Raw genomic sequence first — 42,263 nt, forward strand, 5'->3', positions numbered from 1 at the left:
TTCTAATCTCTTGTCACCATAGAGACTAGTAGAAGATGTAGTTTTCATTATTTATACTTTTTAGTCCTCACTAAATATATAAAAAATTTATAATATATAAAAAGATGTGTCCTAATGACAGAGCAAACCTTTCGGATGGGAGGCCGACTGATCCACTAGCTAGCTAGTGGAATTTTAACGGAGTTAAAATAAGGATTGAACCCGCAGCAAACCTGCGGGATGGGATGGCTTGTGTTGAATTAGATAAGGAACCTTCGGCATACCCGAAGGCTGCGGCTGCCGATGCTACGAATGAGCAATTTTCACGGAGTAAAAATAGTGAGAGAAGCAGCAGCAAACTTTTCGGGTAGAGAGAAAGAGTTACGCTGTGAGGAAATTGTAAAGCATTACATTAAGAGATCGAAGGCAATAACTGCTGGCTGGGCAACCATGTAATATAGCATCAGAATCTTCTATTAAGTCTGAAATTGTCTTAAATCTTTATAACGATGTAGATGGAATTATCAAAATCAATTAATGGTAAACATATTGACGGAATACGACAACGACTGGATTATAGGTGAAATGCCTATACAAATGACATGATAACAAGAAAAACGAGGAATTATTAATCAACATAATTTAGAGAATCCTTATGTTAGCGCATTCCGCGATGACATCTATTTTGTGGTAAAGATCTTTCATCTGGAAAAGAACTGTCAGATCGAAACTAACACCATCAGAACGAAATGCACTTGAAAGCAATGCATGTAACTGACTTTTGATGCGATGACATCACGTCTATTGCTTAGTGAAAGTTGTATTATTTTAGTATATTTCGAATCGTAATAAACGTGCTTGGGGTGTAACTTAAATTATATAAATGTGAAAAAATTTACAATTCTACACTTTATACTTCTATCCATAGGAAGTTTTAATATTCTAAAAGCTCAGTCTTGTTCCCCTGGCATATTTACTACTCAAGCTCAAATAAATGATTTTCACGCTACTTGCACTTCTATAAACGGTGATTTAATAGTCGAAGGAAGTGGTATTACAGAACTAAATAAGTTATATAAAGTGGTATCTGTATCTGGGGATGTCATCGTTCGAAATTGTCCAAACATAAAGACCTTAAATGGGTTAGATTTAATAACTTCCATAGGGGGGGATTTTAAAATTATTAACACTGGGATTTCAGCGATTTCAGAGGCAAAAATCCCTTTTGCATTATTTAGCATCGGTGGTGATTTATACATAGAGAACAATTCCAATTTACTTGAAATTAATTACATGTATGATTTATCAAGTATAGGTGGCAAATGGGATGTAAGAAATAATGCAAACTTAAAGGGAGTCTATAATTTCTTCGGCTTAAAAACCATAAGTAAAGATTTCGTAATGTTTTCTAATGGCAATCTTCAAGATTTAGAATTAGCAGAATTACATACGATCTCTAAAGGAATGACCATTTCAAACAATTCTGGTGATTTTACATTAAATGGATTCCCTAAACTACATACCATTACCAATGGAATTCAATTAGCTCAAAATGATGGATTAAAAGAATTTAACGGATTTAATGCCTTAGTGAATACTGCTTCAATTTCCATTACTCATCATAATAACCTTTCACAAATAAGTGGTTTTCCCAATTTGATTAATGCTACAAATGTCACCATTGCTAATAATATAGGACTGACAAATATTTCAGGTTTTGCTGCTTTTACAACCTTAGCTAATGAAATGGAAATTAGTGAAAATTCAAGTTTAACTACATTAATTGGATTCCAATCCCTAAAAACAGTTAATAATCATGTGAAAATTCTTGATAATCTCTCTCTGACAACGATTGGAAGTTTTAACGCAGTTGAGATAGGTGATTTCACTTTTAGGAATAATGATGAATTAACTATGATTACTGGATTTACAAATCATATTCAGGGAGCTGTTGGAATTATTGATCATGCTAAGCTTACCACCATAAATGCATGGGATAACTTATCATCTGGACTTGGTATTGACATCTCTAATAATGCACAACTTTCAACTGTAAATGGGTTTGAAAATTATTCAAATGATGCATCAGTTATTAACATAAATAATAATCCATCGTTGTCTGTATGCTGCTGGGCACTTCCAGCAATATCAGAAGTACAAACGAATGAAGGGATTATAAGTATATCAGGAAATGCTACTGGATGTGCAAGTCTTTCCCAGATTAACCAAGTGCCTGTTTTTAGCAACTGTCCAGCAGATCAGACTGTGAATACTGGAAGTGATAATTGTTATGGTACCATAAATTTAACAGAGCCTTCGATAACAGATAATTGTGGTTATGTAACCTACACTTATGAAATAAATGATCCTTTAGGTGATTATGGTAGTGGTGAAGGAAGTGAAAACGCATCTCTTGATTATCCTTTAGGTGTGGGCATATCTACATTCACTTGGGAAGTCATAGATGAAAGTGGTAATAATGATGTTTGCGTTACAACGATTACTGTGTTAGATAAAGAATTTCCACAAATTATTACAGAATTACCAGAATCAGCTTCAATTTCCACCCTTCCCACTGTATGTGAAGCAGTGTATTCAGTGACTTTTCCAGAGGCAACCGATAATTGTAGTATAACCAATAGAGAAATAATCGTATATAACCAAGAAGGTGGCTCTCCAATTTACTCGAACTACAATGCTGTAGAAGGTCAGACCTATGATATTCTGCTAAAGCCTGGTATTTATGAATTAGAAGCTAGTGTTAGAGATGTTGGAAATAATGCTTATATATCATCAACACTTATACTTGTTGAGAGCAATGATTCTACAGCTCTAGAAGCAATGGCAACTGGAGGGACTCTAAGTTGTTCTACTAATTTTACAACACTAATGGGTACTTCCAGTATTAATAATGTAGCATATGCTTGGACAGGTCCAGATAATTTCGCCTCTTTATTACAGAATCCGGAGGTTAGTCAAGCAGGGACCTACACATTAATAATAACTAGCGAAAATGGATGTACATCTGAAGCTACCGCAGAAGTTACAGCCGAAGAAGATCTTCCAAATGTAAGTGCATTAGGGGGTATTATTGATTGCAACAATTCTATGGTTACTTTGATGGGAGAAACAACAACCGAAGGAACCACCGTCTCTTGGACAGGTCCAGATGGATTCACAAGCGATGAAAACAATCCTACAGTTGATATTCCAGGTCAATATACATTTACTGTGGAATCAAGTTCAGGTTGCTCAGCATTTAAAAAAGTGAACGTAAATCATAATAATGAGTCTCCAGAGGTTCAATTGTCTTTAGGTGATGTTCAATGTAGCGAGTCAAGTATTACTATTAATTTATCGGTGACAGAAGGTTTTACTTATGTATGGTCGGGTCCAGATGAATTTACATCTGCAGATTCAGAACCAAGTATTTCTATTGCCGGAACATATTCTGTAACGGTCACTGGATCTAATGGTTGTTTTATAACCGATTCAATAGAATTAGCACAGCCAATTCCGTTCGAAACTTCAGTAACTGTCGATGGAAGTACTGCTACCATGAACATCTCTGGAGGTAATGGTCCATTTGATATTTTATGGGATGACGGAAATCAATCAACAACTGTATCTAATTTAGATGACGGAGATCACATTGTAACAGTCACAGATGTATTTGGATGTTCTCAAGAAATAACATTTACGATTATGTCTTCAGGGACAGAAGAATTTCTTAAAACCATGAGCATAAATATCTTTCCTAATCCAGCCTTCAAATTTTTAAATTGCAATTGGGAAAATGAAAACGTTGAAATACTTAATATTTATATTTTAGATCAAAGTGGAAAAATAATTTTCTCTAAAGGATTTAACAATGGAAAGCAATCTGTTCAATTGGAAATTAATATTGCCAACTGGTCTTCAGGAATCTATTTTGCTAGATTCTCTACCAAAGAGAAAACAGGAGTATTAAAATTTGCAAAAATTTAAAAAATACTATTTAGGATAAGCTAAATGATAGCACTGTTATTTAGTTTTAGCAGTGCCTTATTTTCATAAAATAGGATATTGCAAATTGCGATTAAAATCTGAGTTAGAAGTATAATTGAGAAGAAAGGTATATACCCTTTTGCATTCCAAATAATAATTTAACGCACTGCTTATTATAATTTTGAAGATGGAATCCCTTTTAGTGATAATACAGGCCGCAGCTAAGTTGCTGATGGGAGTTTGAATGGGCATGAGGCCATCTTATATGGATTTGCTAAAACAGGCGTTACTTCCAATTGGGTGGATGGACCTAACAACAACAGCCTACCAATAAATGTAGCAATGGATTTTGATATGATAGATGATTACATCTCTGTTGCTAATGCTCCAGTCTGATTATACAAGACCAAATCCTTAGCGAAAACACATTTGTCACAAAAATCTGGAAGGCCATCATCATCTAAATCGCCAAAATTAAATGGACTGGTGATCCCGTTGGATAGGCCTCCAATTCTGAATCGAAAGTATACCTTTCGGATGGGTAAGTCAGCGTTAAAATAGGAAATAAACCAGCAGAATACCACCTGCGGTTAGTACACCAATATTACTGTTAGGTTATAAGGTACAGCGTACCGTTCCAATTTTGTAAAATGACGCTCGAAAGTTAAAACAAGGTACAGCGTACCGGCACAGATAGGAAATTTATGACAGTACAAATTTATCTGGTAGGAAGCCGAAGTTAAATTAGTCAGAGCCTGCCTACTTGCCTGACTAGAGGTCAGACCATGAGTGTGAATAAATCTAGTGTTCCCTTTCGGAACCACTTTTCGACCGCTCGGAGTACGAAATCCTTACCCCCGGACAATTCCTTAAATTCATGAAAAGATTCTACCTAACTTTAAGAAGTAAAAGCCTAAAAGTTAATCATAACATACCCAATTATGGAGACTAAAAAACAAGTGAGGCCATTGAGGAAAATTCTTCCGATTATCCCGCTCAAGAAAGAATTACTTAATAAGAAGATGGCAATCTCATTAAGAAAACAGATTGAAATTATAGATTTAGACCACATCCTTTACTTAAAGTCTGATAGCAATTACACCGAAATTCACTTGAAGGGTGGAAAGAAGATTGTCAGTTCCATTACTTTAAAAAGATACGTCAATAAATTAAGCTCAGACCGCTTCATTCGCGTTCATCAAAGTTACCTTATTAATAAGTCATCCATTTCCAGCTATTTAACCAATCAGAACAAAGTTGTCCTGCATAATTCCCAAGAAATTCCAGTCTCGAATAGCAAAAAGGATGGACTATTAAAATATTTGAAAACTTTGATGGTGTGAATCACGATACTAAATCTCTAAAAATAATCACTATGTATTTTATTATACAAAAAAAAGAGAAAACAATTCAATTCGCTAGTATTTACAAGCTTCTTTTTGTCTTAATTCTATTTCTTAGTTCTGTGATATCGTTAAGTGGTCAAATAATTTCTTTCGATTATTCAGGTGGCCCTGTTCAACAATATACAATCCCAAGCGGGGTGACTAGTGTGGCAATTGAGGTAACAGGAGCAGATGGAGGAAGTAGATTGATTAATACACCCATATATGGTGGAGAAGGAGCAACTGCTTTTGGTATACTTTCAGTAACACCAGGTGATGTTTTAGAGCTGAGAATAGGGGCCGCTGGGGCAAATGCAACTCCACAGGTAATAGGAGAGAATGGGACTTCATTAGTAAATATAGCTCCCGGAGGAGGAGATGCTTCTGCAGTATATTTTATGGGTAATCCCTTGATTGTTGCAGGTGGAGGCGGCGGTAGTGGTGGTGCTTTATCTGGTATTGGTGGTGTTATTACAATGTCAGGTGGTGCTTCAGGAGCTGATCCAGGAGAAGGAGCAATACCTGGTGGAGTCAATGGAAGTGGTGGGAGTGGAGGTGGTTGGATTAGTGAATTTATGGCTGATGCTTACGGTGGGGGAGGCGGTGGCGGTTATCTAAGTGCGGGTGCACCTGGATATGATAATCTAAATATTGTTGATTTACCAAGCGCTGGTCCTGGAGCTGGAGGTGCCATTCTGAAAGGTGGTGCTGGAGGAACTGGAGTAGATAATGGTTATGGTGGCGCCGGTGGTGGTGGCGGATATAGTGGAGGTGGCGGTGCTTCTGGATCTGGAGGAACATTTTATCCTGGTTTCAATGCTGGTGGTGGCGGTGGTTCCTTTGTTATTAATACGGCAACTAATGCAATGATTAGCGCGGGTACACAAGGTGGTGGAAACGGAAGCAATGGCCAAGTAATAATTAGCTTGAATTGTATTCCTGTAACCATTGCGAGTGGAGTGACTAGCAATGCCCCAATATGTATTGGAGAAACGCTTGAATTGAGTGTTTCGCCCTCAGGACAAACACCCTTTACCTATGCTTGGTCTGGACCTGGAGGAACAATTATAAATGGAGATACTGCGAACCCGACTGTAACTAATCCTGTAAGTGGAGTATACTCTGTAACCGTAACCAACTTCTGTGGTTCAGTGATCAGTTCCACAAATGTTCAAATAAACACACCTCCAGTAATAGATATATCCGGTCCTTACAACCTTAATACGGACCTTGGGACATGTTTTGGGATGACAGATGTAAACCAGTTGTTTTCATTGGTTTCAGCAACCGGAATACCAAGCCCACAAATTTCGATTCCTTTCGATTTTCAATACCCTGTGAACCTTTCTACTGTCACAGCAACTGCTAGCAATGTCTGTGGGTCAGACAACGCAACAATCTTCATCAATGTAACCGATATAAATCCCCCGATTGCCTTGTGTAAAAATATTAATATTGAAGTAACCGATGGCTTTACGGAGGTAACTGGCGACGACATCGATAATGGCAGCTTCGATGAATGCGGTACTATCCATCCGCTCTATACTGACTTATCTGCTCATTCTGGTTTTGCATCTATTGATACCAGAAATGAAGGTCTTGAACTTGTTACATTATATGTGAAAGACCTTTACGGAAATGAAGCTACTTGTGAAGCTCAAGTGAACATTGTAAAAGACCTTTGCCTCGAAGGAGACGACGGACTGGACTCCGATAATGGTGGACTTCCCGACGCCTGTGATTGTAATCCTTCTGATCCTTTTAATGATCACATTATCTTAAAGAAAGGTGAAAATAATGCAATGGACTTTGATGGAGTCAATGACATCTTAACAATTCCCAATAACCCAGCCCTTGTCCCGACAAATAATAATTCACTAACTTTCGAAGCATGGATAAAACCAGATATCGTTAGTGGATTGCAGTCTATTGCTAGCAGTGCTAATTCTCTTTCCGTGTATAACCTAGCTATTTATTTGACAAATAATCAAGTGAGAGTTACAGCAACTGGCGGAAAATTAGTAACATCTAATGCTACTCTCGCAGCTAATGTTTGGACTCATATTGCTATTGTATTTACAGCTAACAGTGTAACGCCAGCATTGTCTAAAATAGAAATTTACATCGATGGTGAACTGGACAACTCATTGACTGACAACTTCGAGCCAAATAATCTTGGGAATCCTATTCTTTTAGGAAATATCAACGGTGCAAATTGGAGTTACAATGGAAAAATGGATGAAGTTCGTTTCTGGAGCAGTTCTCGAACTATTGATCAAGTGCAGTTATACAAGGATCGAGAATTGACAGGCATAGAGCCAGGCTTAGAAACCTATTTCAACTTTATTGATGGTATTCCAGAAGGAGATAATACCGGAATCACAACCGTGAAAGACTTTTCTAACAATTCATTCAATGCCAGCTTATCAGGATTTGCACAAAGTGGTCCTGAATCTAATTGGATCAATGAAGATTTGCCAATAAAGAAATTTCAAAGAGACACACTAGCTCCATGTTATTTTTGTCCGGAGCTGACTCAAGTTTCCTTAGACTTTGATGGAATCGATGATCTTATAACCATTGATAATCACCCTTCCCTCATACCCACGAATAATAATTCAATGACCTTTGAAGCTTGGATTAATCCTAATAACGTCGATGGCTTTCAATCCATTGTCAGCAGTGCGAATTCTCTTATCCAATATAACTTAGCGGTTTATTTATACTTTGATAAGTTAAGAGTCACCGCCTCAAGCGGGAAAGTCGTTACTTCTACTTCGACTATTCCGACTAATTCTTGGACACATATTGGAGTCGTTTTTAATGCAAATAGTTCAACACCTGCTCTATCTACTATCGAAATTTATATCAATGGACTTTTAGACATCACATTGACAGATAGTTTCGAGTCAAGTAATCTGGGCAATCCACTTATCTTAGGAAACATAAACGGTGATAATTGGACATTTAAAGGACAAATGGAGGAAGTTAGATTTTGGAATGATGCCAGAACAGCACATGAAATAAATGTCAATCAGTCCAAGGAACTCTATGGAGGAGAGGATAATTTATCAGCGTACTTCAGTTTTAACAATGGAGTGCCAAACGGAAACAATACCAACCTCACCTTGATTCCAGATTTGAGTAATAATAACAATGAAGGCCATCTAAGTGGTTTCGTTAAAGTAGGCCCTAATTCTAACTGGGTTTCTAATACGCTATCATTATCGCCTCCGGAAAATTCAGCTTTACATTTTGATGGTGTGGATGATGATCTAACAATCCCGAATCAATCCAGTCTAATAGCTACAAATAGCAATGCTGTCACATTCGAAGCTTGGATCTATCCCGAAAAAGTATCTGGCATAAGCATGATCTATTCTGTTGGCGTATTTCCAAACTTAGATCATCAAATATTCCTTGATGGAAGTCAATTACTCGTCACAGGTTATGGCTTATCATCATTGCAAGCAGCAACCAACATTTTACCCTTCGAATGGACACATGTTGCCGTGGTTTTTGACATGACTGAGACCAGGCTATATATCAATGGTAAACTGGATAATACAAGAATTCAAACTTTGAACAGCGCTAATCAGGGTTTTGATATAAGTTTAGGAAATCAAGCCAATGGTTCTCCATCTAACTGGAATTTTTTAGGTAAGATGGATGATGTCAGAATGTGGAATGTTACCCGTAGCGAACAGCAAATCTATGATAACTTGCTTCAGGAATTGACTGGAGCAGAATTTGGATTAGGAGCATACTATAACTTTAATTCAGGAGTTCCAGAAGCCAACAATTCAGTCTTAACTGCCGTGGATGATCTAAGCGGAAATGGAAATACAGCATCGGTAAATGGTTTCGCTAAAACTGGCTCAACCTCAAACTGGGTAGCGAGCCCATTAAGATTTGGTGACTTCGATGCGGATGGAACACCAGATCATTGCGACAATTGCATCGCACCAAAAGAATTGATACTTGAAAATATTGCTTTAGATAGAATTTATAAAGCAACAGAAACAATAACATTAGGGGATGGATTAACTTTTCCTACTAATGTTCTGACTTTAAGGGCACCTAATATAAAAGTCTCCAATAATGTGGTAATACCACTTAGTGCGTTGATTTATCTAGTTGAGGCGGGGTGTGAAGAATAGAAATGTTCATCTCATGTTCTGGTACATACTAGGACATGAGATAAAATATGGTCTTCATTGTCAATTTTAGAAAAGTGTCTATAGAGCTAGAGAACCTTTCGCTTGAAATATTCGCTTATTTCATAGCATGACTGAAGTTCATACAATGAAGTTGAAGTCCCAATTTATTGTAAGTTTTAAAAGCAGATTTTACCACTCGGAATCACTTTTCGACCGCTCGGAGTACGAAATCCTGACAGCTGGACAATTCCTTAAATCCATGGATAGATTCTGCCTAACTTTAAGAAATAAAAACCCTAAAAGTTAATCCTTTAATACCTAATTATGGAAAGCAAAACAAAAGTGAGACCCTTTAGAAAAATCATTCCAATTGTTGCTCTCAAGAATGATTTTCTTACAACTAAATTGGCAATTTCACTAAGAAACCAGATTGAAATTATAGATCTAGACCACATCCTTTACCTAAAGTCAGATAGACTTGGCCTTAATTCAGAAATCAATCCAAGACTATCGTGAGTTTAAAACTGAATCATGACCGAAATCTAAAATCAAGAAAATAATCTATTAATAAAAAGCACTTTAATAGCAATTCTTACATATAAAAACCAATATTATGAAAAAAATTCAACCCCTCATTACACTAAGATCCTCTTTTTCGTATTTAATCCTCTGCATATTATTTACGACACCTCACTTCCTTTCTGGACAGAATGTAACTCTTTCCAATCAAACACAAGTTGATACCTTTTCTCAAACTGAGGTAATAGGAAATTTAATTATCACTGGCGCTGATATAACAAACCTCGATAGCTTATCAGCTCTTAGTTCTGTAACGGGATATTTTACTATTTCCAACAATCCTGAGCTGCTTAATTTAGAGGGCCTATCTAGTTTGGCTTCAATAGGTAGACTTCATATATCCTATAATGAATCGCTCCTCAGTTTAGAGGGCCTATCTTCTCTAACTTCATTAGAGCAGATGAGTATAATAAGTAATGAATCGCTTTTCAATATTGATGCATTTTCTGCTATTTCTTCGTTATATTATCTTAGAGTTACCGGAAATCCTAAGCTACCCAATCTTAATGCACTTTCTTCACTTGATTCCGTGACAGCAGAATTGATTATAAATGGTAACAACCTATTGTCCAACCTAGAAGGTTTATCAGCTCTTAGGTATGTTGGTGGAAGGGTTGAGATTATTAATAACGAAACGATGAGCAATCTCCAAGGCCTAACAACACTAAATACGGTAGGAGGTTTGCTGATCCGTAATAACCCTATATTGCAAAGCCTTAATGGGCTCAATAATCTAAGTTGCGTAGGTGGAGTTAGCAATTTCTATAAAACTGGAGGTATAGAAATTTCAAGAAATCCTTCTTTGAAGTATATCGAAGGGCTATCAGCCCTTTCTTATATAGAAAAAGATCTAGTAATTGATGACAATGACGGTCTAATCAATCTCAATATCCCACTAAGCCTAGATTCACTTAATCAATTAATTATTAAAAACAACGATGTATTACTTAATCTCAATATCTCACCAAATCTAGATTCACTTTCAAAATTAGAGATTAATAACAACGATGCAATGCTTAATCTAAATGGCTTATCGAAAATTTCTTATGTGGGTTCATTAAATGTCCATGACAACGATGCGCTAATCAATTTCAAAGGTCTTTCATCGCTTCTTTCTGCTAATATAATTTCGATTTCCTCTAATGCTTCCTTATTAAGTCTTGAAGGATTAGAAGGCCTTACTTCAGTGAGTAGATTAATAACTGTAACAAACAATCCAGTTTTACAAAATCTGGCTGGCCTATCATCGTTAACTTCTGTTACCCAGTCTATCTCAATAAGTGATAATGACAGCTTGACTAGCTACTGCGGATTATTTCCGCTACTTAATGGTGGTTCTTATACCAGCGCTACCATCTCTGGAAATGCTGTGAATCCAACAATAACAGAGATTATTGAAAACGGTGCTTGTATTAGCATTACATGCCCTTCAGACAACACCGCTTTTACTGACATCGGTATATGCTGTGCTGCAATTACTTTGCTTCCTCCGACTTTACAAGGTGGAAGTTCCACGACAACTTTAGTGAATGATTATAATAATACTTCAGATGCCAGCGATACTTATTTTGTGATGACGACAATAGTCAATTGGACTGCAACGGATGCATATGGAAATCAAAGTTCTTGTTCTCAAAATATTACCGTGATCGATAATGAAGGACCTCAATTTGGAGTTCCTGACCCAAGTTGCTCTATGTATCAATCTTGTTATGATACTCAAACAATTGCACTTAGTAATAATGAAACGACTTATCAACAAGCATTAGCCACCTGCAATGGAGATGCTGCATGCATTCAAGCGGCCACTAAAGCCAAATCAAAGGAACTGGAACAAATTCGTAAAAATTTTCAAAGTTGTTTAAATGGAAATACCAATTGTTCGTTACTTCCCATTTCTGGTGCACTGCCCGATTTGATAGTTTTTGGAGAAGGAGCAAACTGTGAAGCACAAGTTGATAATCCTGGGCCAGTCGTTGCTGAAAACTGTGCAGCTTTTATTTTAACCAACGACAATGCAACAGCGACGAATGCTTTGGGTTCTGGAATTTATTCCGAAGGAACGACAACGGTGACATGGACTGCTACCGACCAATTTGGAAATGTCAGTATCATTTCTATAGATATTATTGTTACGACTGAAAATTGTGGTAATCCATATTGCGAGTCAATGGGTAATTCTACAGAATATGAGTGGATTGACATGATCTCTATTAACGGCATTTCTAACCAATCTGGAAATGACGCTGGCTATGCTGATTTTACACAGATTATTTTACCAATAGTAACTGGAAATAACTCGATTCAATTGACTCCTGGTTTCTCAAATGAAAATTATCGTGAGTATTGGACGATATATATTGATTTTAACCAAGACAGTGATTTTGATGATCCAGGAGAAATAGTTTATTATAAGAAATCGCGTTTTCAAATCCAGTCTACATTCAATGTACCAATGACTGCTTTAGAAGGAACTACTGGGATGAGAATCTCCATGAGTTATAATGGATGGCAAAGCCCTTGTACATTTTTTAATGAAGGGGAAGTGGAAGATTATACAGTTAATATTTCTTTTTGCGATAATCTTAGCGATGGAGGCCTAATCGGAGAGGATCAAATACTTTGCGATGGTGCGAATGATCCGTCTGAAATATTGAACATCGTTTCACCCTCAGGTGGAACTGGTAATGTAGAATATCTATGGCTCAAAAATATCACTACTTCAGAACCTCCAACTGCTCAAAATATGAATGGGTGGGTCGAAATCTCAAACAGTAATGTTGCATCATTTGATCCCGAAACGATAAGCACTACAACTTGGTACATGCGTTGTGCTAGAAACGAAGGTTGTATTGAATATTCAGCAGAGTCGAATGTTGTAAAAGTAGCTTTTTCTGAAGAATGTAGTATCGATTATTGTGAATCCGAAGGGGCTTCGACAGATTATGAGTGGATCAAGAAAGTGAAATTTGCTACCATAAATAACAACTCTGGGAATAATGGGGGGTATGCAGATTTTACTAACCAAACAGCTGAAGTCAACGCGGGTCATTGGTATGCTCTTATGTTGAAGCCTGGGTTTGCAGGAAATTCATTTAAGGAATATTGGAGGGTATGGATTGATTGGAATCAAGATGGAGATTTTGAAGACCCTGATGAGCTTGTGATTCAAACGAAAAGTTATGGATCTAGTACATTTACAAGATGGATCAATGTACCTTCAGATGCGATTAATGGTAATACTGGAATGCGTGTCAGTATGAAATATGGATCCTATGCTAGCTCATGTGAAAGCTTTAATGATGGCGAGATCGAAGATTACACTGTTCATGTTTCTGAAGGTCAATCGCTCAGCGGAAATCCACCTATAGACGAAACGAACGCAGACACAAGAAGTGAAAACCTTGATGACATTGCAGAGCTAGATGTCAATGTTTATCCGAATCCGACAACAGACATATTCTCTATAGATATTTCATCAAACATAGAAGGTGAGAGAAATGTACAAATTATAAATCAAATAGGACAAATAGTTTATAATCTCGATTCAGTAGAAAATAGCATTCGAATTGATCCTAAAGGGAATAATATTACATCAGGACTATACTATATTGTTATCAGAGAAAACGATCGGGTCATAACAAAACAGCTCTATGTAATTCAATAATTAAGTTCAAGCTGCCTGAGAATGGTGTGCTAATATAAAAAATGGTGGAGGAGCGTAAAGTAAATACATTAATGTAAAGACCTCATCCATTCACAGCGAGGATGCTTCACCATTGGCAAAAACCAGCCTAGCTAACTGGAATTTCAGGCATGAGCAAAGGTCCAATGTAAAGAATTCAGCCACTGAATTATTGCATTGGACCTTACTTTTTAAAGTAAGACAGATACACTTTGAGCCATCGGCATAGTCGAAGGTTGCGGCTGGCGATGTGGCGAAGGAGTGATTTTGCCGGTATTAAAATAGAAAATGAACCAGCGGCATACCACTTGTGTGGTTAGTATACAAATATTGCTGTTTGATAGCAAGTACAGCGTACCGACACAGTTAGTTTATTAATGACAGTGCAAATCTATCGGGTAAGGAGCCATTATTAATATAAGGAGATCCTGCCTACCTTTTATTTTGGTAGGAACCCTTCCTACTTTAATGCATTGGTAAATATGCGATAGCAAGCCTTTTACCAACAATATTCACTTATTTCATAGCAGGACTGGAGGTCAGACCATGAGGGTGAATAAATGTAAGACAGAACGCTATGAAGAATTTGAAATTCCGTTATAGAGAGTAAACCTTTTGATTTAAATATTCACCCATTTCATAGCAGGACTGGAGGTCAGACCATGAAGTTGAAATTCCGTTTTACCGTAAGTTTAAAAAATCGGATTTTACCACTCGGGATTACTTTTCGACCGCTCGGAGTACGAAATCCTTACCGCTGGACAATTCCTTAAAATCTTGACAAGATACTACTTAGCTTTAAGAAATAAAGAACCCTTAAGTTAAAACTAATATACCTAGTTATGGAAACCAAAACACAAGTGAGGTCTTTTAGAAAAATCATTCCAATTGTTGCTCTCAAGAAAGATTTTCTTACAACTAAATTGGCAATTTCACTAAGGAATCAGATTGAAATTATAAATCTAGACCACATTCTTTACTTAAAGTCAGATAGCAATTACACCGAAATTCACTTAGTAGGTGGCAAAAAAATCGTCAGTTCTATTACCCTAAAAAGGTATGCTAATAAATTAAGTACAGACCGATTCATTCGCGTTCATCAAAGTTACCTTATCAATAAGTCATCTCTTTCTAGCTATTTAATCAGTCGGAACAAAGTAGTCCTGTATAATTCCCAAGAAATTCCAGTTTCAAATAGTAAGAAGGAGGGTCTCGTAAATTACTTGAAAACATTGATGGTGTGAGCTATAAAAAAACACCTACAATTCATAAATAGAATAAACTCAAGAATACAATATCAAGGCGCTTCCATGATAATAAATAACATATTTAAATTGAACAAAATGCTTTATACAACTCAACCTTTTCCTAAGAAAGTACCACTTTTTTTACTTGCCATCTTATTAAGTATTTGCACATTTCAACAAGCTGATGCGCAATTGACCACTTGGGAAGCCGGCCCAGCTAGTGATTGGTATGCAACCTATAACTGGGGTGGACCTACAGATGCGTCCTGTGATTGTATGGGTGGTGCTGAAGATAAAATTTCTGTGTATACTTCGAATATCAGTACTCCGGAATACTCACTTTCAAGACCTCACGCTAATGGTTCTTATTCGGGTACTGCTAGTTTCGAAATAGGTCCAGGTGCAACTATATCTCGGCAAGCTCAACTTCGACTAACAAACAGCTCTAATAACGATCCTATTTTTGGAAGTTGTGTAAATCCATGTGGATATACTCATTCTGGCTCTCAAATAAGCTATACAACAGATGCACTTAGACCTCCAGGAAATGTTATGGGTGTATATAACTCTGATGGTTCTTACACAGTTTCGTGGACTATTGATACAGATATGCCAGAACTTGAATATTCATTGTTGATCGATTTCAATGGGGTTGAAGAACAAATATTTGGTAGGTCCGTAACGAGTTTTACCTTTGACTGTGTTAGTGAAGATGATGAAATCAGTTTGCGAACATATGGGCAATCCACAACCTTAGGATCTTCACTCGTTTCATTAGTTGTTCCTGCTAAACCAAGCACGAACACGAGCATATCAGGAACTGTCGTTACGGAAAGCTGTAATGGTGATCCTGGGGTCATTGTCAAAGCTACACTTGTTAACCCGGAAGATTTAAGTAACTCTTCTTGTTGGCCTTTGGAGTATATAGATACCGTAAGAGGATCCTCTGGAAGTTTCTCTATCACAGACATTTACCGAGGTGTAGGGAATGAACTAGCTGAATATGAGGTCGAAGCCTTTTTTCCTGCAACACAAACAGCACCAGCCCGTAGTTTTAGGATTAGAACAACAGGCGCTGGATGTCCTTATAATCCAACTGATAGTGTAAGAACGGTTGTACTGGGCAATTCGAATCCAAACCCAATGGGCGAATCTTTTATAGATATTACCTCTTTTGTAATCAGTGGAACGGTAACTTCAGAAATTTCTGGGTGTGGACTTGAAGACGTAGATATCATGGAAGCTCCCGGGGGACAATCAGGAATTACACCTGTCAAAACCAATGCAGATGGAAGTTTTGAAATAGTTGTTTCTGAACCAAATAAAGATTATGAAATTTGGGCTAGGTACCGTAATGAATCAATTGCAGATTCAATTCTTACAGTATCCGTTGAACTTGAAGATGTTACTGGAGTATCCTTTATACATACAGGGACAGATACTTTAAAAGGATTTGTAGGTGCAGGATGTTTTGAATATCTTGGTGAACCAACAATTACAATTAGCACCCCAGACAGTAGTTGTGTTATTGCAAATATTACAACAAATTCTTCGGGTTACTATGAAGCCATCCTTCCCGCAAGGCCACATATTATTGAAGTAACCAGTATAGATCTTACTCCTGGCAATGGGATTACTGATGAAGGGGCCGTTCTCTCCAGTTTCGGAGGTAGTTTGGAATCAGATTTTGATTCAACTACTGTCCAAGACTTTATATATCGAAAACCGCTGACTATGGAAGTAAATGGATTTCCAGCCCTCAGTTGTGCTGCTATTCCTTATCCGATTGTAAAACAAGGGAGTAACTACTTCATTTCAATTCTAGTAAAGGAGGGAGGAAATTGCCCAGTAGATACAGGGAAGGTTATTATATATGACAATATTGGAGTAAAAGGTGTGGCTGGTCAAATCGTTGATTCCGTAGCTATTTCTCAAGGTGTAGCTATTTACCAGTTGAAGCCAGGGGATCCTAATTTCTTTGGAGATCAAACGAAAAGCATCACATTTCAAGCAAAAGCTGGAGATGAAATGGCTGAAATAACAAGTAAGGCTGTCGTCACTGGTTCTGTGCAAAGTGGTAACAATTTCACAACTGCCGCCCCTACAGAACTACCATTTTTGATCCTACGTGATCCACCTGGAGATATGAGTTACAGCGAATTTATGGAGGAGAATGTCACAACGATAGCGCAGACCTTTTCGACGCAACTTGGTGGTGGTGTTAAAGTTTGGGCAAACGCAAAAGTTGGTGTGGATATATTTGGATTGGAAATATGGGGACAAATTGGTGGATCATTTGAAGTGAACAGCTCTGAGTCAACAACAGAGGAATTCGTTCTGGAACTTACAAATTCTCAGACCTTTAAAACTTCTGACAATGAAAATATTGTTGGCGAAAAAGGTGATGTCTTTGTTGGAGCAGCGGTGAATTTTATCTATGCTCGTGCCAGAGTATTAGAATTTGACTTGAACGAGTGTTCATTAAAGTTGGATACCTTACTGATGCTTAATGCAGATGGATTTGAAACGACATTTATTTATACAGAAGGGTGGATAAAAAATCAAGTCATTCCTACACGTCAAGAGCTAGCAGATAATCCTACATTGGCCGATTCTATTCGTTACCGTGCAAGAAACGATGTGAAGTTATGGGAGCAAGTGCTCCAGCTTAATGAAGAATTGAAAAGAGAAGCTTTACTAGACCCAATAAACATTTCACTTGATGCTGGGAGTACTTATTCAGAGACCAAGACAATTTCAAAATCTAATACAAAGACTATTGAGTTTACTACTCAAATTGACATTGGAATTGCAGCTGAAGTTGGATTTGAATATAACAATAATGGAGTAACTGCAGGTGTAGATGTTAATTTTCAAACCGTTCTTGGAGAGATCCAATCACAAGCAAATACGAACACAACATCTACAACATATCATCTCGAAGATAGTGAAAAACTGGATAATTCTTTTACAATCAATGTGGCAGAAGATCCAGTATTTGGTACACCTGTTTTTCAAACTTTAGGCGGGCAAACCTCTTGCCCTTATGAGGAGAATACGGAAAGACTGGATGATTTAACTATAGTCGTTCAACAACCTATTCAGAATGTTTCCTCAGGTAACGAAGCATTCTTTTTCTTTGATATAATAAGTAGTAGTTATGATCCAGATCCTAGAAATTATCGACTTGCTTTAAACTCTAGTTCAGCGGGTGGGGTTGATGTTACCTACGGAGGTGATGGTTTTGCAACTCCGATTCTAGTTCCTGGGGTCGCTCCGGGTCTGAACTCTATATCAACACCAATCAAAGTGACTAAGCCCAATGGGTTAATGCAATATGATTTTGAAGGGATTCAATTCTTCTTGTACCCAGATTGTGAGGACACTGAGAGTTATACCCAAGCCGATCTTGCGGTTCCTTTCAGTATTACAGCTTACTTTGATAGCCCTTGTAGTAATGTTGATTTATTAGCTCCCAATAACAACTGGGAAATTTCGGGTGCAGATAATAATGAGATAGAAGTTACCATGGCTGGATATGATCTAAGCAGTGATTTTGATCAAATTATCATGCAATACAGAAAAGATGGTGGAAATTGGCAGCCTTCGAATGTTGTCAGAACGAAGGCGCAATTGTCAGTAGGTTCTACTCCTGTTTTTTGGGATGTTACTGGTCTTGAGGATGGTGAATATAGTATACGTTTTCGATTAAATTGTGGAAATATTTTTTCCTTTTCCAATAGAGTAAATGGTTTAATAGATCGAAATGCTCCTATTGTTTATGGTATAGAAAGACCTACCAATGATCGATACGTTTCAGGTGGAGAGATTTCGGTAGATTTTAATGAAATAATTGATTGCGAGGCTCTAGCCAGCGGGACGGTGTATATGAAGACTTTACCTGAAAATGAGTTTGTTCCAGTTAGCGCTATTTGCGACAGTAACAAGGTCGTTATCCAACTCATGAATGAGATTGGACATTTGTATAATCAAGCATATGAAGTGGGAATTGTGGGAATTACAGATTTATTCAATAATGAAAGACCTGCTACTGTAAAATGGGAATTTGTGGTAAGTGAACCGGATAGTGATGGCGATGGAAACCCAGACACCAAAGATATCTGCCCCGGTGGTGATGATTTTATCGACAGAGACATGGACGGATTGCCAGATGATTGTGATTGTCTTGCGAATGATCCAGGAAATGGGCGTTCCTTAACGAAAGCAGCTTTAGATTTTGATGGTGTTAATGATTATATTAAAATTCCTCATAACCCTGCTTTTATTCCTACTGCTACAAATGCGGTCACAATAGAAACTTGGATCTATCCAAAGGCAACTGCCAATGAACATGGAATTATCTCTCAGTCAGGAAACTGGCCAAACCGTAATCACCAAATACTACTTAACCATGCTTCAAAGATGATACATGTCACAGGAATAGGTGTAAATACTTTGACTTCAAATAGTGAAATTCCATATAATAAATGGTCTCATATTGCGGTCGTATTTAACCTCAATGAAACCAAATTATATATCAATGGGAAACTCGACAACACGAGGGTTCAAACTTTGTCAACTGAAGATCTTGGCTATGATATTACCATCGGTAATCAAGAATCTGGAGGACCTGGTATCTGGAATTGGCAAGGAAAAATGGATGAGATGAGGTATTGGGATCATGCACTGACCCAAGGAGACATCCAGCAAAATATGAATAAAGAACTTGGAGGATTTGAATCAGGTTTGCTTGCTTATTATGATTTTAATGAAGGGAGTCCATTTGCAGATAACTCTGATCTTTCAGAAATCATTGACAAATCAGAAAATGGATTTAATGGAACAATGACAAATTTTGCAAAATCGAATATTACTTCTAATTGGGTAAAAACGCCTACCCAAAAATTAAATGTTGCTTATAAGCTTTGTGATTCACCTTGTCCTGACACGACCAGAGTTGCATTAGACTTTACACTTAATGGCTCAAATGCTCCAAATATATCAGTGCCAAATGTATTAGGTAATATTCCCACTTCTACACAATCTGTCACTTTTGAGGCGTGGATAAAGCCTAAGCCTATTACCATGTCTGAAACTACTACAATTATACAGTCAACTTATTATGGTGTATCTGGATTCCCTATTAATAATTATTTTGTTTCTTATTCCTTTGATGGTCACATAATATTATATATTGCCAGCGAAAGTTTTATGTCCAATGAAGTCATTACATTCGATAAATGGACGCATATTGCTATAGTAATGGACAAGACCCATATTTCTTTATACATAAATGGGCAACTTGATCAGACAACTGCTTGCACTTTCCCTGAGGGTAACTTGATTGCACCTACAACTTCTCTATCGAGAGCTAATGCAAGCTTACGTTTTCGAGGTGCAATGGATGATGTGCGATTTTGGGATGGTGTGAGAACTCCTCAACAAATTGAAGATAACTATGAATCTGAGATAGTTGGAGATGAGGCTAATCTAGTTGCTTATTACAACTTTAATGATGGAGTACCTGGCGGAAATAATGGTTCGATCACTGAAATTCGAGATATTAGTGGAAACGGCTTGCACGGAGTTATGGGTAACTTTAAGAAGTCTGGAGATGATTCAAATTGGGTACCCAGTTTAATCGGTTTGAAAGATTCAGACAAAGACGGTACACCTGATTTTTGTGATGATTGTAGCGCTAAGAAATCCTTAGTTTTAAAGAACATGAACTTCATAGGAAACCAGACTTTTAGAGCAGAAGATAGAATAATTCTAGGAGAAAACATTGGGCTTCCAGCTAATGCGAATATCAAATTCAGAGCACCAGAAGTTAGGATATTAAACCCAAATGTGACACAAAGTGGAATGGTGATAACAGTACAAAAAGATCCTTGTGATATTATAGTGGAAGAATGATTTTTGAATGTTTGTGTATTGGCTCCTTCTAGCAAGAAAGTCAGTACACAAACTATTATTACATGCTTTCATCTGCTAAAAATTAAGTATAAGAGGGAAAGAAATCGATAGCCATTTTTTAACTAGAAGTTTCAAGTCAAAATAGAACTGGTTTGAATTAAGTGTGTAAAGCAAAATATCTAATATTAAAACATTGACCCACAAAAAAAGCAGGACCTATCACTAGATTCCTGCTCTTGTATTTCTTTAGTAGGCTAAATCCGTTCTTAGAACATTTCTGTTCCTGCAAAATGGAAGTTAGCTTCTATTAATGCATTCTCATCGCTATCTGAACCGTGTACTGCATTTTCTCCTATACTAGTAGCATATGCCTTTCTTACTGTTCCTTCTGCTGCTTCAGCAGGATTAGTAGCTCCGATTAATGTTCTGAAATCTTCCACTGCATTGTCTTTTTCTAAAACTGCAGCTACGATAGGACCTCTAGACATAAATTCTACAAGCTCTCCGTAGAAAGGTCTTTCACTATGTACAGCGTAAAATTCACCAGCTTTTTCCGGAGAAAGCTTAGTATATTTCATCGCTTTGATTCGGAAACCACCAGCTTGTATCATCTGAAGAATATTTCCAATATTTCCAGCCTCTACTGCATCTGGTTTGATCATGGTAAACGTGATATTTCCTGCCATTTTTTTCTGTTTTTTTAAATTTGGTGCAAAAGTATGAAAATTATTCTTCTGAATGAAGTGATTGATAAAGGTTTGTAAAAAGACTTCATGTTGATTTTTTTCAAAATAAAATGTACTTATTAAAACCAAGCAATAGCTTATTTCGTTAATCTCTAATCGTTTAACACTTTAACTTTTAATCCTCTAAACTTTAATGTTTCAGAAAATTTCGCAAACTTCGCCCGCTTATGATGGAAAATATTGATGATTTAAAGAGTTTTCTCGCCATGCCGCGTGAAATTGTTATCGTATCTCACAGAAATCCTGACGGTGATGCTATAGGCTCGTCTTTAGGACTAGGCTTGTATTTGCAAAGAAAGCGACATAATGTTAAAATTATATTCCCGAGCGAATTCCCAGATGTATTTAACTATCTACCTGAATCTGACTATATCTTAATTCATGATAATGAGCCAGATACATGTGATGTTTTCCTTGATAAAGCGGAAGTGATTTTCTGCCTGGATTTTAATTCTTTGGATAGAATCGATCGATTAGGTGTGAAAATAAACGGTAAGCAAGCCGTGAAAGTTATGATCGACCACCACATTGATCCAGAACCATTTCCTGATTATATGCTTTCTGAGGTTAGCGCAAGTTCAACTTCTGAATTGATTTATGATTTTATTACGATGCTTGGTGACGAAAAGATGATCGATCCGATCATGGGAGAATGCCTGTATACTGGAATTATTACAGATACTGGATCCTTCAGATTTTCTACTAGTGCTAAGTTGTTCAGAATCGTTGCGAAGCTAAAAGAAATAGGAGTAGACGATAAGAAATTGCAAGATTATATCTTTAATTCGATGCCGATTAAGAATATGCAACTTCTTGGTCATTGTCTTAATAATCGAATGGAAATTATTGAGGAATATGGTGTAGGTATCATCGTTCTTAATAAGTATGATTATAAGAATTTTGACATTCAGAGAGGAGATACAGAAGGTATTGTGAACTATCTATTAATGATGAAGAAAATAAGGTTAGGCGTATTTATTTCTCAGCAACCTAATATTATTAAATTGTCTATGCGATCTAAAGGTGATCTTTCTGTTCAGCAAATTGCACGGGATCACTTCAAAGGTGGCGGACACAAAAATGCTTCGGGTGGTTCATTCCATGGGTCTTTGAAATCAGCAATCGAAAAATTTAAAGAAATTCTACCTGATTATTTGAATAAAATCAATTAAGTACGAAATAATTGATGATCTAATCTTACATTTGCAGCTCTTTATAAAAAAATTAAAAAAGAATATGAAGTTTCAAGTTATATTATTTTCAGTCCTAGCAATTTTTCTTGCGTCTTGTGCTACTGATAGCAGCGAGAAAATGACTGAAGGCGGTTTCAAATACAAAATAATTCCTGACGGCGGAACACAAGCTGCTAATGATGGAGACTACGTTTTCTTCCATGTAAATATGATGGCTGACAACAATGAGCAGTTTAATTCAAGAACAAGTGGACAGGAAAGTGTTATTCAGTTAAAACCACAACCGAATGCGAATATCATCACAGATGCAATGCAAGAACTTCTTGCTTTATCTACAGTAGGTGATTCTATCGTACTAATGGTTCCTACGGATTCATTGAAAAACTTAGGTTTCCCTCCAGGAGATACGACAAAATTACTTTCTTACAATATCAGAGTAACTGAAATTCTTGACGAAGCTAGTTACAATGAGAAAATATCTACTGAGCAAGCTGAAGCAGAAGCAAAAGCAGCTATCGTAATGGAAAGACTTCCTGAAGTAGAAGCATTTGTTGCAGAAACATACAAGTATATTGCTTCTGGAAAAGCTGGTGATAATATCCAAGAAACACCTTCTGGACTAAAATATATCATTCATGAAGAAGGAAGTGGAGAACAATTGAATGCGGGTGATATCGCTACTGTTCATTACTACGGAATCTTGAAATCGAATGGAACAATGTTTGATAACTCTTGGAGAAGAGGACAGGAGTTCCAATTTCAGATCGGAGCAGGCCAAGTTATTAAAGGATGGGATGAAGGTTTAGCACTTTTGAAAAAAGGCAGTAAAGCGACATTAATCATACCTTACGAATTAGGATACGGTGCAGCTGGAAATCCTCCAACAATTCCTGCAGAATCAGATTTGATTTTCTACATCGAAGTTCCTCAATAGGACATATGACAACAGAACAATTAAGCGAACTCAAAGACAGACTGGCCCAACTTAAGGGCTATCTTTGACGTCGATAAAAGAAAACTCCAGATCGAGGATTTAGAAAATAAAACGCTAAATCCCGATTTCTGGAATGATCCTACCAGAGCTCAAAGCATTCTCAAAGAACTCAACGGCCATAAACGCTGGATAGAACAATATGAATCAACGTTTTCTAAAGTAGAAGACTTAGAGGTTTTATATGAGTTTTTTCAGATGGATGATGTAACAGAAGAAGAACTGGATGCTAGTTATGATAAGAATGTGGAAGCGGTGGATGATCTTGAGTTTAGATCTACTCTTAATAATCCAGAAGATGAGCTTTCATGTATCTTAGAAATCAATGCAGGTGCCGGTGGAACGGAAAGTTGTGACTGGTCCGCAATGCTTTACAGGATGTATCTAATGTTCTGTGAAAAAGAAGGCTTCAAAGTTTCAGAGTTAAATAAAGTAGACGGTGATGTCGCTGGTATCAAATCAGTTTCTCTTGAAGTAAAAGGGGATTATGCATTTGGATTGATGAAAGGAGAGAATGGAGTACATCGATTAGTAAGAGTAAGTCCATTTAATTCTCAAGGCAAGCGGATGACATCTTTTGCATCTGTTTTCGTTCACCCGATGATCGATGACAGTATAGAAATCGAAATTAATCCGGCAGATATAGAATGGGATACCTTCAGAGCGAGTGGAGCGGGAGGGCAGCACGTTAATAAGACGGAATCGGCTGTTAGGGTAAGGCACTTACCTACTGGGATTACAGCAGAGTGTCAAGAAGGGAGATCTCAGCATCAGAATAGAGAAAAGGCATTGCAGATGTTGAAATCTAGGTTGTATGAGAAAGAGTTAGAAAAGCAACGTTTAGCAAAAGGTGAAATCGAAGCTGGGAAAATGAAGAACGAGTGGGGTTCTCAGATTAGATCATATGTCCTAGATGATAGGAGAGTAAAAGATCATCGAACGAATTACTCGACCAGTAATACGGATGCTGTTCTTGATGGTGATCTGAAACCTTTTCTAAAGTCCTTTTTAATGTGGGACGGTAGTTAAGAAAAACACGTTCTATTTTTAATCTATTGATTAATGGGTCTATTTTGTTCTTGATGTTGGCCCTATTTTATAATGGTCATTTCAGATCAAGAATGATTCACGTTGTGTTGCATCTATTCAATCATTAAAGGCATTGTAAATTGTTGAAATGTTTCTTAGGAATCTTAATCATATAAATAACAGAGCTACAATCTTATCTAATAAGATATTCTCATCTTACACGTTCAAATGTGGAAACCTAATTCATGAACTAAACGAACTATAGATGTGTGGGATTTGTGGAATAGTTGATTTTAATGAAATTCAAAAGCAAGATGCTAGACTAGAAATTGTTCAGCGGATGAATGCTGCGATGTATCATCGTGGTCCTGATGATGATGGCTTTTTCTCCAATGAGAAAGTCAGTATAGCAATGCGGAGATTAGCTATAATCGATCTCGAATCTGGTCAGCAACCGATCTATAATGAAGATAAGTCTGTAATAGTAATCTGTAGTGGTGAAATCTATAATTATAGAGCATTAAAGGAAGAACTCCTCGAAAAAGGACATGTTTTTACTACGGAATCTGATACAGAGGTAATTGTCCATCAATATGAAGAAGCTGGAGCTGATGTTTTTAGAGATTTAAAAGGTATGTTTTCCATTTGTATTTATGACTTGAAGAAGGAGAAAATACTCATTGGCAGAGACCGCTTCGGAGAAAAGCCGCTTTATTATCATAAGAAACATCACATCTTAAGCTTTTCCAGTGAAATCGAATCCTTGCTAGAACATCAATGGATTCAACGAAAATTAAATCTAGAAAGTTTACCTTATTACTTTAGAACAGCAACGATTCCCGAGCCTTTTACCTTGATAAAAAATGTGCAGAGTCTGGCGCCAGGGCATTATCTGGAAATCACAAAGGAAGGATTGTTGACTAAAGTTTATTACCGACCAGAAATCAATGGTGGAAGACATATTCGATCGGAAAAAGAAGCTGTAGATTTTATTAAACCTAGGTTAGAAAAAGCGGTACACTCACAGATGGCAAGCGATGTTCCGATCGGTGCATTTCTTACAGGTGGAATAGATTCGAGCTCTATTGTAGCATTAATGCAGAAAAACCAAGCGACACCAATTCAGACCTTCAATGTGAAATTTGAAGAAGAAAAATTTGATGAAAGTGTCATTGCACGAAAGGTTGCGGAGTATTGTGGTACCGATCACCACGAAATGGTAATACCTAATCCAACATTTACAGAGCAGATGTTCTGGGAATTAATAGACCATATAGGTTTTCCTTTCCGAGATAGTACGGCCATTTCGACTTACCTTCTCTCGAGAGAAGTTTCTAGTCATGTGAAAGTAGCACTTTCAGGTGATGGTGCAGATGAATTATTCGGTGGATACGATATATTTAAGTGGTATTTGAAAACACTAAAGTCGAAAAATACCCCAAAAGGATTAAGGAAATTATTTAAAAATAGTATCCAATCCGTCCAGGATTTACCCTTTTTAAAAGATTACGCTAAACTTTGGGAATTGAAAAGAGAGCTTAACACTTCTCTAGTGGATAAGGATGAGCTTCCAGTTACCTTGAGTGAAATATATAATATTGCTGAAATAGAAGAATTGATGGGAGGTGAAAGCAGCTATGCACTTTATCGACCCTTTACGTCGAATCCACTTAATCATCAGACCCTTCGACATATCATGTATTATAGAATGATGCATGTGCTTCCAGTAAAAATGTTGGTCAAATTAGATCGAATGAGTATGGCACATTCATTAGAAGTGAGAACACCATTTCTAGACCTAGACTTATTCGAAGCTTCCCTAGAAATTCCCGCGGACTTGCTGATCAAAGGCGGTGAAAGTAAGTATATCCTTCGTTCGATCATGAAAGATGAGCTTCCTGAAGAGGTCTTTAATAAAAAGAAATCTGGCTTCTACATCCCCATGCATAGGTATATTAACAAAGAATTTAAGGCACTAGCTACCGACTTGTTATTTGATAATAATCCATGGCCTAATTTTTTCAATCGAGCAACATTGATTAGGATTTTTGAAAATGGAATCCACAAAAAGAAGAGCGATGCTGTCCAGAGTGTTTTCCAATCAAGTCACCAACTCTGGATGATGATGCAACTGCTTGGATGGGCACGAAGATTTAAAATTGAAGTTGAGTAACCCAATTTGGTTTTCAATGTTGGAGATAAATAGCCTTTAGAAGATTCGCTTTAATAATTTAATGATATATTTAATAACGATAGGTGCTGCAGGAAGCATATCTAGTAATACTAACTTTATAGGCAAATAGAGGATACGAATCGATCTCAAATGAAAAAACATGTTTTAGTTACAGGAGGGGCAGGGTTTATTGGAAGCACGCTTGCAGAAGAATTGATAAAGGATGAATATAAAGTGACTGTAGTTGATAATTTTGATTCGTTCTATGATAGAGAAATTAAGGAAAGAAACATCACATGGTTACTAAAACAAGAAAATTTTAGGCTCATTGAAATTGACATTCAAGACTACAACAAGCTGAAAAGTGTTTTGCGTAATAATATTGATATCATCGTTCATATCGCTGCAAAAGCTGGAGTACACGAAAGTATTAAGGACCCTATTAATTGCCAGAAGGTAAATGTTGTTGGTACGCAGAATATGTTAGAACTAGCGAAAGAAATAGGGGTTAATCAGTTTGTTTTTGCCTCTTCCAGCTCAGTTTACGGAGTGAATCCGAATACGCCATGGAGTGAAGATGATAAGTCACTCAAGCCGATTAGTCCTTATGCTAGCAGCAAGTTAAGTTGTGAAATGCTAGGCCATGTATACAGTTCACTTTACGATATCAGGTTTTTAAGTTTGCGATTTTTTACCGTTTATGGCCCAAGACAAAGGCCAGATCTTGCAATTCATAAATTTGCCTGTATGATCGAGAAAGGTGAAGAGATTACGCAGTATGGCGATGGTAGTTCACGACGCGATTATACATACATCGATGATATCATCAATGGTGTTAAGTCGGCAATAGAATATGATAAATCAAATTATGAAATCATTAACTTAGGTAACAACCAGACTGTATCTTTATCTGAAATGATCGAAATCATATCTGATGTTTTTGGTAAGAAAGCGATGATAAAGCAACTACCTGACCAGCCAGGTGATGTAAGGGTTACCTATGCTAATGTTTCAAAGGCAGAACGCTTATTAAATTACAAAGCATCTACCAATTTTCGGGAAGGAATCGTTTTGTTTAGAGAGTGGTTCATGAAGAATGAAATAAGCTAGAGAAGCAAATTTCTAATGCTTTATAGGGGTTGATGTCAATGTTAACTTCCGTTTTTTTTAAGAAATCCATTGAATTCAAAAACGAATTCTGAATGAGTAGCGTTAAGAATGGTATGAAACGTATTTCTATAATTATAACATTAATATTTTCAAGTATTGCAACTACTTTATCCGGTCAAGAGTGGAAAGTTTTCCAATCTTACGAGGGGGATTTTTCGGTCATGACACCTGGAATGATGGAGCAGAAAAGAGCTACTATCACAACGGAGTTAGGCGATTTCGATGTTCATACCTTATTTTATAATTCTCAGGATACGGTATCGAACTACTTATATTTGATCAATTTTTATGACCTTCCTGAAGATATGCTTCCACCAGATTCCACGACCTTGGCGATGGAGTTCTTATTGAATACCATGGATCAGAGTGTTAGTGATCTAGGTGGTGATCTACAGTACAGCACGGAAGTTGAAATCGGAAATCATCCAGGATTAATGTGGAGGAGCAGATCAGATGAAAAAGTGGTGAAGAGTCGAGCCTATGTTATTAATAACAGATTCTACATGTTGCAGGTGTTTTCTGTACCTAGCAAATCCCTGAACGCTGATGTAGATAAATTCTTAGAATCTTTTACATTAAAGACTTAGTCCTTTCTAAGCAATCTTCTAGCATATCGAAACATTTCTCAACAGTGGAAACGTGGGTTCTAAAGCTCAATACTGCTACTCGAATCCATATTTGCTCATTAATAATAGTAGAAGAAAGGAAGACTCGTCCATCTTTGTGAATTTCTTTCATTAAGATTTTATTGAATTCATTCGCGTCTTTATTGATTGGATTATATCGGAATATCCCAACCGATAAGTCTGGTTCAGGCCCAATTTCAAATCCCATTCTACGCACTCCTTCTAGAAAATACAGACATAAGCCTCGTTTCTCTCTTAACGCATCTTGAAATACTTCTACGCCATATAATTGTAACGGAAGCCACAAGCGCAGTCCTCTAAAGTGCTTAGTTAGTTCTGGAGATAGATCAGCGGGAGAATATTCTTGATCATTTTCTACTGCATCCTGGAGGTAGCTTGCTCTATAGTGATGCGATTTGAGCATAGCCGCCTTATTTTTAATCAATACAGCACCTAGTCCATAAGCAAGAAACAATCCTTTATGCGGATCGATGACCAGCGAATCAGACCTTTCCATTCCCTTGAATTTATGCTTTAATTCATCAAGCATGATGAAGAATCCACCATAAGCTGCATCTACATGGAACCATAAATTATGAGCTTCAGTGATATCCGCAATTTTATCAAGTGGATCTATATTTCCTATGTTTGTTGTCCCAGCTGACGCAACGACTAAGAAAGGTTTTAGGCCATTTTTTAGGTCAATGTTTATCATCTCTTCTAGCGAATCAACCCTAATGTTATAGTTTGCGTCTAAAGGAATATTACGCATGTGACACTTACCTAAGCCAGCAATTCGAACCGCCTTATGCACACAATGATGTGTTTGTTCAGAAAGGTAGATGACCGCTTTTTCTACTGCTGCACCTTCCACTTCATGGTGATCTCTTGCGGCAGTTATGGCTATTAAATTAGCAATAGAACCACCAGAGGTGAGATTCCCTAATGCGCTGCTCGGATAACCACATACGTCTTTCATCCAGTCGATGACGCGGTTTTCCAGACGCACAGCACCTGGACTTCCAAAGTATAGACCTGCGTAACGATTGGAAATAGCGGCAATAAAGTCACCCATGGCAGTTGCGAATATGCCACCGCCAGGAATATAACCTAAGTGCCCACCGGAGGCAGGATTTAATCCAGGTAAGTCAACTTCTTCTTTGAAAATATGAAGGATTTCGGACAGGTCTTTGGATTGACCATTAACTTTTAGTCGATCAGGGTCTTTAGTTTCATCACTCCTAAAGCTCAAGTCTGTGTCTAGATTCTCTATAAACTCACCAGCATATTCTTCTAGATGATTCATAAACTTCTTACGCACCTCAGCGTTAGGTTCGAGGATAGTAGCATTATGTTCTAGTCTGAGAAGTTGTGTCCGCAATTCTTTCATTTGTTCATCTTTCGAAGGCTAAAAATAAACTGTTTACTATATATGCAGTACATTTAAGAGAAAATTTAAAATAAGAAATGAAGATTGCAGTATTCCCGGGCTCATTCGACCCAATTACATCAGGACATGTTGATTTGGTAAAGCGAGCATTGCCGCTATTTGATAAGATAATAGTGGCGATCGGAGTTAATTCACAGAAGAAGTATCTGTTTGATTTAGATCAGCGACTTTCGTGGTTAGAAGATGTTTTTAAAGATGAACCGAAAATTGAAATCGGACAATTTGAAGGACTTACGGCACATTATTGCAAACGAATAAATTCGAATTACTTATTAAGGGGATTACGTAATGCTTCAGATTTCGATTATGAAAAGACGATTTCGCAATTGAATTCTATTGTTGGCGATGATTTAGAAACTTTATTCCTAATCAGTCGGCCTGCATTTTCACATATCTCTTCGACGATTGTTAGAGAAATAATTAAAGGAGGAGGAGATGCAAGTCCCTTCCTTCCAGAGTCGGTTAAAGTCTAATTTTTTATACATTTGCAGCAACTAAAAAAAACAAAGAATTATGTCAAACGCATTTTTTGAGCCACCATTAGCGGTTAATGAACCGATATATGATTATGCACCAGGCACCGAGTGTAAAGATGAATTAAAACAAGCTATTCGTATTCTTAAGTCAACGGAAGTTGATGTACCGATGTTTATCGATGGAAAAGAAGTTAGAACTGGCAATAAGATAAGCATGCATCCTCCGTACGAACATGCATATACATTGGGTCATTTTCACATGGGTGATAAGAGCCATGTAGAAAGTGCGATCGATGCGGCATTAGCAGCGAGAAAAGAGTGGGGGAGTCTTCCATGGCAGGATCGGGCAGCAATATTTCTAAAAGCTGCTGATTTAATTGCTGGACCTTACAGAGCGAGAATGAATGCAGCCACAATGTTGTGTCAATCTAAAAATGCATATCAGTCAGAAATAGATGCTGTATGTGAATTAATAGACTTCCTTAGGTTTAATGTTCAGTTTATGACTGAGTTATATGCAGGTCAACCGGAAAGTGCAGAAGGAGTATGGAATAGACTAGAATATAGACCATTAGAAGGGTTTGTTTTTGCGATTACACCTTTTAATTTTACAGCAATTGCAGGTAATCTATGTGCGGCTCCAGCTATGATGGGGAACACGGTTGTATGGAAACCAGCTGAATCACAAGTATATTCAGCAGCGTTAATCATGGAGATTTTTATGGAAGCTGGGTTACCAGATGGTGTGATTAATATGATTTTAGTTGACGGACCTGTAGCAGGCGATGTTGTATTTAGTCATAAGGAATTTGCAGGATTGCATTTTACAGGAAGTACAGGAGTTTTTCAACATTTATGGAAGACGATTGGAAATAACATAAGTAATTATAAATCATATCCTAGGATCGTAGGAGAAACAGGAGGAAAGGATTTTGTAGTGGCTCATAATAGTGCGCATCCTGACGAAGTTGCAACAGCATTGGCAAGAGGAGCTTTCGAATTTCAAGGACAGAAGTGTTCTGCTGCGTCTAGAGCTTATGTTCCAGCGTCAATTTGGGATAAAGTTTGGGAAAAACTAGCGTCTCAGGTTAAGTCATTTAAAATGGGTTCACCAGAGGACTTTACTAATTTTATTAATGCAGTAATTGATGAGAAGTCATTTGATAAGATTTCTGGATATATTGAAAATGTAAAGAAATCTGATGATGCTGAAATAATTATCGGAGGCGGATGTGATAAATCTAAAGGGTACTTCATTGAACCGACTATCATCAGAGCGAAGAATCCGCGCACGGTAACAATGTGTGAGGAAATTTTTGGGCCTGTGCTTACAATTTATGTGTATGAAGATGATCAGTTTGAGGAGATCTTGAAGATATGTGATGAAACATCACCATACGCATTAACAGGTTCTATCCTAGCTAAAGATAGAAATGTTATCAATTATGCAACGAAAGCACTTGAAAATTCTGCTGGTAATTTTTACATTAATGATAAGCCTACAGGGGCAGTCGTAGGGCAGCAGCCTTTCGGTGGTGGAAGAGCATCAGGAACGAATGATAAAGCAGGGTCTATCCTTAATTTGTATCGTTGGGTTTCACCTCGTACAATTAAGGAGACGTTTGTCACACCTAGAGATTATCAGTACCCATTTCTAGGAGAGGAGTAATATTTTATATTCTGAAATATATCGGCATTGCAACACATTGTGTTGCAATGCTTTTTTATTTAAAAATATAACATACTTATTTTGCGTTTTAAAGAAATAATATCTATATTTATATTATTGTTAACTTGTTCTTTGAAATCATGCGGTTAGAAAAAGAAATAATTTATTAAATCTTCTAATATTGCTTGTTTGGAATTAAACAATCTTCTGATAATAGTTACCCTAATAATCCAATTTAACTAAACAAGGAATGCTTTTCCAGTTCGATGGGAAATAATAAATTCACTCTTCTTTTAATCCAAATTGAAAAGAAATAAATTTAAATTTTATGGAGCCGCCATACCTTATGTTGGCAAATTTAGATTTTTCTTTGCCACTAATTCCGCTTTTTCTGGAAGAAAGTTTCGTTTTATAACGAGGGATTTATAGTATATAATCCAACAAGAAATTGAAAAAATATAAATATCGAAACATTACCTCTTCATGAATGTTGAAAATGGTCCCATTAACTGTGAACTTGTAATATTAATGTATTATTCAGATCTTAAGTTAGTTCCTTAAAAAAATGCCTGTAATTCAGGTTGATTCAACATTAATCATATTGAGGTTTGTTTTCAGAAGAAAACAAGTAGTGAAATTTAATTTCACGCTCATACTTGTAAATGAAAAATCATATAGGGTCATGCTTTTGAAAAGTATGACCCTATTTTTATTTGATCTATTAGAATCATCGATCTGATTTGATTAGATTTTTTACGTTGTTTAATATTATTTTCTATTGAGGTTTAGTTCTTTACTTATTTATGTATCTTGAATGTCTTATTATGAAAATGAGGTGATTTTGGAATGGTAGTCAAATTGAATAATTATTTGATATACAGAAGTTTGTAATAATTAATTTATACGAAAATGAAGATTGGTGTTATTAGAGAAGGTAAGGTGCCATCAGATAGCAGAGTTTGCTTAACTCCTAGGCATTGCAGAATATTACTGGATAAAGGAATCGATATTGTGGTGCAGCCTTCAGAGGTGAGGGTGTTCAAAGATGACGAGTACCTGGCTCAAGGAATTAAGTTGCAGGAAGATGTTTCAGATCGTGATATTTTAATTGGTGTGAAGGAAGTTCCACTTGAAATGTTGATTCCAGAAAAGACCTATTTTTTCTTTTCTCATACTTTTAAAGAGCAAGTTTATAACAGAGGATTGCTTCAGGAAGTGCTGAAGCAGAAAATTAGGTTGATTGACTATGAAGCGATAACTAATAAGGATGGAATGCGATTAATTGCATTCGGTAAATTTGCTGGAATAGTTGGAGCTCATAACGGTATGTATACTTATTTGAAAGGAAAAGGTATGGATAAGCTGCCAAGGATGCATTCCTTCTTTAATTACGATGAGGCTAAGGAGTATTATAAAACCTTAGATTTACCTAAGATGAAGATTGTGTTAACAGGTACAGGTAGAGTGGCTGGAGGAGCTGCCCAAGTCCTGAATGATATGGGTATTATCAAAAAATCCCCTTTGGATTTTGTGGCGCATGATTTTAAAGAAGCCGTTTATACTCAAGTGAATAGTTTTTACTATGCGAAAAGGAAGGATGGACTTGTTTTCGATGATGTAAAAGACTTTTACACTAATCCAGGGGCTTATGATTCTGATTTCGGTCATTTTTTACCAATGACAGATTTGTTTATCAATGGAATCTATTGGGATAATAGAGCGCCAGCATTTTTTACAATAGAAGATATGAAATCTTCAGATTTTAGGATTAATACGATTGCCGATATCACTTGTGATATAGCTCCGTTAAGTTCGATACCAAGTACGATCAAGGCTTCTACGATAGATGATCCAATTTTTGGTTACGATCCCGTAACAGAGCAGGAAACTGAACCATATGAACCAGGTGTGGTGAATATGATGACTATTGATAATTTGCCAAATGAATTACCCCGAGATGCATCTGATGCTTTTGGAGATATGTTTTTAGAACATGTTATTCCAGAAATGCTGAAAGATGAAAGTGAAATGCTTTTTAAAGCCAGCATAACAACCAACGATGGTTATCTAAATGAACCATTTGAATATCTTCAGCAATTCGTTGATGGAGAATAAATTTTTAAATTATGACCGAAAAGGAAATAAATGACTTTTTAGTTGAACAATCAGGTTTGCCACTAGAAACACTACAGCCATTATTAGTCCGTGGGAAATTAAAGACTATTAAAAAAAAGGAATTACTTGCTGAGCCAGGAAAGTTAATCGAAACGTCCTATTTCCTGATTAACGGTATCGTTCGACATTTCGTTATCGACAAGAAGAAAGCGGAATTCACCAAACACTTTATGCGTGATCCTGACTTCGTGGTTTCTTCTATACCTGGATTTTTTCTAAGAACGAAAGATAATATCCACTGTGAAGCAGTTACGGATCTAACCGTCATAGAGTGGACATACGAAGATCTCATTGATTTTGCACTAAAGAATCCTAAGTTTTTTCACTTCCTGTTGAAGTGTATAGTGAATGCTTATAGTATAAAAGAAAAAAAGGAATTAGCCCTGCATCTACTTGATGCTAAAGAACGATATACTCAATTTTTGGAGGATTTTCCTGGAATTGCATATGCTGTACCACTTAGGTACATTGCTTCTTACTTGAATATAAGACCTGAAACATTAAGTAGAATTAGGGCAATTAAATAGTCTAGCTTGCTTTATTCAATTTTTCTATATCGTTTTCAACAAATTTGCTTCCATCCCATTTTCCTAACCATTCAACTTTCTCCTGGTAAGATTTTACATAAGATTTGTAAGCATCAATTGCTTTGTTCTTCTCAACTCTCTTGATTGTAATATTAGAGTTTGTTCCTTTGTTGATATTAAAGTAGTAGATACCTTTACCAAAATCGAATTTCTTTAAACTTCTTCTTGACATATTTTAGTATTTGTGACTAAATAGACCTGCGAAATTACAAATTTTTTTATGAAAATTCAATTATTTTGCTATAAACGTTTAAAATTCAATTAATTAGCGATCAACGAGCTTTTTACATATATAGAAATATAATATGTAACTGCTTGAATATTTATTCTAACTTTGGGAAATAAATAATTTCTCATGAAAAAGGTTCTTTTTGGTGTTTGTTGTATTTTATTTTTTGCCGCTTGTAAGTCTGGTGATAAAGTTTCTAAAACGGAAACACAGTCAGAATGGGAAGAATTATTTAATGGCAAAGACCTCACTGGATGGAGCCCTAAGATCGGTGGTTATGAATTTGGCGTGAACGCAATGAATACCTTTCAAGTTCACGATGGTGTGATCGAAGCAAATTATGATGAATATGACACTTTCACAACGCAGTATGGCCATTTGTTTTATAAGGAACCGTTTTCATCTTATCACCTTGAAGTTGATTATCGATTCAAAGGAAATCAAACGCCAGGTGGAGCAGGCTGGGCGGTGAGAAATTCTGGAGTGATGTTTCATTGCCAAGATCCTAAAACGATGACCTTGTCACAGTACTTTCCAATATGTGTTGAATTTCAGTTCTTAGGTGGTAATGGGAAAGTTGAAAGATCTACCGGGAATCTGTGTACCCCAAATAGTCACGTCGAAATAGATGGAGAGCTTGTAACTACGCACTGCATTAATTCAAATTCTAAGACTTACCACGGAGACGGATGGGTAACCTCAGGTCTAATTGTATATGCAGATAGTATTGTTCATCACTTAATTGAAGGAGATACCGTGATGACATACAGACACCCGATTTTTGATGAAAATGGAGCAGAAGGTAACTATCATTTAAAAGATGGTGAGCCTATGAAGTCTGGTTACATTGCATTGCAATCCGAAAGTAATCCTGTAGAATTCAGAAATGTGAGGATCAAGAGGTTGAAATAACGGATATTAGCATTGGTTGAAATTAGAATCACATCCTATTAGCACATTTGACGATCCCAACTATTTACTCAGATGCACTGACTGCTCATTAACCTATATAATGTATTAGAATGTTCTTATTTTAGATCATTATTCTTGGTTTCAGATCTATTTGGCTTTGTAGGCCATTAATAGAATTTCTGGACCTAAAAGGTTATATATGCGGATCCATTATTTGCGAAAATATTCAATGGTCTTAATGTTCATGTTGTTTTGCTGTTCATCGACATTTAGTCAGAAGGACAGGGAAATAGGGTTGATGGTTCAAGAATACTTGCAGGAGGATGTTGCTCAGAAAAAATACGATCTCATTCAAAGTTTGATGGAAGCTGATGCGCTACTTTCTTTGAATGAAGCAAAACAGCTCTCATTTTCCTTGAAAACAGCTGCGGAGGAGCAAAACCAACCGTTATTAAATGTTTTTGGAGATTTGATTCTAGCAGATGTGTTTTTCTATAAAAATCAGTTAGACAGTGCTATTTATTATTACGTTAATCAGGCTTTATCAGCAGAAATAGAGTCAGAAGCGATGTTGGCAGGCTTTGGATATGGGAATGCTGCATATTGTTTAGAAGCTAAGGGGCAGCTAGGAGAAGCTCTTTTATATCGTAACAAAGCAAAATCTCTGGCCCCGCTTTCAGGAGATGACAGAGTAATTGCAGATGCCTATTTTAATATCGGAAATCTCTACAGCAAATTTAATGAAATAGATAGCTCAAGTCTTTACCTCAAAAAAACGATTGAGCTGGATCGAAAAGTTAATAATATGCAAGGAATGGTCCATAATATTACTTTTTTGATCAATCAGTACATCAAAGGAGATAATTTTGAAGAAGCAAAATTACTTTGTGAGGAATGTGTCAGAGAAAGTGAGAATATTGCTTATAAACGTGGACTTGCAACTTGTTATCATTTATTCTCAATAGTAAATCAGAAAACCAATAAATTTGAAGAGAGCTTAAGTAACATCAATAAAGCCATCAAAATCGATCAAGAAAGAAATGACGCGACCAGAATGGGGCAACTTCTCATGACAAAAGCGGAAATTTATGAAAGCCTCAATCCTCAGGAAGCAGTAGAACTTTATAAACAATCTATTTACTCGAATAAATCAAACGATAATATTAAAGGCCAATGTGCTGCAATTCTAGACCTCGCAAATTATTATTACAAATTAAATGACTTTGAAAATTGCGAAATTAAGCTGGAAGAAGTAGCTCAATTGATTAAAGATTTTGATATCCAAAATATTGAAGTAGACTACTTGGATTTGAAATACGAATTATTGAAAAAGCAAGGACAACTCTCCAGCGCCAACAATATTCTTGAAAGGAAAAACAGGCTGATGCAGTCTAAAATGGAGGATTTAATTACGAATCAGACTTCTCAGTTGTCTTCTGGTTTTGATTTGTATAAAGTAGAGAAGGAATTAGATAGGTTAGCATTAGAACATGAGATTAGTCAATTAAGAGACCAAAGAAAAAAGAATATATATATCCTGCTGGGGTTGAGTTTTCTGTTTACAACGTTAATTGCCTATTTCGCATTTCAAAATCAAAAAAACAAAAATGCAGTCCTTCGAAAAAATACAGAAGAAGAAAAGCTTAAATTGAATTATCTGGTACTTGAGAAGGAAATGGATGCCTTACGTTCACAAATGAATCCACATTTTTTGTTCAATAGCCTTAATAGTATCAATGATTACATCATGCATTCTAATCCAAAGTTAGCCTCTAACTACTTGGCGAAATTTTCCAAATTAATGCGGACCATTTTAAATAATTCGAAAAATAAGTTCGTATCACTGGACGATGAATTAAAAGCCATCTCATTGTATTTGGAAATGGAGAAATTGAGGTTTAAGGACAAATTTGATTTTGAGATAAGTTTGCCGGATGAAGATCATTTAGGTCAATTTTTAATCCCATCCATGTTGATACAGCCATATGTTGAAAATGCAGTCAAGCATGGTATGATGCATTCAGAAACGAAAGGCTTTATCTTAGTTAAACTTGTACTGTTGGACAACGGGCGTCTGGAAATTACAGTGAAAGACAATGGCATTGGAAGAGCAAATGCTGCACTTTTGAAGCAGGCAAAAGACCCGAAGAGAAAATCATTAGGCCATGAAATCACTAATAGCAGAATAGAGCTTTTAAATCAGATTTATAATGTGGACGCTAAGTTAAACTACCGAGATCTTGAAAATCCCACGGGCACTGAAGTAATTATATCATTAACACCAATTTCGAAACACCAGCAAAATGCAAAAAGTTAGAGCACTTATTATAGATGATGAGGATCACTGCAGATCTACTTTGGCCAAACAAATTGAATGGTATTGCCCACAAGTGGATGTTGTCGGCGAAGGGAAATCTGCTTCGGAAGCAAGAATCTTAATCAAGGACTTGGATCCGGATTTGGTTTTTCTTGATATTGAAATGCCTTCAGAGTCAGGCTTTGACTTATTGAAAAGTCTAGATAGAATCAAGTTCAAATTGATATTTACAACAGCCTTCGATGAATATGCTTTAGAAGCTTTTAAGGTCAATGCTATCGCCTACTTGTTGAAACCTATTGAAGGTCAAGAATTAGCTGATGCCCTAGAAAAAATTACTGTAGAAAAACAGGATGAAGTTGGTCAAAGGCTTGAATCGCTGATGAAATTTTTAGCAGAAAAGGACCATATAAAGAAGGTGGCTTTGCCAGTTTTGGAAGGATTGCAATTTGTACTTATTGATGACATCGTAAGAGGGGAGGCGAGCGGAAATTATAGCACTGTATATATGAAAAATGGGTCGAGTTTATTCATTTCTAAAACCTTGAAGTACATTTTAGAAGCTATTAATCACTCTAAGTTTATTCGTGTTCATCAATCTCACTTTATAAATATGGATTACATACATAAATATATCCGAGGTAAAAACGGTCAGATTATTTTGGATAATGGAACAGCCATTCCAGTAAGTCGATCTAAGAAGGATGAGTTTTTAGATTTGTTTTAATTTGTGAACGCCATATTTAGGTGTCAATTTTCAGAATAAGAAGTCAAATGACCTAACTACACATTAGGTCTTTAATAACAAATTGTTTGATCATATTTTAGAAGAAATTCTTTTAAAATATTTATGTTATGACACTCAGCAAATCATTATTCACACTTCTACTCAGTCTTTTTATGGCCAGCCAATTGTGTTCGCAAGTTTATATTAATAGGAATAGTCCAGTTACAAGTTCAGAAGTTTTTGGAATGAGTAGAACGATATCTGGAGGTATATTAGCCAATAAGTTTGGAGGGATGTATATCGAAACAAATGGTGCAAGTAATGGTAAGCCATTTTATGGTTATGCGATAAACAATACGGTGAAAGCCTATAATTATTTTGACGGAGGAGATAATGGAGTGCATTTATATAATGGAAAGTTATTATTGTCAATGTGGCCAGACTCTCTGCAATATGATTTAGGGGATGATGTGAGACTTTTTTATGATGGTGCCAAATTAGAGTTTGGTAAAAATGGAAATACATTTCTTGGCAAGGGAGTAACACCACAGGATGTTTCTACAAATATTGCCAATTCGGTTTTTGGATGGCTTGCTGGTGCTCAGCTAGAATCCGGCGTTAACAACACATTAATAGGATTCAGAAGTGGTGAAAAAATCTCTGGAGGTGACTGGAATACGATTATTGGTTCTGAAAGTGCGAATTTATTAACGTCAGGATTTAGGAATACAATGATTGGATATCGGGCAGGCTGGAATGCTAGTGGTACGGGTTCAGGAAATGTATTTATTGGAAATCGGGCAGGAGAGGGCAGTCGGAGCAGTAATAGATTAATCATTTCAAATTCAGAAACAACAACACCGTTGATAGATGGGGATTTTGATGACCCAGAATTGAAAATAAATGGAGACGCGAGGGTAGAAGGGGAGACGGTTCTAAATGGAGAAACAACAGTTAATGGTAATATAGGTGTGATCGGTCAGTCTTTTCAGCAATCTTCTATTTTAAATGGAACCTCTCCATTTATAGATTTTAAGCCAGGAGGTAATTCAAAGTTTTATATCCAATACAAGCCTAGTGGTGACGAGTTTATTATTCATCGAACGGGACATGGAGATGTAATGCGTATAAAAAATGATGGAAGTATTTATATTCCGGACTTAGCGGGCAGTTCAGCAGGTGAAGTTGGAGTAAATGCTTCAGGTAAGTTGTATAAAAATGATTACCCAACTGAATATGAATATTATTTCCTTGAAGAGCTAAATACACCTTTTGCGTCTGATGCGAATATGATCGTTGCTAAAGATTTAAGAGAAGGAGATCTATTGACTCAAATGGTTATTCGTTCACAATGGAGTTATGTTCCTATTAGCGAAAATCCTACTGCTGTTGCTTTTTACAAAATGAACAAAGTAACCAGAGTGGCTGAACAAATTGGGGTCATCGATGATCTTCCGAATACAACACACAATCAAGAATTCTCAACAAGCATTAATCACATTGTAGATACTGATTCTAATATGTATTATTTCTTAGTTCATGAGGATTCTAGATATACTTATCTGAAGTTGATAAAATAGGGATTTAGAAGGAGGTTTTTGTTGGAGAGAAAAAGAGTGCATTCATCATCTATTGAATTGTAGATGATGAATGCTAGATTTTATTAGTTTAAATTTAAATATGGTTCAAGCAATTCGCTATTTAGCACATTCAAAATACCTTTTTCGTAATCTTTAGCTAGACGTTCTGTTTTGATTCTTGATTTTGCAGAGGATTTGTTATACGTTATTGATGCCCAGTTTTCATTTACATCAATGATTTTTACATTAATTTTCATTTGTAGAATTTAAAAGTTAAAAAAAAGATTGAACAAAATTCACCCTGATGAAAAAAAATAGCACAGAACGCTAAAAAAGGGAAAAGATGCAAGTTTCCTGAAATATTCAGGTGTACATATTTGTTACAACTATATCAACTGAAATAGAAGCGTTTAAGTTCCTTGGTTATTGGAAATTTAGAATAATCTTCAATTTAGATAAATTATAGTGAACGTTTTCCTACTTTCGTTGGTTAATGTAAGGGCTTTAAAGAAAGTTTTTTATTATTTGAAATATGGGGCTGAATGGTATCGACAGGAAGGTTGATCAGTTAGTAAGCATGCAGGGGAAAGATTGTTCACTCCTTAAAAATGACAATCAAACCATAATTGGCGAAAATAGATTCGCATTAGCGGCATAATCTAGGATTATAAAGCTTTTTGGGGACTACGTTTGATGTCTGATACACAACGTACATTCCCCATCAAACCGAATTCAGGCTAGGAGTTAGTTTCGCTTTGGATTAATTCCGAAATTAAAGAAGATAAGCTGAGGGCAAGGTTGCTTGTACATCTACCCGAGGATTAAAATTAAAGTATAAGCTAAGCATGTAGAAGGCTCTCTGAGGCTTTGTCTGGACCTGGGTTCGAATCCCAGCAGCTCCACCAGGGAATCAAATTATTGATTTCAAATACGAATGGCGAATTAAATCCAAGCTTGCTTGGAAATTTAATTCGCCATTCGTATTTCAACGCTGTTGCGTTGAATAAAGAAATCAATAATTTGATTTTAATCTTCGGGAGTACTTGGGATCAACGGAACGAAGTGGAGTTAATCCTAAGCTTGAAAATTTAATTCGCCATTTGTGTTTCAACACTATGGTGTTGAATAAAGAAATCAAAAATTTGATCTTAATCTTCGGGAGTACTTGGGATCAACGGAACGAAGTGGAGTTAATCCTAAGCTTGAAAATTTAATTCGCCATTTGTGTTTCAACGCTGTTGCGTTGAATAAAGAAATCAATAATTTGATTTTAAT

At 36.5% G+C, this 42,263-nt stretch carries 26 protein-coding genes and 1 other RNA gene; 23 read left to right on the top strand and 4 right to left on the bottom strand.

Going from position 1 to position 42,263, the window contains the following annotated elements:
- The first annotated feature begins 864 nt into the window (after positions 1-864).
- The 8 genes from L2586_RS24745 (at position 865) to L2586_RS23650 (ending at position 20,938) form a co-directional block, all read left to right on the top strand.
- Positions 865-3,966: a T9SS type A sorting domain-containing protein gene (locus tag L2586_RS24745; RefSeq protein WP_235295474.1), complete on the top strand. Its 3,102-nt coding sequence runs from the start codon at positions 865-867 to the stop codon at positions 3,964-3,966.
- A 240-nt stretch (positions 3,967-4,206) separates the two neighbouring features.
- Positions 4,207-4,362, top strand: coding sequence for a hypothetical protein (locus L2586_RS23620; RefSeq protein ID WP_235295475.1), 156 nt, complete (start codon positions 4,207-4,209; stop codon positions 4,360-4,362).
- 545 nt (positions 4,363-4,907) lie between these two features.
- The gene (locus L2586_RS23625; RefSeq protein WP_235295476.1) at positions 4,908-5,309 is read left to right on the top strand and encodes a LytR/AlgR family response regulator transcription factor; all 402 of its coding nucleotides are present in this window, start codon (positions 4,908-4,910) and stop codon (positions 5,307-5,309) included.
- 32 nt (positions 5,310-5,341) lie between these two features.
- Complete coding sequence (locus tag L2586_RS23630) at positions 5,342-9,511, top strand: LamG domain-containing protein (protein ID WP_235295477.1); 4,170 nt, start codon at positions 5,342-5,344, stop codon at positions 9,509-9,511.
- Positions 9,512-9,835: 324 nt separating this feature from the next.
- The gene (locus tag L2586_RS23635) at positions 9,836-10,027 is read left to right on the top strand and encodes a hypothetical protein (protein WP_235295478.1); all 192 of its coding nucleotides are present in this window, start codon (positions 9,836-9,838) and stop codon (positions 10,025-10,027) included.
- A 97-nt stretch (positions 10,028-10,124) separates the two neighbouring features.
- Positions 10,125-13,757, top strand: a complete 3,633-nt coding sequence (locus L2586_RS23640) for a GEVED domain-containing protein (RefSeq protein WP_235295479.1) — start codon at positions 10,125-10,127, stop codon at positions 13,755-13,757.
- 860 nt (positions 13,758-14,617) lie between these two features.
- A complete protein-coding gene (locus L2586_RS23645) occupies positions 14,618-15,019 on the top strand; it encodes a LytR/AlgR family response regulator transcription factor (RefSeq protein ID WP_235295480.1) in 402 nt (133 codons plus the stop codon).
- 99 nt (positions 15,020-15,118) lie between these two features.
- Positions 15,119-20,938, top strand: a complete 5,820-nt coding sequence (locus L2586_RS23650) for a LamG-like jellyroll fold domain-containing protein (protein WP_235295481.1) — start codon at positions 15,119-15,121, stop codon at positions 20,936-20,938.
- Positions 20,939-21,204: 266 nt separating this feature from the next.
- Here L2586_RS23650 and L2586_RS23655 read toward each other — a convergent pair whose 3' ends face one another.
- Complete coding sequence (locus tag L2586_RS23655) at positions 21,205-21,624, bottom strand: nucleoside-diphosphate kinase (RefSeq protein ID WP_235295482.1); 420 nt, start codon at positions 21,622-21,624, stop codon at positions 21,205-21,207.
- A gap of 227 nt (positions 21,625-21,851) precedes the next feature.
- On the opposite strand from L2586_RS23655, the gene L2586_RS23660 reads away from it, so the two are divergent.
- The 6 genes from L2586_RS23660 to L2586_RS23685 all read left to right on the top strand — a co-directional run bounded on the left by L2586_RS23660 (position 21,852) and on the right by L2586_RS23685 (position 28,827).
- A complete protein-coding gene (locus L2586_RS23660) occupies positions 21,852-22,856 on the top strand; it encodes a DHH family phosphoesterase (protein WP_235295483.1) in 1,005 nt (334 codons plus the stop codon).
- A 64-nt stretch (positions 22,857-22,920) separates the two neighbouring features.
- Positions 22,921-23,811, top strand: a complete 891-nt coding sequence (locus L2586_RS23665; protein WP_235295484.1) for an FKBP-type peptidyl-prolyl cis-trans isomerase — start codon at positions 22,921-22,923, stop codon at positions 23,809-23,811.
- A gap of 5 nt (positions 23,812-23,816) precedes the next feature.
- A protein-coding gene (prfB, locus tag L2586_RS23670) for a peptide chain release factor 2 (RefSeq protein WP_235295485.1) occupies positions 23,817-24,897 on the top strand; the annotation gives its coding sequence in 2 pieces (ribosomal slippage) (positions 23,817-23,876 and positions 23,878-24,897; 1,080 coding nt in all).
- A 265-nt stretch (positions 24,898-25,162) separates the two neighbouring features.
- A complete protein-coding gene (gene asnB, locus L2586_RS23675; RefSeq protein ID WP_235295486.1) occupies positions 25,163-27,070 on the top strand; it encodes an asparagine synthase (glutamine-hydrolyzing) in 1,908 nt (635 codons plus the stop codon).
- 150 nt (positions 27,071-27,220) lie between these two features.
- Positions 27,221-28,180 (top strand): GDP-mannose 4,6-dehydratase, encoded by a 960-nt coding sequence (locus L2586_RS23680; RefSeq protein ID WP_235295487.1) that lies wholly within the window; start codon positions 27,221-27,223, stop codon positions 28,178-28,180.
- 92 nt (positions 28,181-28,272) lie between these two features.
- The gene (locus L2586_RS23685) at positions 28,273-28,827 is read left to right on the top strand and encodes a hypothetical protein (protein ID WP_235295488.1); all 555 of its coding nucleotides are present in this window, start codon (positions 28,273-28,275) and stop codon (positions 28,825-28,827) included.
- On the opposite strand, the gene L2586_RS23690 is transcribed toward L2586_RS23685, so the two are convergent.
- On the bottom strand, positions 28,811-30,256 hold the full coding sequence (locus L2586_RS23690) for a pyridoxal phosphate-dependent decarboxylase family protein (protein WP_235295489.1): 1,446 nt from the start codon (positions 30,254-30,256) through the stop codon (positions 28,811-28,813). The two genes, L2586_RS23685 and L2586_RS23690, sit on opposite strands and share 17 nt — an antisense overlap.
- 77 nt (positions 30,257-30,333) lie before the next feature.
- Between L2586_RS23690 and coaD the strand changes: the two genes are divergently transcribed.
- The 4 genes from coaD (at position 30,334) to L2586_RS23710 (ending at position 35,163) form a co-directional block, all read left to right on the top strand.
- Positions 30,334-30,789, top strand: a complete 456-nt coding sequence (coaD, locus tag L2586_RS23695; RefSeq protein WP_235295490.1) for a pantetheine-phosphate adenylyltransferase — start codon at positions 30,334-30,336, stop codon at positions 30,787-30,789.
- 40 nt (positions 30,790-30,829) lie between these two features.
- Positions 30,830-32,461: an L-glutamate gamma-semialdehyde dehydrogenase gene (pruA, locus tag L2586_RS23700; RefSeq protein ID WP_235295491.1), complete on the top strand. Its 1,632-nt coding sequence runs from the start codon at positions 30,830-30,832 to the stop codon at positions 32,459-32,461.
- A 909-nt stretch (positions 32,462-33,370) separates the two neighbouring features.
- Complete coding sequence (locus L2586_RS23705; RefSeq protein WP_235295492.1) at positions 33,371-34,576, top strand: NAD(P)-dependent oxidoreductase; 1,206 nt, start codon at positions 33,371-33,373, stop codon at positions 34,574-34,576.
- An 11-nt stretch (positions 34,577-34,587) separates the two neighbouring features.
- Complete coding sequence (locus L2586_RS23710; protein WP_235295493.1) at positions 34,588-35,163, top strand: Crp/Fnr family transcriptional regulator; 576 nt, start codon at positions 34,588-34,590, stop codon at positions 35,161-35,163.
- A gap of 1 nt (position 35,164) precedes the next feature.
- Here the strand turns inward: L2586_RS23710 and L2586_RS23715 are convergent, their stop codons facing one another.
- Positions 35,165-35,395, bottom strand: coding sequence for a hypothetical protein (locus tag L2586_RS23715; RefSeq protein ID WP_235295494.1), 231 nt, complete (start codon positions 35,393-35,395; stop codon positions 35,165-35,167).
- 183 nt (positions 35,396-35,578) lie between these two features.
- Here L2586_RS23715 and L2586_RS23720 point away from each other — a divergent pair, with 183 nt between their 5' ends.
- The 4 genes from L2586_RS23720 to L2586_RS23735 all read left to right on the top strand — a co-directional run bounded on the left by L2586_RS23720 (position 35,579) and on the right by L2586_RS23735 (position 40,988).
- Entirely contained in the window at positions 35,579-36,364 is a 786-nt protein-coding gene (locus L2586_RS23720; RefSeq protein WP_235295495.1) for a 3-keto-disaccharide hydrolase, read from the top strand.
- 385 nt (positions 36,365-36,749) lie between these two features.
- The gene (locus L2586_RS23725) at positions 36,750-38,681 is read left to right on the top strand and encodes a tetratricopeptide repeat-containing sensor histidine kinase (protein WP_235295496.1); all 1,932 of its coding nucleotides are present in this window, start codon (positions 36,750-36,752) and stop codon (positions 38,679-38,681) included.
- Positions 38,668-39,408, top strand: a complete 741-nt coding sequence (locus L2586_RS23730; protein ID WP_235295497.1) for a LytR/AlgR family response regulator transcription factor — start codon at positions 38,668-38,670, stop codon at positions 39,406-39,408. Before L2586_RS23725 ends, L2586_RS23730 begins: the two co-directional genes overlap by 14 nt.
- A gap of 128 nt (positions 39,409-39,536) precedes the next feature.
- Positions 39,537-40,988, top strand: a complete 1,452-nt coding sequence (locus L2586_RS23735; protein ID WP_235295498.1) for a hypothetical protein — start codon at positions 39,537-39,539, stop codon at positions 40,986-40,988.
- An 83-nt stretch (positions 40,989-41,071) separates the two neighbouring features.
- On the opposite strand, the gene L2586_RS23740 is transcribed toward L2586_RS23735, so the two are convergent.
- Positions 41,072-41,245: a hypothetical protein gene (locus L2586_RS23740; protein WP_235295499.1), complete on the bottom strand. Its 174-nt coding sequence runs from the start codon at positions 41,243-41,245 to the stop codon at positions 41,072-41,074.
- A gap of 277 nt (positions 41,246-41,522) precedes the next feature.
- On the opposite strand from L2586_RS23740, the gene ssrA reads away from it, so the two are divergent.
- Positions 41,523-41,893, top strand: a transfer-messenger RNA (tmRNA) gene (gene ssrA, locus L2586_RS23745).
- The last annotated feature ends 370 nt before the right edge of the window (positions 41,894-42,263 follow it).

The sequence above is a fragment of the Portibacter lacus genome (genome assembly GCF_021533215.1).
GTDB classification, from domain to species: domain Bacteria; phylum Bacteroidota; class Bacteroidia; order Chitinophagales; family Saprospiraceae; genus Portibacter; species Portibacter lacus.

Coding starts and splice junctions, on each gene's coding strand:
- L2586_RS23685 (WP_235295488.1), top strand. CDS start 28,273: ATGAGTAGCGTTAAGAATGGTATGAAACGTATTTCTATAATTATAACA.
- pruA (WP_235295491.1), top strand. CDS start 30,830: ATGTCAAACGCATTTTTTGAGCCACCATTAGCGGTTAATGAACCGATA.
- L2586_RS23690 (WP_235295489.1), bottom strand. CDS start 30,256: ATGAAAGAATTGCGGACACAACTTCTCAGACTAGAACATAATGCTACT.
- L2586_RS23730 (WP_235295497.1), top strand. CDS start 38,668: ATGCAAAAAGTTAGAGCACTTATTATAGATGATGAGGATCACTGCAGA.
- L2586_RS23630 (WP_235295477.1), top strand. CDS start 5,342: ATGTATTTTATTATACAAAAAAAAGAGAAAACAATTCAATTCGCTAGT.
- L2586_RS23680 (WP_235295487.1), top strand. CDS start 27,221: ATGAAAAAACATGTTTTAGTTACAGGAGGGGCAGGGTTTATTGGAAGC.
- L2586_RS23660 (WP_235295483.1), top strand. CDS start 21,852: ATGATGGAAAATATTGATGATTTAAAGAGTTTTCTCGCCATGCCGCGT.
- L2586_RS23640 (WP_235295479.1), top strand. CDS start 10,125: ATGAAAAAAATTCAACCCCTCATTACACTAAGATCCTCTTTTTCGTAT.
- L2586_RS23635 (WP_235295478.1), top strand. CDS start 9,836: ATGGAAAGCAAAACAAAAGTGAGACCCTTTAGAAAAATCATTCCAATT.
- asnB (WP_235295486.1), top strand. CDS start 25,163: ATGTGTGGGATTTGTGGAATAGTTGATTTTAATGAAATTCAAAAGCAA.
- L2586_RS23720 (WP_235295495.1), top strand. CDS start 35,579: ATGAAAAAGGTTCTTTTTGGTGTTTGTTGTATTTTATTTTTTGCCGCT.
- L2586_RS23710 (WP_235295493.1), top strand. CDS start 34,588: ATGACCGAAAAGGAAATAAATGACTTTTTAGTTGAACAATCAGGTTTG.
- L2586_RS23740 (WP_235295499.1), bottom strand. CDS start 41,245: ATGAAAATTAATGTAAAAATCATTGATGTAAATGAAAACTGGGCATCA.
- L2586_RS23665 (WP_235295484.1), top strand. CDS start 22,921: ATGAAGTTTCAAGTTATATTATTTTCAGTCCTAGCAATTTTTCTTGCG.
- L2586_RS23715 (WP_235295494.1), bottom strand. CDS start 35,395: ATGTCAAGAAGAAGTTTAAAGAAATTCGATTTTGGTAAAGGTATCTAC.
- L2586_RS23705 (WP_235295492.1), top strand. CDS start 33,371: ATGAAGATTGGTGTTATTAGAGAAGGTAAGGTGCCATCAGATAGCAGA.
- L2586_RS23650 (WP_235295481.1), top strand. CDS start 15,119: ATGCTTTATACAACTCAACCTTTTCCTAAGAAAGTACCACTTTTTTTA.
- L2586_RS23625 (WP_235295476.1), top strand. CDS start 4,908: ATGGAGACTAAAAAACAAGTGAGGCCATTGAGGAAAATTCTTCCGATT.
- L2586_RS23645 (WP_235295480.1), top strand. CDS start 14,618: ATGGAAACCAAAACACAAGTGAGGTCTTTTAGAAAAATCATTCCAATT.
- coaD (WP_235295490.1), top strand. CDS start 30,334: ATGAAGATTGCAGTATTCCCGGGCTCATTCGACCCAATTACATCAGGA.
- L2586_RS23655 (WP_235295482.1), bottom strand. CDS start 21,624: ATGGCAGGAAATATCACGTTTACCATGATCAAACCAGATGCAGTAGAG.
- L2586_RS23735 (WP_235295498.1), top strand. CDS start 39,537: ATGACACTCAGCAAATCATTATTCACACTTCTACTCAGTCTTTTTATG.